At 31.4% G+C, this 53,958-nt stretch carries 49 protein-coding genes and 2 pseudogenes; 22 read left to right on the top strand and 29 right to left on the bottom strand.

The window, feature by feature from the left end; all coding sequences use genetic code 11:
- The first annotated feature begins 411 nt into the window (after positions 1–411).
- From CVD18_RS07135 to CVD18_RS07115, 6 genes and pseudogenes are all read left to right on the top strand, one after another.
- Positions 412–1,623: an acyltransferase family protein gene (locus CVD18_RS07135; protein ID WP_103864754.1), complete on the top strand. Its 1,212-nt coding sequence runs from the start codon at positions 412–414 to the stop codon at positions 1,621–1,623.
- 305 nt (positions 1,624–1,928) lie between these two features.
- A complete protein-coding gene (locus tag CVD18_RS07130) occupies positions 1,929–2,207 on the top strand; it encodes a transposase (protein ID WP_103864753.1) in 279 nt (92 codons plus the stop codon).
- Between the two features lie 179 nt (positions 2,208–2,386).
- Positions 2,387–2,557, top strand: a pseudogene (locus CVD18_RS23490) (transposase); the annotation flags it as partial.
- A 34-nt stretch (positions 2,558–2,591) separates the two neighbouring features.
- Positions 2,592–2,735, top strand: a complete 144-nt coding sequence (locus CVD18_RS23485; RefSeq protein ID WP_369858588.1) for a hypothetical protein — start codon at positions 2,592–2,594, stop codon at positions 2,733–2,735.
- Positions 2,736–2,750: 15 nt separating this feature from the next.
- A complete protein-coding gene (locus CVD18_RS07120) occupies positions 2,751–2,987 on the top strand; it encodes an IS3 family transposase (RefSeq protein ID WP_103864751.1) in 237 nt (78 codons plus the stop codon).
- A 48-nt stretch (positions 2,988–3,035) separates the two neighbouring features.
- Positions 3,036–3,272 (top strand): annotated as a pseudogene (locus CVD18_RS07115) (transposase); the annotation flags it as partial.
- Between the two features lie 44 nt (positions 3,273–3,316).
- Here CVD18_RS07115 and CVD18_RS23330 read toward each other — a convergent pair.
- The 3 genes from CVD18_RS23330 to CVD18_RS22520 form a co-directional block, all read right to left on the bottom strand.
- On the bottom strand, positions 3,317–3,439 hold the full coding sequence (locus tag CVD18_RS23330; RefSeq protein ID WP_255409422.1) for a hypothetical protein: 123 nt from the start codon (positions 3,437–3,439) through the stop codon (positions 3,317–3,319).
- 83 nt (positions 3,440–3,522) lie between these two features.
- Complete coding sequence (locus CVD18_RS07110; RefSeq protein ID WP_103864750.1) at positions 3,523–4,971, bottom strand: trypsin-like serine protease; 1,449 nt, start codon at positions 4,969–4,971, stop codon at positions 3,523–3,525.
- Positions 4,972–5,518: 547 nt separating this feature from the next.
- A complete protein-coding gene (locus CVD18_RS22520; RefSeq protein WP_158250405.1) occupies positions 5,519–5,659 on the bottom strand; it encodes a hypothetical protein in 141 nt (46 codons plus the stop codon).
- A gap of 364 nt (positions 5,660–6,023) precedes the next feature.
- Between CVD18_RS22520 and CVD18_RS07105 the strand changes: the two genes are divergently transcribed.
- Positions 6,024–6,635: a DEAD/DEAH box helicase gene (locus CVD18_RS07105; protein ID WP_103864749.1), complete on the top strand. Its 612-nt coding sequence runs from the start codon at positions 6,024–6,026 to the stop codon at positions 6,633–6,635.
- Between the two features lie 154 nt (positions 6,636–6,789).
- Positions 6,790–7,434, top strand: coding sequence for a thiamine phosphate synthase (locus tag CVD18_RS07100; RefSeq protein WP_103864748.1), 645 nt, complete (start codon positions 6,790–6,792; stop codon positions 7,432–7,434).
- A gap of 29 nt (positions 7,435–7,463) precedes the next feature.
- Here the strand turns inward: CVD18_RS07100 and CVD18_RS07095 are convergent, their stop codons facing one another.
- Both CVD18_RS07095 and CVD18_RS07090 read right to left on the bottom strand, forming a co-directional pair.
- On the bottom strand, positions 7,464–8,777 hold the full coding sequence (locus CVD18_RS07095) for a DEAD/DEAH box helicase (RefSeq protein ID WP_103864747.1): 1,314 nt from the start codon (positions 8,775–8,777) through the stop codon (positions 7,464–7,466).
- 285 nt (positions 8,778–9,062) lie between these two features.
- A complete protein-coding gene (locus CVD18_RS07090; protein ID WP_103864746.1) occupies positions 9,063–9,311 on the bottom strand; it encodes a GlsB/YeaQ/YmgE family stress response membrane protein in 249 nt (82 codons plus the stop codon).
- Positions 9,312–9,544: 233 nt separating this feature from the next.
- On the opposite strand from CVD18_RS07090, the gene CVD18_RS07085 reads away from it, so the two are divergent.
- Positions 9,545–10,321: a CPBP family intramembrane glutamic endopeptidase gene (locus CVD18_RS07085; RefSeq protein WP_233194495.1), complete on the top strand. Its 777-nt coding sequence runs from the start codon at positions 9,545–9,547 to the stop codon at positions 10,319–10,321.
- A 172-nt stretch (positions 10,322–10,493) separates the two neighbouring features.
- Here the strand turns inward: CVD18_RS07085 and CVD18_RS07080 are convergent, their stop codons facing one another.
- The gene (locus tag CVD18_RS07080; protein WP_103864745.1) at positions 10,494–11,666 is read right to left on the bottom strand and encodes a proline dehydrogenase family protein; all 1,173 of its coding nucleotides are present in this window, start codon (positions 11,664–11,666) and stop codon (positions 10,494–10,496) included.
- A 167-nt stretch (positions 11,667–11,833) separates the two neighbouring features.
- Here CVD18_RS07080 and aroB point away from each other — a divergent pair, with 167 nt between their 5' ends.
- Entirely contained in the window at positions 11,834–12,904 is a 1,071-nt protein-coding gene (gene aroB, locus CVD18_RS07075; RefSeq protein ID WP_103864744.1) for a 3-dehydroquinate synthase, read from the top strand.
- 154 nt (positions 12,905–13,058) lie between these two features.
- A complete protein-coding gene (locus CVD18_RS07070; RefSeq protein WP_103864743.1) occupies positions 13,059–13,778 on the top strand; it encodes a hypothetical protein in 720 nt (239 codons plus the stop codon).
- Between the two features lie 43 nt (positions 13,779–13,821).
- Here CVD18_RS07070 and CVD18_RS07065 read toward each other — a convergent pair whose 3' ends face one another.
- Positions 13,822–15,927, bottom strand: a complete 2,106-nt coding sequence (locus CVD18_RS07065; RefSeq protein ID WP_103864742.1) for a M12 family metallo-peptidase — start codon at positions 15,925–15,927, stop codon at positions 13,822–13,824.
- 564 nt (positions 15,928–16,491) lie between these two features.
- On the opposite strand from CVD18_RS07065, the gene uvrA reads away from it, so the two are divergent.
- The 4 genes from uvrA (at position 16,492) to CVD18_RS07045 (ending at position 25,573) form a co-directional block, all read left to right on the top strand.
- The gene (gene uvrA, locus CVD18_RS07060) at positions 16,492–19,326 is read left to right on the top strand and encodes an excinuclease ABC subunit UvrA (RefSeq protein ID WP_103864741.1); all 2,835 of its coding nucleotides are present in this window, start codon (positions 16,492–16,494) and stop codon (positions 19,324–19,326) included.
- Positions 19,327–19,345: 19 nt separating this feature from the next.
- Positions 19,346–20,035: a TIGR00730 family Rossman fold protein gene (locus tag CVD18_RS07055; protein WP_103864740.1), complete on the top strand. Its 690-nt coding sequence runs from the start codon at positions 19,346–19,348 to the stop codon at positions 20,033–20,035.
- A 98-nt stretch (positions 20,036–20,133) separates the two neighbouring features.
- Entirely contained in the window at positions 20,134–22,962 is a 2,829-nt protein-coding gene (locus CVD18_RS07050) for a metalloprotease (RefSeq protein ID WP_233194494.1), read from the top strand.
- A 196-nt stretch (positions 22,963–23,158) separates the two neighbouring features.
- Entirely contained in the window at positions 23,159–25,573 is a 2,415-nt protein-coding gene (locus CVD18_RS07045; protein WP_103864739.1) for a thiamine pyrophosphate-dependent enzyme, read from the top strand.
- Between the two features lie 10 nt (positions 25,574–25,583).
- Here the strand turns inward: CVD18_RS07045 and CVD18_RS07040 are convergent, their stop codons facing one another.
- The 3 genes from CVD18_RS07040 to CVD18_RS07030 form a co-directional block, all read right to left on the bottom strand.
- Entirely contained in the window at positions 25,584–26,180 is a 597-nt protein-coding gene (locus tag CVD18_RS07040) for a hypothetical protein (RefSeq protein ID WP_103864738.1), read from the bottom strand.
- A 213-nt stretch (positions 26,181–26,393) separates the two neighbouring features.
- Entirely contained in the window at positions 26,394–27,236 is an 843-nt protein-coding gene (locus tag CVD18_RS07035; RefSeq protein ID WP_199185053.1) for a 1,4-dihydroxy-2-naphthoyl-CoA synthase, read from the bottom strand.
- A 295-nt stretch (positions 27,237–27,531) separates the two neighbouring features.
- Complete coding sequence (locus tag CVD18_RS07030; RefSeq protein WP_103864737.1) at positions 27,532–27,726, bottom strand: LodA/GoxA family CTQ-dependent oxidase; 195 nt, start codon at positions 27,724–27,726, stop codon at positions 27,532–27,534.
- A 225-nt stretch (positions 27,727–27,951) separates the two neighbouring features.
- Between CVD18_RS07030 and CVD18_RS07025 the strand changes: the two genes are divergently transcribed.
- Positions 27,952–28,386: a hypothetical protein gene (locus tag CVD18_RS07025; RefSeq protein ID WP_103864736.1), complete on the top strand. Its 435-nt coding sequence runs from the start codon at positions 27,952–27,954 to the stop codon at positions 28,384–28,386.
- A gap of 90 nt (positions 28,387–28,476) precedes the next feature.
- Here CVD18_RS07025 and CVD18_RS07020 read toward each other — a convergent pair whose 3' ends face one another.
- From CVD18_RS07020 to CVD18_RS06995, 7 genes are all read right to left on the bottom strand, one after another.
- Positions 28,477–28,986 carry a ferritin gene (locus CVD18_RS07020; RefSeq protein WP_103864735.1) on the bottom strand — a complete coding sequence of 170 codons (510 nt, stop codon included), beginning with the start codon at positions 28,984–28,986 and terminating at the stop codon, positions 28,477–28,479.
- Positions 28,987–29,078: 92 nt separating this feature from the next.
- Positions 29,079–29,393, bottom strand: a complete 315-nt coding sequence (locus CVD18_RS22330; RefSeq protein WP_146052723.1) for a hypothetical protein — start codon at positions 29,391–29,393, stop codon at positions 29,079–29,081.
- Positions 29,394–29,599: 206 nt separating this feature from the next.
- Positions 29,600–30,433, bottom strand: coding sequence for a S1 RNA-binding domain-containing protein (locus CVD18_RS07015; protein ID WP_103864734.1), 834 nt, complete (start codon positions 30,431–30,433; stop codon positions 29,600–29,602).
- A gap of 114 nt (positions 30,434–30,547) precedes the next feature.
- Positions 30,548–30,889, bottom strand: coding sequence for a DUF2853 family protein (locus CVD18_RS07010; protein ID WP_103864733.1), 342 nt, complete (start codon positions 30,887–30,889; stop codon positions 30,548–30,550).
- A 110-nt stretch (positions 30,890–30,999) separates the two neighbouring features.
- Positions 31,000–32,724: a 2-succinyl-5-enolpyruvyl-6-hydroxy-3-cyclohexene-1-carboxylic-acid synthase gene (menD, locus tag CVD18_RS07005; protein ID WP_103864732.1), complete on the bottom strand. Its 1,725-nt coding sequence runs from the start codon at positions 32,722–32,724 to the stop codon at positions 31,000–31,002.
- A 55-nt stretch (positions 32,725–32,779) separates the two neighbouring features.
- The gene (locus CVD18_RS07000; protein ID WP_103864731.1) at positions 32,780–33,871 is read right to left on the bottom strand and encodes a chorismate-binding protein; all 1,092 of its coding nucleotides are present in this window, start codon (positions 33,869–33,871) and stop codon (positions 32,780–32,782) included.
- Position 33,872: 1 nt separating this feature from the next.
- The gene (locus CVD18_RS06995; protein WP_103864730.1) at positions 33,873–34,298 is read right to left on the bottom strand and encodes a PaaI family thioesterase; all 426 of its coding nucleotides are present in this window, start codon (positions 34,296–34,298) and stop codon (positions 33,873–33,875) included.
- Positions 34,299–34,551: 253 nt separating this feature from the next.
- Between CVD18_RS06995 and CVD18_RS06990 the strand changes: the two genes are divergently transcribed.
- Positions 34,552–35,190 (top strand): alpha/beta hydrolase, encoded by a 639-nt coding sequence (locus CVD18_RS06990; protein ID WP_103864729.1) that lies wholly within the window; start codon positions 34,552–34,554, stop codon positions 35,188–35,190.
- A 262-nt stretch (positions 35,191–35,452) separates the two neighbouring features.
- On the opposite strand, the gene CVD18_RS06985 is transcribed toward CVD18_RS06990, so the two are convergent.
- From CVD18_RS06985 to CVD18_RS06960, 6 genes are all read right to left on the bottom strand, one after another.
- Entirely contained in the window at positions 35,453–35,896 is a 444-nt protein-coding gene (locus CVD18_RS06985; RefSeq protein WP_103864728.1) for a hypothetical protein, read from the bottom strand.
- A gap of 133 nt (positions 35,897–36,029) precedes the next feature.
- Positions 36,030–36,812, bottom strand: a complete 783-nt coding sequence (locus tag CVD18_RS06980; protein ID WP_103864727.1) for a hypothetical protein — start codon at positions 36,810–36,812, stop codon at positions 36,030–36,032.
- A 185-nt stretch (positions 36,813–36,997) separates the two neighbouring features.
- Positions 36,998–37,522, bottom strand: coding sequence for a DinB family protein (locus CVD18_RS06975; protein ID WP_103864726.1), 525 nt, complete (start codon positions 37,520–37,522; stop codon positions 36,998–37,000).
- 184 nt (positions 37,523–37,706) lie between these two features.
- A complete protein-coding gene (locus CVD18_RS06970) occupies positions 37,707–40,292 on the bottom strand; it encodes a phosphoenolpyruvate carboxylase (RefSeq protein ID WP_103864725.1) in 2,586 nt (861 codons plus the stop codon).
- 147 nt (positions 40,293–40,439) lie between these two features.
- Positions 40,440–40,919, bottom strand: a complete 480-nt coding sequence (locus CVD18_RS06965; RefSeq protein ID WP_103864724.1) for an Lrp/AsnC family transcriptional regulator — start codon at positions 40,917–40,919, stop codon at positions 40,440–40,442.
- Between the two features lie 89 nt (positions 40,920–41,008).
- The gene (locus CVD18_RS06960) at positions 41,009–42,151 is read right to left on the bottom strand and encodes a M14 family zinc carboxypeptidase (protein WP_103864723.1); all 1,143 of its coding nucleotides are present in this window, start codon (positions 42,149–42,151) and stop codon (positions 41,009–41,011) included.
- Positions 42,152–42,531: 380 nt separating this feature from the next.
- On the opposite strand from CVD18_RS06960, the gene CVD18_RS06955 reads away from it, so the two are divergent.
- The 5 genes from CVD18_RS06955 (at position 42,532) to CVD18_RS06935 (ending at position 46,122) form a co-directional block, all read left to right on the top strand.
- A complete protein-coding gene (locus tag CVD18_RS06955; protein ID WP_103864722.1) occupies positions 42,532–42,996 on the top strand; it encodes a helix-turn-helix transcriptional regulator in 465 nt (154 codons plus the stop codon).
- A 69-nt stretch (positions 42,997–43,065) separates the two neighbouring features.
- Positions 43,066–43,437: a DNA topoisomerase IV gene (locus CVD18_RS06950; RefSeq protein WP_103864721.1), complete on the top strand. Its 372-nt coding sequence runs from the start codon at positions 43,066–43,068 to the stop codon at positions 43,435–43,437.
- Positions 43,437–44,243, top strand: coding sequence for a TerC family protein (locus tag CVD18_RS06945; protein ID WP_103864720.1), 807 nt, complete (start codon positions 43,437–43,439; stop codon positions 44,241–44,243). The genes CVD18_RS06950 and CVD18_RS06945 overlap by 1 nt, the downstream gene beginning before the upstream one ends.
- Before the next feature lie 64 nt (positions 44,244–44,307).
- The gene (locus CVD18_RS06940) at positions 44,308–45,444 is read left to right on the top strand and encodes a sterol desaturase family protein (protein ID WP_103864719.1); all 1,137 of its coding nucleotides are present in this window, start codon (positions 44,308–44,310) and stop codon (positions 45,442–45,444) included.
- Between the two features lie 99 nt (positions 45,445–45,543).
- Positions 45,544–46,122, top strand: coding sequence for an alkylphosphonate utilization protein (locus CVD18_RS06935; protein WP_103864718.1), 579 nt, complete (start codon positions 45,544–45,546; stop codon positions 46,120–46,122).
- Between the two features lie 30 nt (positions 46,123–46,152).
- Here the strand turns inward: CVD18_RS06935 and CVD18_RS06930 are convergent, their stop codons facing one another.
- The 6 genes from CVD18_RS06930 to CVD18_RS06905 all read right to left on the bottom strand — a co-directional run.
- On the bottom strand, positions 46,153–46,992 hold the full coding sequence (locus CVD18_RS06930) for a mechanosensitive ion channel family protein (protein ID WP_103864717.1): 840 nt from the start codon (positions 46,990–46,992) through the stop codon (positions 46,153–46,155).
- A 44-nt stretch (positions 46,993–47,036) separates the two neighbouring features.
- A complete protein-coding gene (locus CVD18_RS06925; RefSeq protein ID WP_103864716.1) occupies positions 47,037–49,667 on the bottom strand; it encodes a DNA gyrase/topoisomerase IV subunit A in 2,631 nt (876 codons plus the stop codon).
- A 21-nt stretch (positions 49,668–49,688) separates the two neighbouring features.
- The gene (locus CVD18_RS06920) at positions 49,689–50,582 is read right to left on the bottom strand and encodes a M48 family metallopeptidase (protein ID WP_103864715.1); all 894 of its coding nucleotides are present in this window, start codon (positions 50,580–50,582) and stop codon (positions 49,689–49,691) included.
- 4 nt (positions 50,583–50,586) lie between these two features.
- Positions 50,587–52,443, bottom strand: a complete 1,857-nt coding sequence (locus CVD18_RS06915) for a DNA topoisomerase IV subunit B (protein ID WP_103864755.1) — start codon at positions 52,441–52,443, stop codon at positions 50,587–50,589.
- 175 nt (positions 52,444–52,618) lie between these two features.
- Entirely contained in the window at positions 52,619–53,485 is an 867-nt protein-coding gene (locus CVD18_RS06910) for a LysR family transcriptional regulator (protein WP_103864714.1), read from the bottom strand.
- A gap of 25 nt (positions 53,486–53,510) precedes the next feature.
- Positions 53,511–53,958: IS1595 family transposase (locus CVD18_RS06905; RefSeq protein WP_146052694.1), on the bottom strand; the 448-nt coding region annotated here is incomplete at its 5' end.

Raw genomic sequence — 53,958 nt, 5'->3', positions numbered from 1 at the left:
CTAAAATAGAAACTCCGCAATTAGCTATAAATCTAATTCTTGAACAGCATCAAAGATACATCAAACAACTACTAAGAGACCAAGAAAAGAACAATCAAACCTAAGATGACAAAGTAGGAGTATAACTGGTATAATCATATTTTTTTTGACCTCAAGAAATCTGGTCATTAAAACCCTTTCTAAATGTATAGTCAGGGTTTTTGATTTATAATTTATTTGGTGTAATACATTACCGCCTTAGTTATTAAGGTTTGTTCTGTGTATATAGATCTATTCTAAAAAATCAATACTTAAAATAATAAAAGAGAGATACAGTTCAACGACCCAAAACGATGATCTGGCAATATTACCTACCTAGAGAGGGGGATAAATGGGATATTGCAACCATAATAATACAAACAAAACTATATCATGAAAACGCAACCTCAAAAAAGTGAAAGACTACATTCTTTAGATTCTTTAAGATCAATTATGATGCTATTAGGATTGGTTATTCACTCCGCTATTACGTATGGCGTCCATAATTATGGCAATGATTGGATTCTAAAAGATACTGGAGCTATGCACATCTCTAATGACTTAATTGTTGTATTGATTCACTTTTTTAGAATGCCAATATTCTTTCTAGTCGCTGGCTTTTTTGGATCGATGTTGTTTTATAAAAGAGGCTACCTAAAAATGATGAAAAATAGAATCTCAAGAATAGTACATCCTTTTATTGTTTTTATACTGTTATTATGGCCCATTCTTTATTTTTCTATGGGGTATACCGCTGAAGTACTTGCAGGGAATAAAGATGCTTTTGCAGAGACAATTGCTCACTTTTCCAATCCTATCATGTTTATCCCACAACTTACCTATCATTTGTGGTTCTTATACTATCTGATACTGATAACAGTTTGTTCAGTCCTACTTGCTCTATTGGTCAAAAAAACACCAAATGTTTCAAAAATGGTATCCAAGGTATTTAATTGGACCTTTCAAAAACCATTCTTACGTGTAATCGTTTTCGCTAGTTTGACTTGGTTCACATATTTAATTGTTGGCACTACTATAATAGAGGCTCCTTTTTCTTTTGTGCCTAAAATTGACACATTTCTTTTCTACTTCTATTTCTATATCGCTGGTTGGGTTTTATTCAAGTCAAAACATCTATTAAATAGTATGATGCGATTAGATTGGGCTAGTACTATTTTGGGGATTATATCTTTTTTAGGCTGTATTGTTGCAGGACCATCATTAAGCTATGAATGGGTTATTCTTTTGCAATCATTGATTATTTGGCTATTTATTTTTGGAATTATTGGCTTGTTTATTCGTTATGGTAGTACTTACTCGCCAAAGATGCGATATATTTCTGATGCATCTTATTGGGTGTATTTGGTTCACTTACCACTTACTGCTATAATTCCAGGTTTTCTATATGATTGGGATATGCCTGCAACCATTAAATTCTTAACAGTATTAATTAGCACGACTACTATATGCTTTGTTACCTACCATTTTCTAGTTAGGGCTTCATTTATTGGAAAATTCTTAAATGGTAGAAAATACCCAAATAAGTTTTCAAGTAGTAAAAAGGAAAGAATACCATCTATTTCAAAACCTATTCTTGAAAAGTAAAATCTAATTTAACACTGTCAAAGTTTAAATAAACGTTTTTCGATTTAATTGAACTTTGACAGTATTAAGAAACCATTGGTTTTGCAGGATACTAAGGAAAGAATGCTCTCACTTATTCAGGGATTGTACCTTTTAAAAGATCACTTGCTTGATTTATTATTTGGGTCTGAGGTTCTCAATAATCTTTGCATCGACCTACATTCTATCATAGGGAGGGTCACAACGGGGCAATGGGAAAGATGGAGTACTATAATACTCCCCATTTTTAAGACAGCGACTTAAATTGTAAATTTAATGCTGTACATATGAAAAACTCGAGAAGAAAATTTAGTTCCTCTTTTAAAGTGAAAGTTGTTTTAGAAGCGATCAAGGATCAACTTACTTTACAGGAAATAGCCTCAAAGTTTGATATTCATCCTACCCAAATATCCACATGGAAGCGAGAATTTATAGAGAATTCTTCAAAAGCTTTTGATTCAAAAACCAAATCAGAAGAAATGGATAAGGAAAAAAGTGCTCTTTATAGTAAAATTGGTCAATTACAAGTGGAGAATGATTTTTTAAAGAAAGTCTTGGACAAATGAGCACTACCCAAAAACGGCAAAGGGTTGTAAAAACCCATCTAGGTCTAAGTCTTAACCAACAATGTAAGCTATTGGAAATCCATCGTTCAGGACTTTATTATAATCATAAGAGGGAAAGTCTATGGAATTTAAAGCTGATGAAAGAGATCGATAAGTATTTTTAGGAACATCCCTACTATGGTGTGGAACGTATGACTGATTATCTTAATCTGGATTTAGGGTATCGTGTCAATATCAAGAGAATACCAAGGCTCTATAAGTTAATGGGACTTCAAACTATCTACGCTAAACCAAAAACAACCATTAGGGATAAAACCAATTATATATCCGTACCTATTGAAAAACCTTAAGATTGATCAAGTCAATCAAGTTTGGTAAACTGATATCACGTATATCCCAATGTTTCGTGGATTTATGTATATGGCAGCAATCATTGATGTACATAGTCAGAAAATATTGAATTGGAGTATTTCTAATTCAATGAGTACTGAGTGGTGTACCGAACTATTGAATGATACTGTTATGTAATATGGAGCACCGAAAATCCATAATTCAGATCAAGGTTCACAATACACCAGTGATTTTTATATAGCTGCTCTAAAGAGGTTTTGGAAATCCTTGAAATATGAAAAAATCTACCTTAACCCTCCTAATGGTGGATTAGATTTATATCAAAAAGTAAAAGAATATATTGAATTCTATAACAATAAAAGAAGGCATACTGAAATAGAAAAAGTACCTCCAAATCAAATATTTTATCAAAAACAAATGGCATCTTAATAATTTGAAAATAACTTTATCCTGTCCTAAGTATTGGGAGAGTATCATAGTATGAGTAGAAAAGGGAATTGTAGGGATAATGCAGTAGCTGAGAGTTTCTTTAAAACCATCAAACATGAATGGCTAAACAGATATAAATTTAATAATCAAAAGCAGTTATATTACGCTATCGATAAATATATTAAATGGTATAATACCAAAAGAACACACTCTTCTTTAAAGTATTTAACTCCCTTGGAAAAGGAAATCAATTTGAACAATTATAAATATAAAAATGCGGCTTAATGAAAATTTGTGCCAAATTTATTAGGTAGTCCAATCCCTAACTATCAATCCATCTTACTGAATATTGCTTTAACATTCTTGCTTCTTTTTTCATCTGTATCTATAGAAATTGTCTTATTGAATAATGCTATAGGTTTTTCTTTATCTCCTACTTTTTTAATCCCCATTATTCATAGAATGATATAAAAAAAGAAGCTGCCTAGATATGACAGCTTCTTTTTTTATATCAAATTATAAGTTAATCGATAGATTATTTTTTCACGAAAGAGGTAGTGTAACTAGCTCCATTCGAAATAACTTTTAAGGTATAAATACCTGTTTGTAATTTTGTAATATTTATGTCTGACTTATATTTTCCTTGTAGTACTGTTTTACCAAACATATCTATAATATTGAATATTGCTTTCTCTGCTGGATTAAAAAGAATATGTATTTCTTTATTTGCAGGGACAGGATATACAGAAATTTTATCCTTTGGTGGGACAATTTTATTGGATTTATTAGCGCTACAAGATGATATAAATTTCCATCCTCTAAAAGTAAGTTCCCATAAATCTCCTCTGTGTACTACTCTATCTCCTGGTTGGTATGATGCGTCTGGACTCCATGACGCTACACCACTACAAATATCGCCAGGATCTCCTGATAATGTAGACGCTATAATTATATTACTAAACTCTGATTTGTTTCCAACCGCATCTATTGCTAATACTTTAAAAGTATATTCTGTACCAGCTGTTAAACTTACTGCTTGATATCTTGTTTCTGCTACAGTAGCAATCATCGTATTTGCACGATATATCTCATAACCAGTTACACCAACATTGTCTGTAGATGCTGTCCAATCCAGATTAATAGTTGTTTGTGTCGCATTACTGGCAGTCAAATTTGTAGGCTTTGTAGGAGCTACAGTATCTGTATTTCCAGATTCTGTATAAGGTTTAATACCTGTTTGTCTTTCGATCCAAGATGCGGCATTAGCAACATTCCCCCAAAAGCCATAATCTGTACAAGGGGTTCCTTCTCCTCCACTCACTGCTCCAACCAAAATTCTTTCAGACCTATTACTGTTATATACAACTAGCGGACCACCACTATCTCCTCTACATACCATTCTTCCTTCTGTTTCTTCAGCTCTAATTCGTTCATCAGATAATTGAACAACTCCAAATTTTAATGATGCTCCTTGCAAATGATCAGGAGAACCACCATTAGGCCCTAATTGTCCCCAACCTGTAGCATAACTCTCCTTACCTTGCCTAACGTATCCTGCTGTAAAAACATCTGCCGATGCATACTTGATTGCCTTGGCATATCTACCGGATAAGTCTAATGGAGTGTCTAACTCTAATAGACTTAAATCACATCCTGAGCACGGAAACTTAATAACTCTTTTTACAGTAGATGTCTGTCCTGTAGATCTGTCACTTCTTTTGGTATATCCAACCCCTATTCTTCTTCCTACAATTCCTCCAACACAATGTTCTGCGGTAAGAATCCAAGTAGGTCCAATAATAGTACCGCCACAACCTCCTAAATCGGCTTGGTACGGATGATTTTCAATTAAAACATCTTCTCCATTTTTTATTTTTGCAACGTTAGGCAGATTATTTTCAGACTCTGGTTTTACCTGAGCTTGCAATTCTGTAACAGATAAAGAAATAACTAAACTTAAAATAAGTAAATAAATTTTTTTCATGATTTCTAATTTTTAAATTAAAATGATTTATTCTACTTAAACACATCTTGTTGCAAATTATTTTGAAGACAAATTTTACTTATAATTAAAAAAGTGTAAGATTTAACTTCTAAAATGAAAAATGATAGAGAATAATGGATATTTGTCTATAATTCTTGTACTTATATCCGAATTCTAAACTAGAAACATTGCTTAAATGCATAGATAAAAACAAACGTAATTAACTATAATTTAGCTTTTTAACCTATTCCTACAATGGTTTTGTTAAACAATAAAAACAAGTGTTTTTTCTCGTTGAAATCACACATAAAAACATCGTAATTAGTAGGGTTTAATATTCTTTTCAAGTTTAGGAAAGTATGCTTATTTAATAAACTAGGAATTGTAATAGCCAAATATGCTATTTCTATTAAAAAAGTGTATAAAAATAATCTAAATGAATCGTTGAAATAGAGCAATAAATAATTGTAAGTACTATAGAACTAAGTATAAAAAAAGAAAAGCGGGTTTTATCCCGCTTAAAAATTTTTGACATCCAGAAATCAATCTAACAACAAGACCATTTTCCTGTAGATGGATTATACATTGCTACTAATGGATAAGGACAAATAGGAGCCCTACCTCCATTAATTGCTGTTTGCTCATTTTTACTTAAAGCCGTACCTAAATTTGAAATGTTTGTTAACATAATAATTAAAGTTTTAAGATTTATTCTAAAATAAGCAAATTAAATTGGAAAACGGGGAAATAATAGACAAATAACTTTAGTTTTTATAACTTAAACATACTATTTATAGTTTATATACAAACCTAATTTCAAAACATTTACAAATTATTAAATCATACAAACCTTCCTTTTTACTATGATTCATAAAACAATTCAATAGACATGTCATTTTTTTGTTAACCATATTTTAATAGTATCTAAATTTCCTACATACCTTATTTATTGTACTACTATAGAAAAAAGGATTACATCCATTTATTTCATTTCTAGATGGTATCTTTGCCTTAGTAATTACAAATTTTACGTTAAATAGCCATCAGCTTCTATGCCTTTTAAAAAATTACATTCCGATATACAAGATAAGTTAGAGTTTTTAGAAATAATAACACCTACTCCTTTTCAAAGCAAGAGTATCCCTGTAATAAAAAGTGGTGCTAATCTTTTTTGTACAGCCCCAAAAAATAGCGGAAAAACGACCACACTTATACTTACTACTTTGCAAAAATTAAAATGTGAGGCAGTTGGAAATGCTCCAAGAGCTGTTGTTCTCGTAGAAAATAAAGAAAGAGCATTAGAGTTATACGATGCTTTTTTAGAATATACTAAACATAATTCGTTACGAGTATATGTAGGGTATGAACAACTTCATATTGATGTACAAAAATCGGAAATATTTATGGGTATAGATATTCTTATTTCTACGCCCAAGACAATGAATAAGTTATTTTTATTAAATGGTGTGAGCATCTCCCAATTAAAAATATTTAGTATAGATGATGCAGAATTTCTAATTCAAAAATTGACATATACTGCTCTTATTTCGATTACTCAAAGTATAAAAAAATGCCAGTTTGTAATATACTCAGAAAAAATGCATCCAAAATTAAAACGTTTTGAGTCATATTTTATGGAACACTCCAAAATAATCTCTATTTAAAAATATTAATGACTTAGTATGATTCGGTTTTATAACCTTTTTTTAGATTTAAAATCTGCCAATAATAGCCTACCATTTACTGAAGTGTATTTTTTAAAGTTCAAACGCAAGTATACTTTATAAACATATTATATAATAACAAAAAATAAGATATATGATTATACCTAAGTTACATTATATCTCTCAGGGAAACTCTACAAAAGAACATCTAGAAAATATACAAAAAGCGTGTACATCTGGTGTAGAATTGGTACAATTACGTTTAAAAAATGTGTCAGAAAAAAAACTTTTAAAATTTTCCAAAGAAGCTAGAGAGATCACATCTCATTTTCAAACCAGACTAATTATTAATGAGCATTATAAAATAGCAAAAGAAGTTAAAGCAGATGGTGTTCATCTAGAAGAAATAGCCTCCTGCCCTACCAAAACTAGACAACATTTATACACTTGGCAAATCATTGGCGGAACAGCAAATACCTTACAAGATTGTAAAACATTAATTGATAAAGACGTTGATTATATAAGTATAGGTCTCTTTAGGTCTACAGCAACCACAGATAGTTTAAATCCAGTTTTAGGTTTAAATGGTTTTACTGCAATTACAAAAGCCTTAAAAACAAAAACACCAATCATTGGCATTGGTGGCATAACGGTTAAAGATGTTACAGACATATTAGAAACAGGTATTTCTGGAATTGCTGTATCCCAAGAAATTACCAACAATTTTAATACTATTAGAACATTTAATCAATTACTAAATGCTTCTTCAACAGAAGAACAACGTTATACATTTAAATAAACCTGAAATAATTTTAAAAGCTTTATAGTCTATAGAATAGTTATTCTTACTTTTTTCTTTTTTAATCGAGAGTTGTTTAATTTCTCCACCAATTCATCAGCAATGGTAAGAGGAACGGCCACAAATGCACAATCTGATTTTAGCTCAATAGTTCCTAATTGATCTTTATTAACACCACCTTGTTTAAAAAACAAACCAGCTATATCACCTTTAGAAATTTTATCTTTTCTTCCACCTGAAATAAATAAAGTTTCCCAAAACTGTGGTTTAAGAGAGGCCTTCTTAGAAATATTTATGCCTTTAATATTTTTAATAAATTCAGGTAGCAATTCATTTTCCCATTTTAAAATATAAGCTGTTCCTTTGGCATTGACTCTAGCTGTTCTACCATTTCTATGAATAAATTCTTCTTCATGTAGCGGTAATTCATAATGAATAATATATTTCATTTCCGGAATATCTATACCTCTCGCAGCTAAATCTGTAGCAATTAGCACTTGACATGTTCCGTTTCTAAATTTAATTAAAGCACGTTCTCTATCTTTTTGTTCCATACCACCAGAAAAACAAGCATGACCAATATTATTCTGCTCTAGAAAACTACTTACTTGGTTGATACTATTTCTTAAATTACAAAAAACAATTCCTGGTTCATTACCTATATATTGTATCAAATCCAACAAAGTTTTCAATTTGTTTTTATTTTGAGACACTACCGTTTTAATAGCTAGTTTGGATACTTTATTTTCTTTTAAATAATTGATGATATGGGGTGTATTTAGTCTAGCAAAACTAGGGATAGCAACACTTTGAGTAGCAGAAGTTAAGATACGCTTATTTATATTTGGTAGCTGACTTATGATAGCTTTCATTTCATCCTCAAAACCGATTTCTAAAGACTTATCAAATTCATCTAATATGAGTGTTTTAATACTAGCTTTAGAAAAACGATCATTATCAAAATGATCTAATATTCTACCAGGTGTTCCTATTAAAATAGCAGGCGTATGTTTAAGTTCAATTTTGTCTTTAGACATAGGTCTACCCCCATAAACTGCATTTATTTTATAACCAGAACCCATAGAACGAAAAACTTGTTCTATTTGAATTGCCAGTTCTCTTGATGGTACTAGTATTAATCCTTGGATATCTTTGGATTCAGAGTTTAAAACTTTTAATAGTGGTAATAAAAAAGCTAATGTTTTTCCTGTTCCTGTTGGTGATAATATTATAGTATTTGTTGATGCCTCAATTACTGAAACAGCTTCCTCTTGCATAGGATTCAAGGCATCAATATTTAATTTTATTAAAATATCAAGTTGATTTTTAATACTATTAGCCATAATGATTATTTCTTTTTATACTCTTTAGATAGTTTAGATTTTAAATAACTGGAATGAATTGTACTAAGCCTTACTAAATATGAATTCCTACGATTTTTATTATAAAATATTTGCAGCAAAGATAACTACACTTTGTTTACAAAAACGGATAAAACATTAATTATGATTTGGGTTTTTAAAAACAAGAAATGACTAATAAAAAAGAGAGATCGCCCTTTACAGATGATCTCTCTTTTTCAAGAAAAAGCATGATTTGCTTAGTTTCATACTATCTCATCATTACTATTATTTCTTTTTTAAAAGACCTGCTATAAACAGAATTACAGAAGCCCCAATAACGCCTCTTAAAAGATCTCCTAAGACACCTCCCAACAAATGGATTCCTAAAGTTCTAAACAACCATCCTCCTAGCAACCCACCAATGATTCCTAAAATTATATTAATCAAAAGACCAAACCCTCCACCTTTCATTAATTTTCCTGCTAGCCATCCTGCAACAGCTCCAATTAAAATAGAATACAATAATCCACCCATAATATATGTTTTTTAGTTTACCATCTAAAGGTAATAAATAATCTATTCACCAAAATACAATCACTTATTGCTTACTGTATTTTAAATATCCCTCTAGTGACCATATACTATATTGATATAATAACTAGGCTTTTATCTTGATTTTTCTTCAACAAAAAAGAGTGCCAATGGATGCATTGGAGCGTTTAGTAGCGCTCCTTCTATTATGTTTGTATTAATATTTAATCAAAAAAATGGATACGATAAAAAGTCAAAAATTCTGGAAACCTCTTTTAATTTTTATAATTCTATTAATTACTATTTTATTAACACGAGAATATTTCTCTCATAAATTGATAGAGAACGGAATAACTATTTATCAAACACATATCTATTTAGGTATTATTGCCAATGTGGTATTAATTATAATATCTTATTTTTTTATGTGTAAAAATAAACTTTTATCAATTGCAGGGGTAAAAGATAAAAAACTAAGAAAATCCACTCTTTTAATATTCCCTTTAATTTATCTAGTATTATTAAATATACTTCTTTTGGAAGAGATTAATACAAGTCATCTTCCTTTACTTCTTATATATTGCATATCTATAGGTTTTGCAGAAGAATTTAGTATCAGAGGGAGTATTCAATCATATTTAATTAAGTATTTAGGGACTAGTAATAAAAGTGTAATCTGGTCTATCCTTGCTTCGTCAGTTTTCTTTGGATTATTACATCTATTCAAATTTGATAAAGGTTTGTATGGTGAGTTATCTCAGGTTTTTTTTGCCACATTTATAGGAATAATGTTTGGTGTTTTATTGGTTATTACCAAAAGTATTTACCCCTTAATTATTATCCATACTCTTATAGATTTTACAGGAAAACTAGATACAGCAGGATACCCTGTTAAAAAACATATCAGTGAACCAACATCATTAGAGAATAGTATCCTTATAGTTTTACTAGTATTACCATGTTTGATCTACGCATTATTCATAATAAGAAAAAGAAACCTGACTAAGGTATAATAGAATAATTGTTATACAGAATGATAGTCTAAAAATACTTTTTCATCAGTAAAAAAAAGGATATTTTTATTAATGTAATCCATCAGTTATTTTGAACACACTTTTTTAGAGCAATAAAAAACCCGAAGTCTTTTTAAAGAACTCCAGATTTTATGTTACTAATATACTTTGACTATAACTTTCTTCTTCTTTTTTCTTGAGAAAGTAAATTAAGCTCTCTACTTGTTTGTCCTGCTACCGATGTATTTTCTTCTGCTCTACGAATCAAATACGGCATTACATCACGTACAGGTCCAAAGGGTAAATATTTTGCTACATTATACCCTGCTTCTGCAACATTAAAACTAATATGATCACTCATACCATATAATTGACCAAACCAAACTCTAAAATCATTTTTGTCAATAGTAAGCTCGTTCATTAATTTCATTGCCAAGTAACTACTATGCTCATTATGAGTTCCTATAAAGACAGAAATATCATCTATATTATTCAAAATATAGTGCATCGTAGTATCAAAATTCTGATCAGTATGTTCTTTATCTTTACAAATAGGAGTTGGATATCCTTTTTCTTTTGCTCGATCATTTTCTTTTTCCATATAGGCTCCACGAACGATCTTTACACCAATTTTAAAGTCATATACTTTAGCTTCTTCATGTAGTTTCTTTAAATAATCAAGGCGATCATGTCGATATAATTGTAATGTATTATATACAATAGCTTTTTCTTTATTGTATTTACGCATCATTCTGGCAACCAAATCATCTGCAGCATCTTGCATCCAACTTTCTTCACCATCAATCAATAAAGCTACATCGCAATCATAGGCTTTTTTGCATACCATATCAAACCGTTCTTCAATACGTTGCCATTCTGCCTCCTCTTCTGCTGTCATTGGAGTACCTTCTGTTTTCTTTTGCCAGACCGAAAAACGACCAAATCCTGTAGGTTTAAAAACACCAAATGGCATAGCATCTTTTTGATCTGCAAATTCCAAAAGTTTCATGGTTTTATCCAATACAGCATCAAACTGCGCTTCTTCTTCTTTGCCTTCTACAGAATAATCTAATACAGACGCTACTCGTTTTGTATACATCTTATCCACTACAGGCAAGCAGTCTTCTTCACTAACTCCTCCACAAAAATGATCAAAAACAGTGGCTCTAATTAACCCTTGAACAGGCAAATGTGCTTTTATTGCAAAATTAGTAACCGCAGTTCCTATTCGCACCAGAGGTTCATTAGAAATCATTTTAAACAGAAAATATGCTCTCTCTAACTCAGAGTCACTTTTCAAAGCGAATGCTGTTTCTGTATTATCGAACAAGTCGTTTTGTTTCATCAAGAATTAATTTTAAGAATCTTTAATTTAAAAGTTGTATTCATACTAATAAAATCAATTTATATGAATACAAATACACTTATTTTAAGATATGTGCAAATATAGAACTTGCAAGTTTATTTTATTATAAATTCTGCTTAATTTCGCTTCTTATAATTTTATACCATATGAAGCCCATAGTTTCAAAAGATTCAATCGTATATTTTGGTCAAGAATGTTATACTGCTTTAAATACTTATTTAGCAAAAGCCAACCATTCAAAAATATGCATTCTAGTAGATGACAATACTCATGAATACTGTTTATCGTTATTAATGAGTAAAATTGAAAAAGAATACGATATAGAGGTTATAGAAATAGAAAGTGGAGAAATTCATAAAAATATTGAAACCTGTAGTGGAGTATGGAATGTACTATCAGAATTGGGGATGGACAGAAAGAGCCTAATGATCAATCTAGGAGGTGGTGTGATCACAGATTTAGGAGGTTTTATAGCATGTACCTATAAAAGAGGTATTAGTTACATCAATATTCCTACATCACTCCTTGCTATGGTAGATGCATCCGTAGGAGGAAAAACAGGTGTAGACTTAGGGAATCTAAAAAATATGATAGGTGTTATCAGTGAATCTGAAATGGTTTTGGTTGACACAGAGTATCTTTCTACACTACCTACAAATCAAATGTGTAGTGGTTTTGCAGAAATGTTGAAACATGGATTAATTCAAGATAAATCATATTGGGATAAAATAAGTGATCTTTCTCAATTAACCCTAGAGGATCTGGATCTAATGATTTATGATTCTGTAGTAATCAAAAATAAAATTGTTACTGAAGACCCTACTGAACAAAATATTAGAAAATATTTGAATTTTGGGCACACATTAGGACATGCAATAGAGTCATTCTATCTCACACATCCTGAAAAGCCTACATTGTTACACGGAGAAGCTATTGCTATAGGAATGATTATGGAGGCATTTATTTCTACAGAATTACTGTCACTTACCAAAAATCAATTACAAAATATTAGTGAGATTATTCTCGCTACATTTCCTAAAATAGATATAAACCCTACAGATTATCAAAGTATTATATCATTGCTCATACACGACAAAAAGAATGAAAAAGGAAATATTTATTTTGTATTACTTTCTACCATTGGAGAAGCTAAATACAACTGTATTGTTCCTGATGAATTAATACTTCAATCTTTTGGGTATTATGCCTCATTATAAACAGAACGTAAGCTTAAAAAAATATTTTTTTGTTCTTTACAATCAAAAGTTCAATCATATTTATTCATAGTTAAAAACTCAAAAGAAGCCCCCTCACTAAATAAATATTTAATTTGTAGTAACTTAGTTGGAACAAAAAATATAAATATCTCTCTTGAAAAGAAAATTCTTAAAGCTTCTAAAAATACTTGTAATAAGCGTATTTACAATTATTAGTATCACTGGAGCTACCTTATACTTCTCACTACATGAAAAGCTTCCGGAAGGAAAAACAGGTATAGAAGCAGATAATTTTGCTTTAAAAATCCAAAAAGCAGTAAAACACAGTCAATATTTAAAGACAGAGTACTTGCAATGGACTTTTAGAAAGAAGAATCATTATTTATGGAATAAAAAAAACAATACCGTAGTTGTTGAGTTTGATGATCATAAAATATATTTAGATCTTAAGAATCCTAAAAAAAATAAAGTTCTAAGCTCTAAAAAATCTTCTAGAAAAATTATTAAAAAAGCAATCAACAATTTTTATAATGACTCTTTTTGGATAGTGGCTCCACACAAGCTCTTTGATCAAGGAACAGTTCGTAAATTAGTCACATTAGAAAATAACACTAAAGCTTTATTAGTTACATATTCTTCTGGTGGTAAAACACCTGGAGATTCATATCTATGGAAAGTAGATAGCAATTACCTACCTATAAGCTATAAAATGTGGGTTTCAATTATTCCAATAGGAGGTCTTGAGGCAACTTGGGAAAATTGGGATAGTACAGAAAGTGGTGCGTATTTGGCACAGCAACATAGATTATTAGGCTTTGGGATACCAATTACCAACCTAAAAGCATGGAGTAATCCCCGTAAACAAAAAGGGTGAAGCTTACACTCCACCCTCATTATAGCCCAAATTATAACATTTATTATTTTATAGATATCTTTTTGGTAGTTGTTCTCTTGGCATTTGACACCTGAACAAAATACATTCCTCGAGATAAGGCACTTACATCTATTGTATGCTGTGCTTTTCCTCCTGGAGAAGTACGTAACTCTATTTCTTTAAGTGTTCTACCATTAACATCCTTAATCGATAATTTAGAAGCACCATAGAATAAGTTCTTTATCTCTACAGTAAGAATATCATGCACAGGGTTAGGGTATGCAGATACATCAAGTTCTTTTGTGTTTTTACCATTCATTGGAGGAGAAATATTCTGCGAACGTGCTGCTCCACAAGCGCCCAAATTATTCCATCTAGCACCAGTCCACTCATATAAGCTACCTTCAAAAGTTACCTGATTACCAGCAGAATATGTTGTTGTAGATGACCACATAGCTATTCCTGCACATGGATCAGAAGGAGCACTAGGACATGCCCCAAGGTTATTCCAACTTGTTCCTGTCCATTCATACAAGCGACCTTGATACGTAACCCTATCTCCAGAAGAATACGTTACAGAAGCAGACCAAGGTCTCACCCCATCACATGAAGTTCCGCCACCACCAGAGCAATTATCTGTAGATGTATACTCATTTTGATTACACTGAATAGCAAAACTATCAACAGAGCTGTTTGTAGTATTTTTGACCTCCCAATTAGTTCCTACAGTAGTAGATACTTGTCTGGTTTGACCAGAGTTGATAGAGAATTGCGAAGCATTATTTCTAAAATACTGTAATGTACAATTCGTATTGTTTCTAAAAGTTACTGTAACAGCATCACCATTAGAGCAACCACCACCTCCACAAGTACCAACACAACTAGAGGAACTAATAAAATTACGCATTACATTTGCTGGTTGAGAACCAAAACCTTTGGTAAAGTTAATTCCAACATTTGTAAGATGACAATAACTCATTATAGTACCTCCACCAGATGGTATTGCAGGTTTAGCACATCCACCTTCTGTTGTATAACAACCATCAATAGCCGTATTATTACCGTTCCATCTACAAGCATGCGTATGATGAGAACCAAAATTATGTCCCAACTCATGAGCAACTACCCCTACAGACCATGAATATGTAGGAACATTACTATAATTTTTATCAATACCGGATACAGCATATTTACGTGATCCACATAATGCATTTACCCAGGCTACTCCGCCAGAAAAATTATATGTTACAAAATGACCAAGATCCCCATTAAAACTATTTTGGTTTCTATATGCTCTATAGCTATCTAGTGTATTACTAAACGGTTTTGAGGAAGTCCAAGTTTTCATTCCAGAAAGCTTGATTGTTATATTTTCATTAGAATACAATGTAGCAACCTGATTAAATACTGATTGAATAAAGTTTGAAGCCCCTTGACTCCCTCCCTTATCTTGAACAATATCTGTATCGATATCAAAGAATATTTCAGGGCATTTTGCAGCCGCTTTATTGTTTGCATTACCAAACAATTGTTCTTCTGTATACTCCTTCATATTCTCTTCTCCTACTAATCTACATGCAAATTCGTTGAGATAACTAATATCTTCATCTTGATATGCAATATGTGCCTTACTATGATCCAGTTGACCTATAACAAGGTTACCATGTCTTCCTTCTAGACTAACAACACCTGCTACTTCGTCGCCTGACAAACTTATCGCAGCAATAGAATTAGGGTTTCCTTTTACTACACCTCTATAATGAGAAATCGTTTTATCAGGAACTACTTTTTTTCCAGAAGGCATTTCTATAACCTCAAAATTCTCTGTGGTAATATCTACTTTAACCAACTCAAGAACAATAGCTGATTTTTGTCCTGGAATTTCTAAATTCATCGCTTCAGGAACATTTGATTTGAATGAGGCAAACTTTTGTGAATTCAAAGAGAATATAGTATACTCTTTTACTTCTTTAGGAATTTGAACATTTGCTTTTTGCTTAGTAGTTAAGCTAAACAAATTAACATCTTGAAAAGTGATTCCTTGAGATTTTTTTTGCGCCACAATATCACTTGGCTTATGCGGCTGTTGAGCATGCATAAAATTAATTACCAAAAAAAAGGTAATTGCAATTTTGAATATGTTATTCATCGTAATTAGTTTTTGTTTTGAAGAATTTCTATACCGATTAGTTTGGGCTATCTAAGTTTCTAATCAGAAAAACTTCAAAGAGTTTGTGAATTACTAATTTACTCATTTTAAGAACTTCTCAACAAAAGCTTCCGAAAACATAATTAAATTAAATTATACCCATTATTTTTGTTAATTTATTAAATAATAGATATTATAAATATGTTTTCCATAAAAAAAATGATAAAAATGATCATTATTAATTTTACTCTATTTAGTTGATTAGCCATTTTTCAATCATAAGCATCTGTATTATAGTCTTTTGTTTTATTTATTAATGCATTTAATAAATAAACCTTCTATCAAAACTTAATGTTTTGTATGAAAGAAAAATAGCACACGATTTAACATAACAAATCACCACAACCTCCTGTTTTAAAGCAACTTAGTTGCAAAACAGGTTCTTCATATTGTAGTTCGCCTTTTGCATTTGCAATATAAAATAGTGAATAGATAAAACCCAAACGAAACTCATTTTACAAACCGCGTACAAATACCTACATTTGCAATCTTGGTTAAAATTTTATGGTCACATCAGAAGAAAATATCAAAGTTTTAGGAGCGCGTGTTCATAATTTAAAAAATATTGACATCACAATACCTCGTGAAAAACTAGTGGTTATCACTGGATTATCTGGGTCAGGTAAATCATCTCTGGCATTTGATACAATATATGCAGAAGGTCAACGGCGATACATAGAAACTTTTTCTGCGTATGCAAGACAATTTCTAGGAGGATTAGAAAGACCTGATGTAGATAAGATAGACGGGCTCTCTCCAGTTATAGCAATAGAACAAAAAACAACTAGTAAGAGTCCTCGTAGTACAGTAGGTACGATTACAGAAATTTATGACTTTCTCAGGTTATTATTCTCTAGAGGAAGTGATGCCTATAGCTATAATACAGGAGAAAAAATGGTCAGCTATAGTGATGAGCAGATTAAAAACCTGATTTTAAAAGACTTTTTAGGTAAGAGAATAAATATACTAGCTCCTGTAGTAAGATCTAGAAAAGGACACTATAGAGAGCTTTTTGAGCAAATTGCAAAACAAGGTTTTGTAAAAGTTCGTACCGACGGAGAAATCAAAGATATTACCAAAGGAATGAAGCTTGATCGATACAAAACTCATGATGTTGAGATTGTAATTGACAGACTAGCTGTAAATGAAGAGCAAGAAAACTCTAAGCGTCTTATGGAAACTATTAATACAGCAATGTATCATGGTGACGACGTATTGATGATAATCGAACAGGAATCTCAAGAAGTGCGTTTCTTTAGTCGTAACTTGATGTGCCCTTCTAGTGGGATATCTTATCCCAATCCAGAGCCTAATAACTTCTCTTTTAATTCTCCAAAAGGGGCATGCTCTAAATGTAATGGGATTGGCAATCTCTATGAGGTAAATTTAAAAAAGATTATCCCCGACGATTCAAAGTCTATCAAAAATGGCGGATTAGCTCCGCAGGGGCCTCAAAAAAACAACTGGATATTTAAACAGCTAGAACTCATAGCACAACGATATAACTTTAAATTAAGCGATCCCATAAAAAAGATTCCAAAAGAAGCTATGCAAATTATTCTTTACGGAGGGAAAGAAAAGTTTACAGTTAACAGCAAAAGCCTTGGTGTTAAAAGAGATTATAAAATTGATTTTGAGGGAATAGCTACCTTTATAGAGAATACATATACCAATAATGATTCTACCTCATTAAAACGATGGGCAAAAGATTTTATGGATAATGTACAATGCCAATCTTGTGAAGGGTCAAGATTACGCAAAGAATCTTTATATTTCAAAGTTAATAATAAAAATATAGCAGAATTAGCTGCAATGGATATCATTGAACTCTCTAAGTGGTTCAAGGTACTCCCTAAACATTTAAGTGATAAACAAAATCAGATTTCAGGAGAGATTTTAAAAGAAATTAATGCAAGACTTCAATTTCTAATAGATGTAGGGCTTACCTATCTATCTTTGAATCGAAGTAGTAAATCTCTTTCTGGTGGAGAAGCACAACGTATTCGCTTGGCAACTCAAATTGGTTCGCAATTAGTTGGTGTACTGTATATTCTTGATGAACCTAGTATCGGGCTACATCAAAGAGATAATGAAAAACTAATTAATTCACTTATTCAACTACGAGATATAGGAAACTCTGTAATAGTAGTCGAGCATGATAAAGATATGATAGAAAAGGCCGATCATGTGATAGACATAGGGCCTTTGGCAGGAAAACATGGAGGAGAAATAATTAGCGAAGGGCCTCCAGAAGAATTACACCAACATGATACACTTACGGCAGCATATTTAAGTGGAAAAAAACAAATTGAAATTCCGCCTAAACGTAGAAAAGGAAACGGAAAAACAATTTCATTAAAAGGAGCTACCGGAAATAATCTAAAAAATGTTTCTATAGACATTCCTTTAGGAAAGATGATAGCAGTAACAGGAGTCTCTGGCAGTGGTAAATCCACTCTTATCAATGAGACCCTCTACCCTATTCTCAATGCCTATTATTTTAATGGAGTCAAAAAACCAATGCCTTATAAAAGTATCAAAGGGCTAGAACATGCAGATAAGGTCATTGATATTAACCAATCTCCAATTGGTAGAACACCAAGATCCAATCCTGCTACTTATACTGGTGTATTCTCAGAGATACGAAGCCTATTTGCCAAAACACCAGAAGCAATGATTCGTGGGTACAAACCAGGGCGGTTTAGTTTTAATGTAGCTGGCGGAAGATGTGAAACCTGTAAAGGAGGGGGATTACGGGTAATAGAAATGAATTTTCTACCAGATGTATATGTAGAATGCGAAACCTGCCAAGGAAAACGATTCAACAGAGAAACACTAGAAATACGATATAAAGGAAAATCAATTTCTGATGTATTAGAAATGACGATTAATGAATCTTGTTTGTTTTTTGAACATATTCCTAAAATCTCAAGAAAACTAAAAACAATACAAAACGTTGGTCTTGGGTATATAACGCTAGGACAGCAATCCACCACATTATCTGGAGGAGAAGCACAACGAATAAAATTAGCAACAGAATTATCTAAAAGAGATACAGGTAATACATTTTATATCCTTGATGAACCAACTACAGGTTTACATTTTGAAGATATACGTGTTCTCATGGAAGTATTAAATAAATTAGTAGATAAAGGAAATACTGTTTTGATTATTGAACACAATCTAGATGTAGTCAAAATGGCAGATCATATTATTGATATTGGTTACGAAGGAGGTAAAAATGGAGGAAAAGTAGTTGCCATTGGTACACCAGAGCAAATTGTAAAAGACAAAAAAAGTTATACAGCAAAATTCTTAAAGAAAGAATTAAACACATAGACCAACAAAGACAAAATTTATGAGAAAAGAACAACATCACAAAGGCTGGAATAGAATAAAAACAAATGATTCATGGGCAATCTTCAAAATTATGGGAGAATTTGTCAATGGATTTGAAAAGATGAGTAAAATAGGACCTTGTGTATCTATTTTTGGATCGGCACGAACAAAAACAGACGACAAATACTATAAATTGGCTGTAGATGTTGCTCAAAAAATTGTAAATCATGGATATGGTGTCATTACTGGTGGTGGTCCTGGTATTATGGAAGCTGGTAATAAAGGAGCGCACCTTGCAGGAGGAACCTCTGTTGGTCTTAATATAGATCTCCCTTTTGAACAGCATGATAATCCTTATATTGATAATGATAAAAGTCTTGACTTTGATTATTTCTTTGTGCGTAAAGTAATGTTTGTAAAATACTCTCAAGGATTTGTGGTAATGCCAGGAGGGTTTGGAACCTTGGATGAGTTATTTGAAGCAATAACATTAATACAAACCAAGAAAATAGCAAAATTTCCAATAATACTTGTAAGTACAGAGTTCTGGGGAGGACTTATTGATTGGGTAAAAAGTACGTTATTAGAAAAATTTGGAAATATCAGTTCAGGGGATATGGATTTGATTCATGTAGTAGACACTCCTGAAGAAGTATTACAAATTTTGGATAAATTCTATGGAGAATATAAGTTAAGTCCTAATTTCTAAAATATTTTACCATAAAACCAGTTATTAATATCTAAAAATTCACACTGGGGTAACATATCCCCCATTATTGTATCTATTGAAAAAGGCTTTAATAAAACTTGAATACTGTAAAAATATATAGTTTTGTAATTATTTTTTTTGTGCTGACCTCCTTGTCAGCACAACACGATATAAATATTAATGCATCTCTAGATATCCAAAAAAAGGTACTAACAATAACACAGGAAGTTACCTATAAAAATTCATCAGAAGATACGCTATCAAAATTATATTTTCATGATTGGGCTAACAGTTTTTTAGATAAAAAAACCCCATTAGGTAAGAGATTTGCAGAGGATTTTATAAAACGATTTTATTTTGCAAAAAATGAAGAACGAGGAGCTACTATAATTACAAAGGTAACCAACACAAAACTTCAATCATTACACTGGGGAAGGCATGATGATGCACAAGATATTTTATGGATCACTCCTACTTCACCAATTTACCCAGGAGAGAGTGAAACACTCCTTTTAAAATATCAAATTAAAATTCCTAGTGATAAATTTACTCGCTATGGATATCATCAAAACGGAAACTTTAGTTTAAAGTATTGGTATTTACAACCTGCTGTATACAATACCAAATGGAATATTTATAGCCATAAAAATCTAAATGATTTATACACTCCTTTAGCTAATTACAAAATTAATTTTACGTTACCATCTTCTTATGAGGTTGCTAGTGAATTAAAACAAGAAACCACCCTTTTATCTGAAGACAAAACTAATAAAACAGTACTACTTACAGGTAATAATAGAAATCATGTTAATTTATATCTAGAGAAAACATCATCTTTTTATACTTCAAAATCTGGAAATATTGACCTTGTTAGTAATATTGATGGCGATGACCTTATTCCTGAAATGAAATCTGTGGCAACAGATAAAATATTAAAATTCTTACAAAAAAAATTAGGGCCGTATCCATTTGATAAAATATTAGTATCAGAAAATGATTATAAAAACAACCCTGTATACGGATTAAACCAATTACCTGATATCTTAAGACCTTTTCCTGATGGTTTTCAATATGAAATTAAACAACTAAAAACAATAACAGAAAAATATCTTGAGAAAACACTACTCATAAACCCTAGATATGATACTTGGATAAAAGATGCTATACACGTATATCTAATGATGTCATATACTGAACAGTATTATCCCGAAATGAAAATTATCGGTAAGCTCAGTAAGGTAATTGGTGTACGATGGTTTCACATCGCAGACCTTAAATTTAATGATCAATATTTTCTTGGTTATAAAAATATGGCTAGGCTATTTCTCGACCAACCATTATCTGCTCCACAAGACGAACTAGTTAAATTCAATAAAAATATTGCTAATGCCTATAAGTCAGGAGTAGGCTTTAAATACCTAGAAGATTATTTAGGAGACGATAATATTGTAGATCAAAGTATTAAAAACTTTTATACCCAAAACTTATTAAAACACACTAGCTCCAAAGAATATCAAAAAAACCTTACTTCTTTATCCCCAAAAGATGTAACATGGTTTTTTGAGGATTTTATATCTTCTAATAAAAAAATTGATTTTAAAATAAAATCTGTTAAAAAAGAAAAAGACTCTATAGAAGTAACTATCAAAAATAATGGTGATAATAATATGCCTATATCTTTATATGGCTTAAGAAAAAAAGATGTAGTTTCAAAAACATGGGTACTTGGAGTAAACGGAACAAAAAAAGTAAAAATAGCTAATGAAAACCTTAATAAATTAGTATTAGATTACGATCAGAATATTCCAGAAATAAACAGACGTAATAATTACCGGAATTTGAAATGGATTTTTAATAAACCAATTCAATTTAGGATTTTACAAGATATTGAAGACCCTAGATATAGTCAGATATTTTTTATCCCTGAAATTGAATTTAATGTATACGATGGATTCACTCTGGCTTCAAAATTTTATAATAAATCTTTTATCAAAAAAAATATTGAATATTCCATATCTCCTGCATATGGGTTTAAATCAAATAAATTACTGGGATCTGCGGCTATATTCCATAGAAAACAATTATCAGAACATGGCTTATACCAAATACGCTATGGTGTAAATGGTAGTATGTTTAGTTATGCTCCCGATCTATTATTCAAAAGATTTTCTTCTTCTTTAAGCTTTTACTTCAGACCCAAAGATTTAAGATCAAATGAAAAAAAACGATTGTTATTAAGGAATATTAATGTTTTTAGAGATAAAGACAAAGAAAATCCTGTGACTACTCCAGATTATAATGTTTTTAATGCCAGATATAGTTATTCTGATTTTAACCTGATTAGTTTTCTTGGATACACTATAGATTATCAATTATCTAAAAATTTCAGTAAGTTTTCAACCACTATAAACTACAGAAAATTATTTCTTAATAATCGACAATTAAACCTACGTTTTTTTGCAGGTTCTTTCCTCTTTAATGACACAAGCAAAGACGGGGACTTTTTTAGCTTTGCTCTAGACAGGCCTACAGATTATCTCTTTGACTATAGCTACCTTGGCCGTAGTGAAGAAAAAGGCCTAGTAAGCCAACAAATTATTTTGGCAGAAGGAGGTTTTAAGTCGAAACTTAAATATCCTTTTGCAAACCAATGGATTACAACTATAAATGCAAATACCAATATCTGGAATTGGATATACGCATACGGTGATGTTGGTTTTGTGAAAAATAAAGGGGTTTCTCCCAAATTTGTATATGATGCGGGAATACGATTGAGTTTGGTCGCTGATTATTTTGAACTGTTCTTACCCGTTGTTTCAAACAAAGGTTGGGAAATCTCACAACCCAATTATGAGGAACAAATTAGATTTATAATCACACTTAGCCCGCAGACATTAATAGGTCTTTTTACAAGAGAATGGTATTGATTATTATGAAATTGAAAAAAACAAATGTGAAAATTTTAAACATTTGTTAATCAATACCTGAAAATCAACCCAAAAACGATGATTTATTAACAAAACATCGTTTTATTTGAATTATATTCAAAAAATTTAAGAAACTCTTCCTTGCAAATGGCCAGTATTTTAGCTAAATTTGCAAACCATTAAAAAATTCGTTCACATGCAGCCTGAAACCATTACTTCATCCAATATTTCATTCGAAGAGTACAGAGATCAAATTATCAGAGATTACAAAATCGCTTTGGTTAGTAGAGAATGTAGTATGTTGGGTAGACGTGAAGTATTGACAGGTAAATCCAAATTCGGAATTTTTGGTGGAGGAAAAGAATTGCCTCAACTTGCAATGGCTAGAGTCTTTAAAAATGGAGATTTTAGATCTGGATATTATAGAGATCAGACCTTTATGATGGCTATTGATAAATATAATGTCAATCAGTTCTTTGCTGGTTTATACGCACATACAGATATAGATAAAGAGCCATTTGCCGCAGGAAGACAAATGGGAGGTCATTTTTCTACTCATAGTCTTAACAAAGATGGCACTTGGAAAAAGCTAACTGAGCAAAAAAATTCTAGCTCAGACATCTCTCCTACCGCAGGGCAAATGCCAAGATTATTAGGGCTAGCACAAGCATCAAAAGTATATCGTAATGAGAAAAGTGTTGCTGATTATACTAATTTCTCAATCAAAGGAGATGAAGTTGCTTGGGGAACCATAGGAAATGCAAGTACTAGTGAAGGTTTATTCTGGGAAACTATAAATGCTGGTGGTGTTTTACAAGTACCAATGGTAGTAAGTGTATGGGATGATGAGTATGGGATTTCTGTGCATGCAGAACACCAAACTACAAAAGAAGATATTTCTCTTATTCTAGAAGGATTCAGACGAGATGAAAATCATGAAGGCTATGAAATTTTCAAAGTAAATGGTTGGGATTACCCTGCATTAATCGACACCTATGAAAAAGCTGATAAATTAGCGCGTGAGCAACATATTCCTGTTATTATTCATGTAAAAGAATTAACGCAACCACAAGGACATTCAACTTCTGGTTCTCATGAACGTTATAAAAGTGAGGAACGCTTAAATTGGGAGCGTGAATTTGATTGTAACAAGAAATTCAGAGAATGGATTGTAGATCACAATATTGCAACAGAAGAAGAGCTTATTGATTTTGAGAAAGCTGCAAAAAAAGAAGTTAGAAAAGGAAAAACAGAAGCTTGGAACGCTTATATCTCTGAGATTAAAGCAGAACAAAAAGAAGCTTTAGATATTCTAAAGTCTATTGAAGCTAAAAGTGAAAATAAAAATTTCATCTCTCCTTTTATTGATACTTTGGCATCAAAAGAAGAACCTATTAGAAAAGATATTCTTGAAGCTACAAGAAAAACATTACGATATATTGTTAAGGAAAACTATACAGAAAAAACCACCCTACAGCAATGGGTTACTAATTATATAGCAACTGTTCAACCAAAATACAGTGATCACCTACATAACGAAAGTGATTCTGGAGCTATCAGGATAAAAGAAGTTGCTCCTGTATATAATGACGATAGCCAAGAGGTTGATGGTAGATTAATTCTAAGAAATAATTTTGAAGGACTCTTTAATAGAATTCCTGAAGCTCTTATTTTTGGAGAAGATAGTGGTAAGATTGGAGATGTAAATCAAGGTTTAGAAGGTCTACAGGAAAAGTTTGGAGAAATCAGAATTTCTGATGCAGGAATTAGAGAGGCTACCATATTAGGTCAAGGAATTGGTATGGCCATGCGTGGACTCAGACCAATTGCTGAAATTCAATACTTGGACTATATATTATACTGTATACAAGGACTAAGTGATGACCTTGCTACACTACGATATAGAACGTTTGCTAAACAAAAAGCTCCTTTAATTGTAAGAACAAGAGGTCATAGACTAGAAGGAATCTGGCATTCTGGATCACAAATGGGAGGCTTAATCCATCTATTGAGAGGGATTCATATTTTAGTACCACGAAATATGATGAAAGCAGCAGGCTTTTATAATACATTAATGGATAGTGATGAACCTGCAGTGGTGATAGAATGTCTTAATGGATACCGACTTAAAGAAAAAATGCCATCTAATTTACCTGAAATTAGAACACCTCTAGGAGTTGTAGAAACTATTAAAGAAGGAACTGATATTACTTTGGTATCATATGGTTCTACCCTTCGATTGGTAGAGCAAGCTGCAAAAGAATTATTATCTGTAGGCATCAATGCAGAAGTGATTGATGTACAGTCATTACTTCCTTTTGATCTTGCTCATGATATTGTAAAAAGTGTTGAAAAAACCAATCGATTATTGATTATTGATGAAGATGTTTCAGGAGGTGCCACAGGGTATATTCTACATAAATTAATTGATGAACAAAATATATACAAACATTTAGATAGCAAACCTCAAACTTTGAGCGCGCAACCACATAGACCAGCTTTTGGAACGGATGGAGATTATTTCAGTAAACCATCTACAGAAGACATCTTTGAAAATGTGTATACAATTATGAATGAGGTTGATCCCACAAAGTTCCCTCAATTAAGATAATAAAGAAATATTATTGATAATTTTCGATTTTTAAGCGTTTGCCATCTTTGTAAGAAATTACAAAGATGCGCTTATCAAACCCTGAATTGATTAGTGTTTTTCTGAAATTTTGAGCTTCTGCCAGTGTTTCAAAAATACCTAAACTCATTTTAAAATAAGAAGTATCATTATAAATAAGTGTATTTGTATATTTATTTGATATAGAAGGAATTTTTTTATTACTAAAAGCTTTAAACTGTACAGAGTATACAGTATCTTTATTGATCAAACTTCTATAGAAATAGAGATCTTTTATTTCCTTGATACTGTTTCTCTCTTGTTTTAACGACACTATCTCTTTTTTTAAAGAAGAAATCCTCAAACTACTATCATTATAAGCAATTGCGTTTGACTTAGAGGTTTTTAACGAGTAATTGGGGCGAATGGTAAGAAAAATAACTAATAAAAGAAGTGCTAACGAAAATACACCTAATACCCAAATAGCTTTTTTACTTTCTTTTAGACTGTTGGATTCTAGAACAAGTAAATCTTCAAGCTTCTTTTGTTTGGTTTCAGCTTTTTCTATTTGGTAATGCAAAGACAGTAAATCTTCATCTTTAATATTCATTGTGGGGGCGAATTATAAAAATTGTATACATATACTAAAAAACAAAACTCAAAAAGAGTTTTACTAATAATTAATTTTAGTCAAATCTACAGTTTTGAATATAATAATAATTACACAAATAATATAATTTCCACTTAACTTTTATTCTATTTAAAAGCTTATTTTAACTACTATCTTCTTTGTAATTATTTTTTTTTATTTACCATATTAGGATTATGGCATCCACTTAATATCTTTGAAATCAGGTTTTCTTTTTTCTAGAAAAGCATTTCTTCCTTCCTTAGCTTCATCTGTCATATATGCTAATCGAGTAGCTTCGCCAGCAAATACTTGTTGACCAACCATACCATCATCTGTAAGATTCATTGCAAATTTCAACATTTTTATAGAAGTAGGAGATTTTTCTAGAATTTCCAATCCCCATTGATACGCGGTATCTTCCAGTTCTTCATGAGGAATTACAGCATTTACCATTCCCATTTCATAAGCATCTTGTGCAGAATAATTTCTTCCTAAAAAGAAAATTTCACGGGCCTTTTTCTGTCCTACCATCTTTGCCAAGTATGCTGACCCATATCCTCCATCAAAACTAGTAACATCTGCATCTGTTTGCTTAAATATTGCATGTTCTTTACTTGCCAATGTAAGATCACAAACCACATGTAGGCTATGCCCGCCTCCTACTGCCCAACCAGGCACTACAGCAATCACAACTTTTGGCATAAATCTTATAAGCCTTTGAACTTCTAAAATATTTAATCGATGTCTCCCATCATCTCCTACATAACCTTGATGTCCTCTTGCATTTTGATCTCCTCCACTACAAAAACTATACACACCATCCTTTGTAGATGGCCCTTCTGCAGAAAGCAAAACAACTCCTATAGATGTATCTTCCTGTACATCATAAAAAGCATCATAAAGTTCACTTGTTGTTTTTGGCCTAAAAGCATTACGCACATTAGGTCTATTAAAGGCTATTCGAGCAATACCTCCTGATTTTTTGTAGGTGATATCTTCGTATTCTTTTACAGTTTTCCAGTCTATTGAACTCATTATATAATTTTTGTGATTTCAAAAATACTATAATATATGTTCTTATAAATATTGATACTATTTTTTTTGTATTTGTGATCAAAAATAAATCAGCCGAATTTATTTATCATTATAAATCATATTCTTAAGAAAATTCAAAAATAGAGTAATACAATTTAATTTTTTGATGGTGTACAAATAAAACTCCTCGATGCAAGCATACGAGGCATTTGTACGAATTCTAATTTTCTTAATGAAAACCATCGGTTTTCAAACTATCCTCTTCGTGCCAGACAAGCCTAGAGGAATTAAACCTTCAGAGATTAAAATGCATATACCCTAATCGAGCGACTTGTTTTTTTACTCTTCCTTCTGAATCCTTAAAACCTCCTGTAGGTTCAGTAGAAACTCCAGAGATATCAGAGGATAAAAAATACTCTTGAGAATTTCCTATTCGGGATATACCAATAGGAGGGTAAATAACAATGCTATTAATTTCATCGTTTTTCATATAATTTAAGTTCGTTATTATTACGCATTTACTCTAAAATACGTTAGGTGTGTTATTTCTTGTTTCTATCAAATTTAGACTTAAAAAACTCGCAATCAAAATAAAAACAGTTGTTTTAGAACAATATCATTCGTATTTTATATATAAAACATGAATGATTATTTTATCCTAATATAGATATCAAATACTATTGTTTTTTAATGATTATATAATATATTTATCTCTATGAAAATTTATATATCATTATGCAGTATCTGCATAAGTCTATTTTCTTTTGGACAAGAACCATCTTTACAATCAATCGTTATAGAATGGCAAGAATTGGGCGCTCCAATATTATTGCATGAAGAAGAAATAAAAGGAAAAAACTATCAACTTACAGAAGTAGATTTAAATATTGATTTAAGACAACAATATTTAAGAAAGAAAAATAATTCTATGTTTATGATGGTGGCAAAAAAACCTAAAGGAGAAACTTTGAAGCATAATATAACACAGATACCAAAGTCTAAAGCTTCTGGGTTTAGAGTATCTGGTCGTGCATATAATTCAAATAGAAATACAAGATACAATAGCAGTGGTTTAAAAAACACAGCTTATAGGGATGCTCGATTGTTTTATCGAAGCTACCTGTACTCTGATCCTAATTTTGAAAATTAAAAAACTCGATTATCTGAATATATTCAAACAACCGAGTTTATTTATTTTAGAAACACAAGAATTTTGTTTAATGCATTAAAATGAAATCTATTATTTCCCTACAGGAATTCTTTCATCGATGTATTGTAATGGCATATCTCCTGATAGGTCAAACATATCAAGAATATCTTTAAGAGTCTCTTCTTCTTCAAGTTGCTCCTCTACGAACCACATTAAAAAGTTTTCCGCCCCAAAGTCATTAACTTTTCTACACTTTGCTACGATTTTATAAATGGACTGGCTAATGGTAATTTCATGTCCTAATGCTGTCTCAAAAACTTCTCTAAGAGAAGAGAACTCATGTGTAAGATCTGAAACAACTGGAGAATATGCAGATCCACCTGTATCGTTGATGAACTTAAAAATTTTCATCATATGTTCTCTTTCTTCTTCTGCTTGTTTGTAAAAAAAAGAAGCACTATTTACAAGTGTTCTTTGATCACACCATGAAGCCATAGCCAAATATAGTGATGATGCTCTTTGTTCTTTTGCAATTTGCTCGTTAAGCATATCCATGACTTCTAGATTAATGCTTATTTCTTGTCTTGTTAGGTTTTCCATTTCTTTATAATTTTCTATAAAAGTATAGAAAATACAGCTACAAAACAGGGGTAGTATTTAATTTATAGTAAGTCTAAATCTAATAACAATGCTTAGGACACAAGCTCTGCATTAAGTTCTATCATGGTAAATGTGCCTTTTATAAAGTCTATAAAATCCAATACCATAAGTGTATCTAATAAAATAAGGTGCTGATTATCACAGAAAGTAAGCAACACAGTATCATTATATTTATTGAGTAAATTATCTATATATTCTATAGACGACATCTGCTTTGCTTTGTACCGTAAGCTTAATAATTGACAAAAAGAAACTCTGATTACTTTATGACCAAAATCAATATAGTAGCATCGCTCTGTAGTCGATTGATATGATGTATAATATGTAGAAGAAAAAATAAGATCCATAGCTTCGTGGTGGCTAAATTAATCATTATTTAGATTTAATACAAATAAAATTACAGTCAATTTTTCCTTTATTATCTTCACAAAGATACCTGTAGTAGTATTACAGCAAAAAAAACAACACATACAAACTTTATAATCAAATTAATAAGTAACAATATTAGAATTAAAACAGTGTATTTGTATAGTTTTCTTTTATTTCTTATGACTTAATCTACGAGTCTAATTCCATCTTTTTCGATAGTAATCTTTCTTGCTTTATATAAAGTACCTATAGCTTTCTTAAAGCTTTTTTTACTTAATTGAAACACCTCTTTAATATCATCGGGGTTTGATTTATCATTAAGATCTATAAAACCACCACTAGCACGCAGTTCTTTTAATACAAGATCTGCATTAGGTTCTATACTTCGATACCCATGTCGTTGTAAGGTGAGATCTATTTTACCATCGGGTCTAACTTTTTTGATAAACCCTGTAAGCTCATCTCCTGGTGTTACTTTCTGAAAAATTTCATCAGCATACACTAATCCAAGATATTTTTGATTCACGATCATATTCCATCCTTGTGGAGAGGGATGAGAGGCAATAAGGTGTACTTCGTCATAGGATGATAATAAAACCAATGAGTTATCTAAAAATGAATTGGTTTTACTTGATGCTACCAGTCGATTTGTTTCTTCATCTAAGTACACATAAACAAGATACCAACTCCCTACTCTCATCTTAGAGGCTTGCTCTTTAAAAGGAACAAAAAGATCCTTTTCTAGCCCCCAATCGATAAAAGCTCCTACAGGAGATACACTTGTACATTTTAAATAAGCAAATGATTTTACTGTTGCAAAAGGTTCTAGAGTCGTCGCCACAACACGTTCGTGACTATCCAAGTATACAAACACTTTGATTTTATCACCAATTTCGAATTCTTCGGGTACATATTTATTAGGAAGTAAAACCTCATTCCCTTCTTCATCTCCCAAGAAAATACCAGGTTCTCTATCTCTTAATATTTCTAATGTGTTATAAACTCCTAATGCAAGCATACCTTTATTTTTGCGCAAAGATAATTTTTTAATCTTCTAGAGTATTCAAAATTAAATAAAAAAAGGTGTAGCGATAAGCTACACCCTTTTTTTGTGTTATGATAATCGGAGATTCTAGTTATAAATAGATTCTTTTCCGAAATGTTTTGCTAATAAGTAATATACTACAGCTCTGTATTTATTACGGTTAGACTTACCATAAGTTTCCATCACAGAAGCAATAGCTTCATCCAATTTTGGACCATCAGATAATCCTAATTTTTTGATTAAGAAATTTTTCTTTACTGTTTCTAATTCACTTGGATCGCTACCGGATACTGTAGCGGCATCTGCATTATAGATGGCAGGTCCACAGCCGATTGTAACTTTGGTTAGAAGGTCCATATCAGGTGTTTGACCTATTTTATCTTTAATGTCAGCAGCGTACTTTGTAATTAATTCGTCTCTTTTACTCATAAGATGATAATGTTTTAGGTTTTTAGTTTTCTTTTAATTAATTCTCTAACTCAAATATAGATTAATAATTAATGAATAATAAATAGTTTAAGTATATAAAAACGTAGTTTTTAGACAAAAGACCTAAAATAACCGACTAAAGAACCATCATTTTCTTCTCGGGGAGTAAAAATCTCTAGCAATTGAGGTTTATTATCTGCAGCATAGATTTTTTGAGTTCCTTTTACAACTTCCTCAAGAGTATATGCGGTTGTATATTCAAATCCATACATTTTACTTAGATGAACAGCCGTTAGTTGATGAGAAGTTTCAAAATATGTAGCAAAATTAGTACTATTTTCTTTACCTGGTAAAATCCTGAATATCCCTCCTCCTCCGTTATTGATCACAATAATTTTAAAATTAGAAGGTATATATTCATTCCATAACCCATTGCTATCATAAAAAAAACTTAGATCTCCTGTAAGTAAAGTAGTAGGAATTCTAGAGGCTAAAGCTGCTCCAATTGCTGTAGAGGTACTGCCATCTATACCACTGGTACCTCGGTTACAAAACACTTTGAATGTAGAATTTAATGTAAATAATTGTGCATAACGAACTGTTGAACTGTTACTTAACTGCACCATTTGTTCATCTGGAATACCTTTGAAAACAGCTTCAAATGCCTTGAGGTCAGTAAATGAAACTTGACCAAGGTATGTGGTATGTTTTACTCTTCTTTGATCTCTAATAGCTACCCAAGTTGATTTATAATCACTTTGAGTTAACATTATATCTTTAAAAAATTGAGTAAAAAACACTGTAGGTTGTAGTTTAATATGTTCAGTAAGGCAAAAATAAGTATCAAACGCTTTTTTTGGATCAATATGCCAATGTAGTTTAGGTTGATACTGTCTCAAAAAGTTTTTTATTCGTTTTGAAACTACCATCCCTCCTATTGTTAATAGGATATCTGGCTGTAGCTCTATAAATTCATCTTCTGTCAAACTAGAGATTAATTGATCGATACAATTAATATGTGAATGATGGTGAATATTAGATGTTGTTTCTGTTAATACTAAAACAGATGGATCCTTAGATAAGTACTCTATCCATTTTTGATCTATCATTTCTGGAGAACTTACCCCTATCAATACCAATTTCCGCTTTGCCTTACTCCATTCTGTAAGCATCTCAGACTGTAGATCTTCAGAAAAATGGTAATGAGAATTTTCTACAGGAATATTCTTAGGAGTCACTGTGGGTGTATCCAGCTTATCATATAATGGTTCATAAAAAGGAATATTGATATGTACTGGTCCTTTCTCTTTGACAGCTTTATTTAATGCTAGATTAATTTCTCTCTCATTATGTTTTTGAGCTTCTCTTTGCTTTTGTTTTACTTTTTGATCATTTATTGTGGTTTCTGCAACTATTTCTGAGTATAAATTGGCAGAGTATAAAATATGATTTGCAAAAACATTTTTTTGACGAATTGTTTGACCATCACCAATATCAATCCTTTCTATAGGTCGATCTGCACTCAAAACTACCAAAGGAATATCACTATAAAATGCTTCTGAAATGGCTGGGTAATAATTCAATAAAGCACTTCCTGAAGTGCATACAAGAGCAACTGGTTGTTGTATTTGTTGTGCTATCCCCAATGCAAAAAAAGCAGCACATCTTTCATCTACAACGCTGTAACAATGCATATTAGGGTGCTCACTGAAACCAATAGTTAAAGGTGCGTTACGAGATCCCGGAGAAATAACAATATGGTTAATTCCTTTTGCCTCACATAAGGCAACTATAGATTGAGCTAAAGGAATTTTTGAATATAAGCGTTTCTTCATTAGAAGGGCTAAATTACGATATCATACTAAAAGTCACATTAGGTTTTTAAAGAATTTAAAACAAAACCTTTTTCATGGTTTCTGTTTTTCTTACAGTCTCCTCCCACTCTTTCTCTGGATCAGAGTCTTTTGTTATCCCTCCTCCTACATATAAAATTGCTTTATTTTTTTCTATTTCCATACATCGAAGATTTACAAATATCTCAGACATTACCTTTCCTTCCTTTTTTATATTGAGTTCTCCTAAAAAGCCCGTGTAATATTTACGATCATATCCTTCCTTTTTAAGAATGAAAGATTTCGCCTCATTTTTTGGAAGCCCACAAACAGCGGGAGTTGGATGTAAAACATTAATTATATTTTCTATAGTAGTATCTGTATCACTCAAAATACCATTGATATCTGTACGCAGATGTAATAATGTACCAGCTTTATCCGTATATGTTTCTGAATACTCTATATCTTTAACTACTGTAGATAATTCTTTGATTACATAAGTTGTAACCATTTCCTGTTCTACCAATTCCTTAGCACCCCAATCTACATTTATTGTATCTATAAATGGTTGTGTTCCTGCCAAAGCCATTGTAGAAAAATTATGATCTTTTACTTTTATCAGAGTTTCTGGAGTGGCTCCTAACCATAAACCTATTTGAGGGTGATACCAGATATAAACAAAAGCTTTGGGATAGGTAAACAGTAGTTTTTTAAACAATTGTAGTGGATTTTCTGTAATCGAAGTATCTATTTCTTCTCTACGAGATAATACTACTTTTTCAAAAACACCTGCTTTTATTGCTTCTTTTCCTTGTGCTACCAGTTGTTTATGATTTTCCTTGATCGATACTAATACGATATCATGTTCTGGTAAAAAATGAGATTTACCTACATGATCATTATGTGTTTGATCAGTGGTATTTACAGTATAGGATGTACTTTTTTGTGATGGTATTAATACTTTCTTATGAATACTATCAAAAGGAGCAAAAACAAATCCTGAATCAGTCCCTCCTTTTACCTCATACAATAAACTATCTTCCTGAAGAAAAACCTGTAATGAATGCGTATTTGCTTTTTGATATGCTACAAATGGTAATTGTAGATCCAATTGTTGCTGAATCTTGGTATACACATTTTTTATCTCCATACTACTTCGTTTTAGGAAGTGCAATAGTTGTTAACTTTACTATTGATACCAAATTATCTTCTTCATCGCGTATTTTGATATCCCAAAGCTGAGTGGTACGGCCTTTGTGTAACACTTCTGCTTTTGCATAAACATATCCATCTTTTACACTCTTTACATGATTTGCAGATATTTCTATTCCTCGTATATATAACTCCTTATTATCCATAAAAACATAAGAAGCAGCACTACCTACGCTTTCTGCTAAGGCAACCATAGCTCCACCATGTAAAACTCCATCTGGTTGATATACCCTTGAGGTTACTGGCATTTTGGCTACCAAATAAGAATCTCCTACTTCACAGAAGGAAATCTCTAAAGTTTCCATCAAAGTATTTTTACACATATTGGCACATAATTCCAATATTTCTGATTGAGTTAACTCCATAAGCTTCAAAAAAATTTGAAACAAAAATATACAATGAGTTTTAATAATTCTAACTCCAGCATCTTTTGTTATCTGATCTAGTTATTTTTATTATTATTCAACAGTGATTCTTAAAAGAAATCTCCTAATTAGTTTATCTCTTTACCTTTTTCTATAGTATGCTTCATTTATTTTTTTGGTGTTCTTATTTTTTATAATAAAAAAACAAAATATCTTGCGGGTCTTTGAATAAAAATATTTTTATTAATACCAGATGAATACTACTGAAAAGGAAATTACATATAGTACAACAAATACTTATTCTTCTTTAAATAACTTACAGGATACTACAAAAACAGTTTGGTTAGTTTTTCATGGTATAGGGTATCTAAGTCGCTATTTTATCAGATTTTTTGACGGATTAGACAAAGAAGAAAATTATATTATTGCTCCACAGGCTCCTTCAAAATATTATAAAGACAATGCATATAGACGTGTAGGTTCTAGTTGGCTAACAAAAGAAAACACACAATCTGATACCGAGAATGTGTTACGGTATATAGATGCTCTTATAGCTTCAGAAAAAATCCCTGAGGACACAAAATTGGTTGTACTAGGATATTCACAGGGAGTAAGTATTGCTAGTAGATGGGTGTGCAGCCGTAAAATACATTGTGATGCTCTAGTTATGATATCTGGTGGGTTTCCTAAAGAATTATCTAAAGAGGATTTTACTTTTATGTCCCGTGATACAAAAGTGACTCATATCCTTGGAGAAAAAGACCCATATTTTGAGATTGTTAAAGTAAAAAACCAAATCAGAAGGTTACAAGAAATACTACCTCAGATTAAGTTTACAACTCATGCTGGAGGACATGAATTAGACCCAAAAACGTTGGTCGATGTTTTATAAAAAACATTCAATTATTTTAAGCCTATTGAATACTATAAAATCAATTATCGGGGCCTGTAAAACAATACAAAATCCATATTCTATTCTCTTAGGACTATCAGAAAATTACCCTTATTTAACAAGCAGGTCTAAATAACACTATGGATACATTTAAGAGTCTTTGTCAACATTAAAAAAGTCAATTCAAAATAAGTTTTATTATTCTGTTTTTTTTAATTCTACTTATTTTTGATAGTAACGCATAATATTACTATACTTTTTATTAGTGAGTAGCTATTTCTTTTTTTATTTTTTTTAAGTAGTTTGGTAGATTATTTAGCATCAATTCTACTCCTTTACTATAAACATCTACGAGATACACTTGTTCTTCTTTCATTCCCTTTATAATCCACGCTTTTTGAGCTTTTAAGTCCCCTTTTCTCACAATCACAATATGACAATATGTAATATCAGCATTCCTATCTACTATTGTAAGTTCATTAAAATCTGAAATAGTAGGATCATTATTTATATTAGCTTGTCCAATATCAGCCCCCATGAATACATCAAAATTTGTAAACTTAAAATGAGGGTTGTTACTATCAAAACTTCGATAAAACATTCTATCTCCTTTTGTAAGTATAAATGTTTTGATTTTTTCAAATTCTGTAATACTTATTATATCTGATATATTGGTAAAGTTCTTCATGTCTGAAGTATCATTCATTTTCTGAACACTATTAGTCAAGTTACAGCTAAAAAAAAGAGAAATAAAAGTTATTATTTTAATTTTTGTTATCATTTTTCATAATAAATAATGACAGGATAGCATTTTTTCTATAACTGTCATAAGTTGATGCTCATTCAAAAAAGACCTCTAAATCATACCACCAATCATCTTTGCTCCCACCATAATAACCTTCCCAACCGTATTTCATAAATTCTTCTTTAATGTCATAATTACATTTACACTCATCATCTTCTTCAAACTCTTTATAAAAATACTCTCGAAATGGAAGTTGTGCAAAACCAGTAGGACTAAAAGAAAAAACACATTCTCTAGAAACTTTAGAGTTATATCTATTCCAGGTACCAGCAAAGACATTGTTATATTTTCTAAGTTCTCCAGAAGCAGCCCAAAAAATATTAACAGTATTATCATTATCACTAACTTGAAAAACGATACTTCCAATTCCTGTAAAATACCCATCTCCATTTCTATCTCCTGGTTCCTTGAGATTATATTCAAATAACATGAAACATATGTCTCTGTTTTCACTTTTAAAAAAGTTCTTTATTTTAAATAACCCTTCAAGAGATCGAATGTTCTTTCCTAGTTTACTAAACCCTTTTATTTGATAGGTTTCATCAGTAGATTTAATTGCTTGTAAATGAAATTCAATTCTGGTATTTTTTGGTCCAAAAACACCTATATAAGAAGACCATAAATCACCTTTAAATCTATTTTGATTAGAAAAAATTGATGAATAGTCGTATTGTAAGAAGTTATTTTTGTCAATTGGTACTAATTCTTCATAACTTGTTACTTGATCTTTCCATGCTGTAGCTATGATAGGTACTTGTGATCGTATTTTAATACTAACTATAAAAAAGGCGATTAATATCAAATACTTATATCTCATCTTACAAAGATAAAAACTATAAACTATTTGTTTTACACGGTTATCAGTGAAAAACCCATTAAATATATTATATAAATATCTTAAAATCTTTATACAATAATCACTGCATAAAGATTCTGTTATATAATTAAAAATTATAGGTGTAATTTAAACCTTCAAAACCTACCTCTAAAGATTTTATAAAACTACAAGTACCTTTCTTTTATTACCTGAAAATGGTGAATCTGATGCCCAGACATAATATAACCAGCTGCTCTAGCACTCATAGGGCCACCACTCGCCTCACCTATTCTACCTAACATATCATCTGTAAATCTATTAAATAATGAAATAGAGCTATTGCGTACAGCTTCAAAATCAAAAATTATATCCTCTTTGCTATACGTATTTGCATTAGAGTATGGCACATAATCGTTTTGCTCAAATCCTGTAATTGGCGTTTTATCATTTCTAGCAAAACGTAATGCACGATACGCAAATATTCTTTCGGTATCAATAATATGTACAAAAACTTCTGCCAAAGTCCATTTATCCTTTGCGTATGCATGGGTCAATTTTTCTTCAGGAATAGATTGTACAAAATCAATAAAATTTCTTTTACCAATTTCTAATCCTTTTATAATATTCTCGTGTGCTACTTTATTAATATAGGTACCATAATAAGAACTAAATTCTTTTTGTTCTAGATCTGGTAAAATGATTTGTTGCATACGCCTTATTTTTTGAAATTATATTAATCAAATATATTGAGACTAGTCATGATTAGTCTCAATATATTCATAAATAAACTACTTTGGGGTAAGTCCGCAAAGTATTTGTTTGAAATAAACCTTTAATTTCGAAGCAAGCTTTGGAGCATTAAAATCTCACTTAATGAGTAAATCATATTTCTACCTATGCAGAGTTACGACTTGCATTTATATTTCCAAATAGAGAACGGGTTACCATTTTCTCATAAATCGCTAAAATTTCTGGATCTGCATCCTTGTCTTTACTCATTTCCTGAATTTTCTTTAGCGCATATTGCTGTATTGTAAGCAATGGTAATACAATATTTTCTCTAATATCTATCGATGCTTTTCCTGCTGGTTCATTTTGCATCAATTCAGAATATCCTGTTAATTTGAGTAACAAACGCTTAGTCAATAGATATTCATTATGAATAATATCCCAAAAAGCCCCGTATTCTTCATCTTCCTTCATATAAGAGGTTAATTCAAAAAATGATTTGGTAAGACTCATCATACTATTACCTATCAATGCTCTAAAAAAAGGAGATTCTTTATACAATGTAGTTATTTTATCAAATTCTCCTCTATCCTCATACACCTTTAGAGCCGTTCCTACCCCATAAAAACCAGGTACATTTTGTTTTAATTGACTCCAACTTCCTACAAATGGGATTGCTCTTAGGTCTCCAAAATCTAAGCTTTCACTTTTACTTCGTTTTGATGGTCGACTCCCTATATTTGCTTTCCCATAATATTTTAAGGTACTCATATATTCTAAATAAGGAAGAAACTTAGGATGGTTTTTAAAATCGACATAAGTTTGATAGCTTATATCTGCAAGTTCTTGCATAGTTTCTTTATTCTCTATAGAGAAAAGATTTCCTTCATTATTAGTCAGCTCATTTTCTACTCCAGCCCCTAATAATTGTTCTAAATTATATTGACAGGAATCCAATGTTCCAAAATTTGAACTAATCGTTTGCCCTTGTACAGTAAGTTGTATCTCTTCATCCTCAATAGTAGGCCCAAGAGAAGCATAAAATTGATTTGTGTTACCTCCACCTCGTGCTGGTGGTCCTCCTCTACCATCAAAAAAGATAACTTTTACATTATATTTTCTAGAAACTTCTGTTAAAGCTTCTTTTGCTTTAAAAATTCCCCAATTAGCCATCAGATATCCTCCATCCTTGGTACCATCAGAGAAACCAAGCATTATGGTTTGTTTCATACCACGACGTTTAAGGTGATCCATATAAATAGGGTTACTATATAGTGACTCCATTACCTCATGTGCGACTAGCAAATCAGGTACTGTTTCAAAAAGAGGAATTACATCAACAGTAGGTTGTTCCCAATCACAAAGGCGGATCATAGCAAAGGTTTCCATTACATTCAATACATCACCATTATTACTAATAATGTAACGGTTTGCTGCTCTTTCTCCATTATTTTGTTGAATCGTTTTAATAGCATAAATAGATTCTATGGTGGCCCTTGCAATATCTTCTGTAAAGACTGAGGGGTCAAGCTTTCCTTTTACTTTAGAAAGTACTTCTATTTGTTCTTTTTCTGAAAGAGATTCATAATTGTCAGGAAAAAAACCTAATCCCAATGCATTTGTTTTTTGTACAATCTCTGTGAGTACTTTATGATGAACTCTAGAATCTTGTCTGATATCTAATGTCCCAAAGTGAAAGCCAAAGATCTTCACCTTATTAATCATATCCTGCAAATCTTCAAGAAATAATGACTGGTGCTCTACTATTAACTCTTTTTTGATCTCTAGTAGCCCATTCATCAATGTCTCTATCGATAAAGGCTCTGCTGTTTTTGCATAATAAAAATTATCATAGAGTGCGTTTTCAAGCACTGTAATTTTATCTTGAAGATTACCAAAGGTAATTCTACGTTTCAACCTTCTTATATCTCTATAATAATTTATCAAAATAGTTTTACGCAATCTCTTGGCAACTTTCAAGGTAATCTCTGTAGTTACAAAAGGGTTCCCATCTCTATCTCCACCAGGCCAAAACCCAAGGTTGATCAAATCGTTTTCCAGATCCTCTCCTTCAAAAATATTTTGTTGTATATAATTATAAATAGTACTTGCTGAATGATAAAAGACATTTTCTAAATACCAAATCAAGCTTACAGCCTCATCATAAGGTGTCGGTTTTTCTTTCTTAAAAAAAGCAGTTTTACCTAACTGAGCTAGTAATTTTTTTATTCTAGATGAATCATTATCACGAATTGCTGCATCTAGGTCATGTATAATCCCTAGAACTGTTCCTGGATAAAATTGCGTGGGATGCGCTGTAAGTGTAGGGCGAATTTTAAAACGTCTTAAATAATCCTTAAGTTCTTCTAATTGTCCCTTGGCTTGAGCTTCTTCTTTTATACTTCTGAGAGTTCCTCTACCATCCATATTATTCACTACAGGAAAAGCAGCATCTTCTATAGCGTCAAATAATACTACTTGTCTTTCTATATATTGAATAAATCTAAACAGCAGTTCATGTTTTTCTTTAGAAGATGGATTATCCTGATATGATGCAAAAAAATGTTCTACAATCTCTGTAGGGTTTTTATGTTCTTCATATCCTTTTTCGCATACTTCTTTAAAGAGAGGTAATAAAACACCTGTATTCGTTATGGTGTCAAAAGGTAATGTGATAAATATACTATTGTATATCTGGTACTTTGCAAGAACATTCTCATTAAAACGTTCGATTTTTGGTTTTCTAGCCATTGGTGTGGTGGTACTTGGTTTATTTGGTTAATAAATATGCTTTTTATAACTCTATAAATTCTGCATTAAAACGGAATTCTTTTAAGAAAAAAAACCCTTTAAGAGTTTTTCTTAAAGGGTTTTTCTATATGGTAAGAGTATATCCCTTTATAAGTCCTGAAAAATAGAATGCATTAATCGTTTCTTATCATTAATACTCTCTTCTAGTGAAATCATTGTTTCTGTACGATATACTCCATCAATATCATCAAGTTTAAAGATAATATCTTTTGCATGGTTTGTATCTTTAGCTCTTACTTTACAAAAAATATTGAACTTTCCTGTAGTGATATGAGCAACCGTAACAAATGGTATTTCGTTTATTCTTTCTAAAACAAATTTGGTTTGTGAAGTATTCTGAAGATAAATACCAACATATGCTATAAATGAATATCCTAATTTTTGATAGTCCAATGTTAGCGAAGACCCTTCAATAATACCTGCTTCTTCCATTTTTTTAACTCGTACATGTACTGTACCTGCAGAAATCAATAATTTCTTTGCGATATCAGTAAAAGGTGTACGTGTATTTTCTATCAACATATCCAGTATTTGATGATCAACCTCGTCTAATTTAAACTTTGCCATAGTGTGTTTATTATTTTTCCCGATTATTTACATTACAAATTTAGCAGAAAAATAGAGTCTTCACATACTTTATTTCAACTTTTTATTGATTATACTAAGAATAATTCAGAATTTAAGTAAAAGTTTAACAGCTCGGCCTCTGGAACTATCTCTACTGTAACGTTTTCGTTATATATCGTCCTTTTTTTGCCAATAATCTCCTTATGCCCATAAAATTTTTGAAGATCACCAATTTCAGCAACTCTTGGTGCGAATTTCACATTATTTTCTATCAATATTTCTTTGTATTGAACTGCTATATCAACATTTTCTCCTTCTAGTATTACATCTCTTATAATTATATCATAAAAACATTTTTTGTTTTCTGGAATTAAAAAATAGCCCTCATATCCCTCTCCTGTAACATCTGTATCACTGATATATTTAATAGAAGTAACCAAAGAATAAAATATATACTCTCGTGTTATTTCACGATCATAATCATCTGGAACATGTCCTGCTTCAAAGAGAATAGTAGGTATTTCTAAACTAACAAGGGTATCACCTACACAATTTAAATTAAAACTATCATCATAACGTCCTATTTTGTTAGGAATACATTTTTGCAATACAGAATTCATTTCTACTATAATCTCCATAGCAATCTTACGACTCCTAGTTATAGACCGGTTATTATCACCTGCTGGTGATAAAAATGAGACTGTAGCTGAGTTATTAGTCTCTCCTGCACTAAAAATAGTACGCTGACCATGTAAGTTAAATGCATAATCAGGTTTTATTTCTGTATATAAGTTAAAAAATACAGCGCTTTCTTTTTGAGTTTTCTCTTGAGCATCTCTATTTAGGTCTACATCATTATAATTAAGCCTAGTATATGCTTTTGCACCATCGGGACTTAATATTGGGATTATATATAATGTACATTCTTTTAAAACTTGCTCTGTCAACTCATTTGAGGAATCAGTAAGTAAGTTTAATACATCAAAAACGGCTTTTGTAGTTGTAGACTCATTACCGTGCATTTGAGACCAAAATAAAAGCTTCTTGGGGCCATTACCAATTGTAATAAGATGTATAGGTGCATTATTCTCAGAAAACCCAATTTTTTTAATTTTAGCTTTAGAAGACAACTGTGCTAATAAAGGTATAAGTTGATCCTGAGTTATATAACGTCCTGATAAGGATGATTCTTTATAGTTTGTAAACCAGTTTTGTAAAATAGTAATATCCATATTTAGTTTTATAAAACTACGAAATTACTATAGTTTGCTGAAGATTCATAACAAAAGAGGAGTAATAATTACAGTTGTAAACACAAGTAGAATTTACAAATGTAACAACTACTCTTTCACATTTGTAAACAAAGTTTTTTAAAGAGTCTGTTTACATCGGTATACAAGTTATTTCTTCTTCTTTCCAGATGTATACAGTTTATTAACAAATATTTACAGATCAAAGATAATTATATCTAAGTTACTGATTATTAGTATATTAAGTGGTTTTATTTAAAACCAAACTTTAATTAAAAACGTTAAGGTTTACAAATGTAAACCTTACTTTTAATCTATTTTGTTTACTTTTGTAAAGTCTAATCTTTTTTAAACAGTTTACAATGGTAAACAATATAGATTTTGGAAATAGGATCCAAAAAATAATGAATCACTATGCAATATCTGCTTCATCTTTTGCAGATTATATGGGAGTAGGTCGTTCTTCTATCTCACATATTCTTAGTGGTAGAAATAAACCTAGTCTTGATTTTGTTATGAAAATTGTAGATGCATATTCAGATGTAGATTTACAATGGTTACTATATGGTAAAGGTACTTTTCCTAAAACTCAAAATAATCCTGTCGAAGTTCCTCCTTCTGCTCCAATTCCTGAGAAAAATTCTACAGTTACTACTGCACAAGATTTATTTACGCATCCTCCTGCTGAAGAAATTAAGAGCGAGGATTTAACTACGTCAGAAAAAAAATTATCTAGCGCCATCATCTCTACAGAACAAAAAATTGAAAAAATCGTGTTTTTTTATGCAGATGGTACCTTTAGCTCCTATCAAATGAAAAAAACTTGATATTTTTCTTTCTTATATTTATTAACTTTCTAGAAATAGATTTATTTTCGTTGCTTATTTAAAGATTTTATGAAGCACATTGCTTTACTGTTATTATTTGTTCTAGCTTGTAGTTGTTATAAACAAGAACGGGATTGTTCTAATTTTCACACAGGGACCTTTGAGTTTGAAGCTTTCCTTGATGGAGAATTGGTAAAAACTACTTTTATACGTAACAATACCATCGAGATTGATTTTTTTAAGGGAAAAAGTGATACTTCGTCTATACGATGGATCAACGAGTGTGAGTATATTGTGAAAAAAATACACCCAAAAAATATGGCAGAAAGAAAAGCAATACATATGAAAATCTTAACTACCGACAAAAATATTTACACCTTTGAGTATGGAATGGTAGGTGCAAATAACAAACAACGTGGAACTGCAAAAAAAATAAAATAATGTTAGAAATTTTCACATCAGCTGATGCTTGGGTCGCCCTATTAACACTTACTTTTTTAGAAATTGTATTGGGTATAGACAATATCATTTTTATTTCATTGGCCTCTAGCAAACTCCCTGATCAACAACAAAAAAAGGCGACAAGTATAGGGTTGTTCCTTGCTATGATAATGCGGGTGGTTCTTTTATTCGGAATATCATTGTTGGTTGCTATGGAAGCTCCTTTCTGGCATATTGATCTACCTTGGATAGAAGCTGGTATAAGCGGACAGTCATTGATTTTGTTTGGTGGTGGAATTTTTCTTCTATACAAGAGTGTGCACGAAATACATGAAAAAGTAGACGAAAAAGGAGAAGAAGAAAAAGAAATACAAGCAAAAAGTTCATCGACATTATCTAATGCCATTCTACAAATTACATTGATCAATGTTGTTTTTTCTTTTGATTCTATCCTTACTGCTGTCGGGATGACCAATGGGCTAAGTGATAATCCAAATGATGCTTTGATTATAATGATTATTGCTGTAATTGTATCTGTACTTATAATGATGATATTTGCTACTCCTGTTGGACGTTTTGTAAACAAACACCCTTCTGTACAAATCCTTGGTCTTTCTTTTTTAATACTTATAGGGTTTATGTTAATTGCAGAGGCAGCACATTTAGCTCATTTACAAATTTTTGAAAGCGAAGTTGGTGTGATTCCAAAAGGATATCTATATTTTACTATTGCTTTTTCTTTATTTATCGAGTTTTTGAATTTTAAATTGCGTAAGAAAAGAAAAAAGAAAACCCAAGAGCAATAAATCATAGATTTGTCAAATACATATAAGATTATGTATAAATGTAATACTATTATAAAATAATTGAATGAATCAAAATAAAAGACTAATAATAGGAGAAGGTAAAATTAGTGGTTATATCTCTATTTTCTTAGCAATTGTTTGCTTTGGTTCTGTAATCTGTGCATATTTTCCTGAATATCTTACCACTGCTGATTTTAGGAAACTATATACCCCAAAACATATAAAATGGGTTCTTTTGGGGTTACTCGTATTATCTTTTGGATTTGCTTTGACAAGTTTTGTTCTGAGTAAAAAAACCAAACTTGGTTTTTTAGCTATTCTTATCATTGGAGGAACCATACTTATTGGTAATGGATTGCCAGAGCACCAAGATATTGACTATAAATCTTTTACTATTGGGCTAGATTGGCTTCTTCTTGATATATTAATCTCTGCGTTTATATTTATTCCTATTGAATTGTTTTTACCAAAACGAACCAATCAAACTAAGTTTCATCCAGAGTGGAGAACAGATTTGGTTTATTTTATTATTGGTCATTTACTTATTCAGGTCACAGGAGTTTTGGTACAATTACCTGCCGTAGTAGCTTTTTCAGGAATAGGTTTAGGAGGATTTCATTCTTGGGTACAATCAATTTGGTTTATTCCTCAATTATTTTTGGCTCTATTTGTTTCTGATCTATTTCAATGGACTGGGCATTATTTTTTTCATAAACTCCCTTTTTTATGGCGTTTTCATGCAGTACACCATTCTACAAAAGATATTGACTGGCTTGCAGGATCAAGAACTCATTTTTTGGATTTGATTGTAGTACGTGCTATTTCTTTCTTACCTATTTATGTATTTGGATTTAGCACCCCTGTTTTTACAACATATATAGTTATTGTCTCGATTCAAGCGGTATTAGCACATTCAAACACTAGAATTAATTTTGGTTTTTTCAAATACATATTTGTAACTCCACAGTATCACCATTGGCATCACTCTGCTGATCCAAAGGCATATGACAAGAATTTTGCTATTCATTTCCCTTTTATAGATATGTTGTTTGGCACCTATTACCCTATGGGAGATACATGGCCAGAAAGTACAGGATTGGGTGAAGCAAAATTCCCTAAAGGATTTATACCTCAATTTATATTTCCTTTTACAAAAAATCCTTTACAGGAAAATGAAATAGAAGACCCTAGCGAACGATAACTAGATTTTTCTCTCAAAAACAATATAATGTGCTGTCATAATAATAAATTTTGATGCATTTTTGTAATAATAAATTATTGATCAAATTTAAGTAGTATAATGAACTTAGAAAGAGAATTAAACAAACGTAGTGGATCTGTATGTGAGCTATCAGGAGATACAGAGAACTTAAAGGTGTACGAAGTTCCAAAATCACCTGGATCAGATTTAGATTCTCATATTTTAATTTCTCAAGTTTGTCTGGAACAAATAGAAAACCTTGGTAAAATAGACGCAAATCATTGGCGTTGCCTTAATGACAGCATGTGGAGCGAAGTTCCTGCTGTACAGGTAATGGCTTGGAGAATGCTAAACAGATTAAAATCAGAGGGGTGGCCTCAAGATTTATTAGACATGCTCTACCTTGATGAAGATATGCTAACTTGGGCAAATGCTACAGGAGAAGGTGATGACCAAGAGGACACTATAAAACATCTTGATGCCAATGGTGTTACTCTACAAGCAGGAGATTCTGTTGTTTTAATTAAAGATTTAGATGTAAAAGGAGCTAATTTTACTGCCAAACGTGGTACTGCAGTTAGAAATATTTCATTAGTTCACGATAATGCAGAACATATTGAAGGTCGTGTAAATGGGCAACATATTGTAATTCTCACAAAATATGTAAAAAAATCTTAGTATAGAATTGAATAAAAATTAGAGTAAATTTTATTCTTCACTTATTATTTTACGAAGAGGTATCGGCATTTCTATTTTCTCATTAATAAAACGTTTCTGTACCCTCTCTTTAAGTTTACATTTCATTTTAAACTCCTGAAAAGGCTCTGATATCCATACATATGCTCTTACATGAATATAAGATTCATGTACATCGATCACCCTAACTTCTGGTGATTTTTTATTTTCTATATGTGCTATAAACTCTAATTGTAATGCTTCTTCTATAATAATTTTACGAACTACATCGATATCTGCATTTAATCCAATTTTAAAATTATTAAAACTAAGTACTTTACTATCCTCTATTGTATGATTAAGTATAGATTCTGTGCTTATAAGAGAATTCGGTATAATTAATCTCTTATTTTCAAAAGTATTAATAACCGTATGTCGTAACGTTATATCTATCACAATACCAACACGTTCTGTATCTAGCTTAATATAATCCCCTATTCTAAAAGGCTCGAACAATACAATAAATACTCCAGCTATCAAATTAGAAATGGCTGCTTGTGCCGCAAAACCAATAATAGCAGCAAGAATACCTGCTCCAGAAAATATAAAGGTTGCTTGTCTTCTTAAAAATGGGACAGTCCCCATAATAATTACAAAAGCAATCATAAAAAGTATAAATCGAATAGAATTTTTTACAAATTTCAATTTAGTTACATTATATCTGCCTTGTTTTTGTTGTCTATTTAAGAACAATACAAGCAACCATTTGACTACCTGAGAAATTCCCCAGGTTATCAAAAAGATAACAAATACATACAAAATGATACCCTCGATGTGTTCTACATCTATATATTTTTTAATAAACTTGGTCACGTATTAAATCATTTATTAGTCCATATATTTATTACATTAAAATACTAAAATAAAGTAGGTGAATCATTATCCGATTCTTTTTCTGAATTATCAGATTCTGATACAGAAATATTTTCTTCTTCTACAACCTCTATCTCTTCTGCTGGTAATGATTCTGGTTCTTCATAAGGTAACGATTCTAATAAATTAATTTGTTTCACTTTATGAGTAGTTAATTGGTTTCCAATAGCCTTAGATCCTTTTATCGAAATAAATTCTTCAAGGTTTATTTCTTCATTGGGGCGTTGATCTTTCCCTCTTATTTTTACAAAAACAATCTCTGCAATTGGCTTAAAATCTGTGGATACAACTTCTAGAAAAGATTTTGGATGCTCAGTAATAAATGCTTCTTCTTTTTCGGGGTTTTCTATCAAGAAACGTTTTACATAATAACGTTCTTTTTCACCATCCCAATAAATAGCCGAGATTGGTTTTTTTGGATTCCATTTTTCTAAAACAATCATATCAGAATCAAAATGCAAGGTAACCTCTGGAATAATTGTTTTTAGAATACCCTTTTGATTAATTGTCAAAAGCCGGTCTTCTCCTCTAAATTCACCTAATAATTCTCCTCTTCCATCTACATTTATACGTCTTACAGAATCATCAAACCATATTTTTCTAGGCTTTAGTGTTGAGACTCCTAGTTCTTTTAGTTCAATTTTCTTGATATTGTATTTGGTAACGATATTTCCTTTTACCCCTCTACCTTTGATCAATAAATCTGCAAAATCCAGGTCAAATTTTAGTTTTTTAACACTTCCAGCTTGTCTTAAGAAAATAGTAATTACCTCTGCCTCTCCATTAAGGTTCGCAGAAAAATATGTTATCTTAGATTGTTTTTTACCTTGTGTTAAATCATAATCTTTATCACGAGTAACTCCTGTAACAGCAAAACGTTTTACATAAGAAGCACCTCCTTTACCATCTTGATAAATTATATTATAAATAGTACGCTTGTCTTTTTTCTTAAAAATAGCAACATGAATGATATTTTTACCTATAAAAGTTTTTGACCCAACCTTTGTAATCATCATTTTTCCTTCTGCTGTAAAACATATAATATCATCTATATCAGAACAGTCGGCTACATATTCATTTTTTCGTAATGACGTACCTATAAAACCTTCTTCTCTATTTACATATAATTTGGTGTTACGAATAACCACTTTAGTCGCTTCGATATCATCAAAAATTCTGATTTCTGTTTTACGTTCTTTATCTTTTCCGTAGGTAGTCTTAAGTCTTTTAAAATAATCTATTGCAAATACGATAAGATGCTCTAAATGATGTTTTATTTGAGCTATATCCTCTTCAAGAGCTTCAATTTTTTGTTGCGCTTTATCTATATCAAATTTAGAAATACGCTTAATCCTTATTTCTGTCAGCCTTGTAATATCTTCTTCTGTAACTGCTCGTTTCAAATGTTTAATATGAGGTTGCAGTCCTTTGTCTATTGCTTGAATCACCCCTTCCCATGTCTCTACTTCTTCTATATCACGATAGATACGATTCTCTATAAATATTCTTTCTAAAGAAGCAAAATGCCATTGCTCTTGCAGTTCATCTAATTGAATTTCTAATTCCTTCTTTAATAAGTCTAGCGTATTATCTGTAGAACGTCGTAACATTTCTGACACCCCAATAAAGTTAGGTTTATTATCTTCGATAACACAGCCTAAAGGAGAAATAGAGACTTCACAATTGGTAAATGCATATAAAGCGTCAATCGTTTTATCTGGAGAAATACCTGAAGGCAGATGTATTAATATCTCTACTTTTGCAGCAGTATTATCTTCGATTTTTTTAATTTTTATCTTCCCTTTTTCATTTGCCTTAAGCACTGAATCAATTAAAGATGTTGTTGTGGTAGAGAAAGGTATCTCATTAATGACCAGTGTATTTTTGTCATACTGAGAAATTTTTGCACGCACTCTTACCTTACCACCACGACTACCATCATTGTAATTTGTAAAATCTGCTATACCAGAAGTAGGGAAATCTGGTAAAATAATAAATTTCTTTCCTTGTAAATGTTTTACAGAAGCATCAATTAACTCTAGAAAATTATGAGGAAGAATTTTGGTGCTTAACCCTACTGCAATACCTTCTGCTCCCTGAGCTAATAACAATGGGAATTTAACAGGAAGATTGATAGGCTCTTTCTTACGCCCATCATATGACAACTGCCAATCAGTAACTTTTGGATTATAGACAACATCTAATGCAAATTTAGATAAACGAGCTTCTATATACCTAGAGGCTGCTGCTCTATCGCCAGTAAGGATGTTCCCCCAGTTACCTTGCATATCGATCAGCAATTCTTTTTGCCCTACTTGCACCATAGCATCAGCGATACTTGCATCACCGTGTGGATGGTACTGCATTGTATGTCCCACTATATTTGCTACTTTATTATACCTACCATCATCAAGATCTTTCATAGAATGAAGGATACGTCGTTGCACTGGTTTCAAACCATCTTCAATAGCAGGTACAGCTCGTTCTAGGATAACATAAGATGCATAATCAAGAAACCAATCCTTGTACATCCCTGTAACTTTGGTAATCACTTCCTGTGGTTGGTGATCTTCGGAAGTCGAATCACTATATAATTCTTCGTTTTCTTCTGACATTTAATCCTTCTATAATTTACATTAAAATTTTGGCATAAATCTTTGGTAATCATCTCCCTTGAGCTTACTTTCTGTATCACCTTTTTGCATCTCAGGGGTATTATTTTGCACTTCAACCCTTGAGGTTTCTTTACTTTTTTCTTCTATTGTCTTTTGTTTGTCTGCATATCGATGTGAATTAAAACTTGCTCGTTTCATTTCTGGAGTAATCCTTTTTGATAAATGAGGGTGTGTTGACAGTTTTTCTGAAAACCATACCCAAAAACTATCTGTTGTTTCTAATTGTTTTGAGTATATATCTGTATCCATTTCTTTATATAAACGTTTTCCTGATGCTAATAATTTAATTCCGTCAATGGCACCTCTAGGGCTTATAGCGTATCCTACTGCATCACAAGTGTATTCACAAGCACGTGAGTATGCTAAAGCTAAAAATGGAATAATCAAAGATGGGAATACGTACATTTTTTTGTGTACATGATTTCTTTTTACATGACAAAGCTCATGAGCAATGATAAATTCTACCACATCTTTCCTTCCATCAAGAATTACTTCATACAAATCACTATAAATAATTAAATAATTTGAGCCCACGAATTTTGTGGCCATTGCATTAAGTAATCCTCCAGATTCTAAAATATAAACTTGTGGTACATTTTTTATAGATAATATTTTGCATTGTTCTTCTACAATGTGATATAAGTCTGAGAACTGATCCTTAGTTACATGCACACCACTTCCTTTAACATACCCTATAAAAACACCTGTACTAAAAAAAATAAAAAGCGCAATAAGTAATACGTACGGCAGGAATAAAAGCCCAGGAATGCATAACAGGATTGTAAATACAATCATCCAATTATAATACAGTTTCTCTTTCTTATGTACTTTAAAGCTATTTTTTTTTGTATTCATATTATTATTTTTCCTCTATCGTATCTAATTCTACTTTTAGATTATCAATAATAAATTCTTGCCGTTGAGGAGTGTTTTTCCCCATATAGAATGATAATAGTTCTTCTATTGACCTCTCTTTATCTAGCATTACTGGATCCAAACGAATATCATCACCTATAAAATGTACAAATTCATCTGGTGAAATCTCACCCAATCCTTTAAATCGAGTAATCTCTGGTTTACCAGATAATTTTACAATAGCATCTTTTCTTTCTTGTTCAGAATAACAGTAAATTGTTTCTTTTTTATTACGTACCCTAAATAAAGGTGTTTGTAGTATATATAAATGTCCTTCTTTTATTACTTCAGGAAAAAATTGCAAAAAGAAAGTAATTAATAATAATCGTATATGCATTCCATCTACATCTGCATCGGTAGCAATTACAATATTATTATACCTCAAATCTTCTAGAGATTCTTCTATATTTAAAGCAGCTTGCAGGAGATTGAACTCCTCATTTTCATACACTATTTTTTTACTCATATTATAGCTATTCAAAGGTTTCCCTCGTAAGCTAAAAACGGCTTGTGTATTTACGTCTCTGGATTTGGTGATAGATCCACTTGCAGAATCTCCCTCGGTAATAAATAAAGTACTTTCTAGATTGCGGTCTTTCTTACTATCGGTAAGATGCACCCTACAATCTCTAAGTTTTTTGTTATGCAGATTAGCTTTTTTTGCTCTTTCTTTAGCTAGTTTACGTATTCCTGATAAATCTTTACGTTCTCTTTCTGCTTGTAATATTTTACGTTGTATACTCTCTGCTATGTCAGAATTTTTATGTAAAAAATTATCTAATTTAGTTTTTATAAAATCATTAATGAAAATTCGCACTGTAGGTAGCCCATCTCCCATTTCTGTAGACCCTAGTTTAGTTTTTGTCTGGCTTTCAAAAATAGGTTCCATAACCTTGATACTTATAGCAGATACGATCGATTTACGAATATCACTAGCTTCATAGTTTTTGCCATAAAACTCTCTTATTGTTTTTACTACTGCTTCTCTAAATGCGGCTTGATGCGTTCCTCCTTGAGTGGTATGTTGTCCATTGACAAAAGAATGATATTCTTCACTATACTGAGTTTTACTATGGGTAATAGCTATTTCTATATCATTACCTATAAGGTGAATAATATCATACAATCGATCTTCGGCATTAATGGTATCAGAAAGTAAATCTCTTAATCCATTTTCTGAGAAATACTTCTCCCCATTAAAAATGATTGTCAATCCTGGGTTAAGATATACGTAGTTTTTAAGCATTTTTGCTACGTATTCTGCTCTATATTTATAGTTTTTAAAGATGGTTTCATCTGGAACAAAAGAGACTTTAGTTCCTCTTCTTCTAGAGGTTTCATCAAGAAACTCTTGATTAGTTAAGTTTCCTTTTTCAAACTCTGCAGAAGCTGATTTACCATCACGAGTAGATTCTACTTTAAAAAAAGCAGATAAAGCATTCACTGCTTTGGTTCCTACTCCATTAAGACCTACCGATTTTTTAAATGCCCGAGAATCATACTTTCCTCCCGTATTCATTTTAGAGACTACATCTACTACTTTACCAAGAGGAATCCCTCGTCCATAATCTCGTACAACTACTTTATCCCCTTGAATTGAGATTTCAATAGTTTTACCTGTACCCATAACATATTCATCTATCGAATTGTCGAGTACTTCTTTTACTAATATATAAATTCCATCATCTGCAGAAGATCCGTCTCCCAGTTTTCCTATATACATTCCTGGCCGCATGCGTATATGCTCTTTCCAATCAAGAGATCGTATATTGTCTTCGGTATATTTGGTTTCCTTACTCATAGAATTTTGGGTAGAATGTTTGCTAATATAAGCTTTCATCAACTAAATTAAAATATGCTACTTACAAAGTAATTAACAAATCGGCACTCAATTTTGTTGATTATTTGGCTCCCAAGGTCTTACATATTTTAATAATTTATATAAAAACAACTATCTTTTTGAAAGTATAAATAACTCAAAAAACAGAAAAACCTTCTTCAAAATTTAAAACAAAATCACTTATATATTTTTTATCCTTATCCTGTTCTCTAATTACAAGATAATGCGTTCTTTTGAGCCCTTGTTTTCCAATTTTCTTCAAAACAATGTCCTTTGATATTTTCAAAGATTGTAAGGCCCATTTTGGCATGCACATAACTCCCATATTTGCATTAATCATTTCTAATGACACCTCGGTAAGAGGAATAGCTGAAATCTTTTGTGGTGTTATCTGATTGGGTTTTAGAAAATGCTCATATACTGAGACCGATTCTAGGGGAAAAGAATGAATTATCAAATGAATATTGGCAAAATGATTGGGTTCTAAATAAGCTTCTTGACTTAAAACATGTTCTTTATGCATTACCGCAAAAATTTCATCTTCAAAAAGTTTTTTACTAAACAAAAGGTTATTTACTGGTGCAGAAGTAACCAGCGCTATATCAATATCGTAGGAAATTAATTTTGTAATAGGTTGATGTGTGGCTTCTAAAATCAACTCTACATCTATTTGTGGATATAGAACTCCCATTTTTTGAATAAATCCAGGGATGTTATGATAAAAAGAATAACATTCTGTGCTTATCTTAATAGTACCTTTGGATCCTGTTTTTATTTCTTCTATTGCTTCAAAACCTTTTTCAATCACAGATAATACATTATCCGCTAATGTATATAATGCGATACCTTCTTCTGTAAGTTCCCATTTATATCGAGTTCTATGAAATACCTTAAATCCTAAACGCCCCTCTAACTCCCGTAATTGATGACTCAATGCCGATTGTGTTAAAAATAATTTTGCCGATGAGTTAACAATATTCCCTTCTTCTGCAATAGTTTTTATAAGTTTAAAATATTTAGGCTCTAGTTTATAATTGCGTTGATATTAGTTTTTGATATTGTGCTTCGATATTTCTGTAATTCTTTATAGCGTTAACATCTAGGACAGTTTTTTGTACAAATAGCAGCGCCTTATCCTTATTGTTTTTGAGTTGCTCTTTGAGTTTAAACCAATTTAGGTACTGCTGCAGGTATTTAGTGGCTACACCCCAAAAAGCATTATCAATCCATTTTTTTATTCTATTGTGGGTAGAATTGACATGTTGTATATGGTATATTTTGTCTTTTACCCGTTGTTTTATAATTCCTTTGAGTGGATGATGTTCTATGTTTTGGTCTTTGGCAAAGCCTTTATAGCTCACATGAGCATCACTGCAAAGAATCGTCTGGCTTGTATTAGTGCGATCTCCAATAGCCTTTTGTATATCACTTTTCTTGATACGCCCCATAGTTGCAACTGTCAAATCCAAACCTGAT

Source organism: Aquimarina sp. I32.4 (assembly GCF_002924285.1).
Taxonomy (GTDB): Bacteria; Bacteroidota; Bacteroidia; order Flavobacteriales; family Flavobacteriaceae; genus Aquimarina.
This window is presented reverse-complemented; position numbering and strand designations above follow the sequence as displayed.

Excerpts from the sequence above, each read along its gene's own strand:
- CVD18_RS07055 (WP_103864740.1), top strand. The coding sequence starts at position 19,346 with ATGAGAAAAGAACAACATCACAAAGGCTGGAATAGAATAAAAACAAAT.
- uvrA (WP_103864741.1), top strand. The coding sequence starts at position 16,492 with ATGGTCACATCAGAAGAAAATATCAAAGTTTTAGGAGCGCGTGTTCAT.
- CVD18_RS06920 (WP_103864715.1), bottom strand. The coding sequence starts at position 50,582 with ATGAATACAAAAAAAAATAGCTTTAAAGTACATAAGAAAGAGAAACTG.
- CVD18_RS06940 (WP_103864719.1), top strand. The coding sequence starts at position 44,308 with ATGAATCAAAATAAAAGACTAATAATAGGAGAAGGTAAAATTAGTGGT.
- CVD18_RS22330 (WP_146052723.1), bottom strand. The coding sequence starts at position 29,393 with ATGGATCTTATTTTTTCTTCTACATATTATACATCATATCAATCGACT.
- CVD18_RS07100 (WP_103864748.1), top strand. The coding sequence starts at position 6,790 with ATGATTATACCTAAGTTACATTATATCTCTCAGGGAAACTCTACAAAA.
- CVD18_RS06955 (WP_103864722.1), top strand. The coding sequence starts at position 42,532 with ATGGTAAACAATATAGATTTTGGAAATAGGATCCAAAAAATAATGAAT.
- CVD18_RS06915 (WP_103864755.1), bottom strand. The coding sequence starts at position 52,443 with ATGAGTAAGGAAACCAAATATACCGAAGACAATATACGATCTCTTGAT.
- CVD18_RS06985 (WP_103864728.1), bottom strand. The coding sequence starts at position 35,896 with ATGAATGATACTTCAGACATGAAGAACTTTACCAATATATCAGATATA.
- CVD18_RS06925 (WP_103864716.1), bottom strand. The coding sequence starts at position 49,667 with ATGTCAGAAGAAAACGAAGAATTATATAGTGATTCGACTTCCGAAGAT.
- CVD18_RS23330 (WP_255409422.1), bottom strand. The coding sequence starts at position 3,439 with ATGGGGATTAAAAAAGTAGGAGATAAAGAAAAACCTATAGCATTATTC.
- CVD18_RS07010 (WP_103864733.1), bottom strand. The coding sequence starts at position 30,889 with ATGAGTAAAAGAGACGAATTAATTACAAAGTACGCTGCTGACATTAAA.
- CVD18_RS07015 (WP_103864734.1), bottom strand. The coding sequence starts at position 30,433 with ATGCTTGCATTAGGAGTTTATAACACATTAGAAATATTAAGAGATAGA.
- CVD18_RS06960 (WP_103864723.1), bottom strand. The coding sequence starts at position 42,151 with ATGGATATTACTATTTTACAAAACTGGTTTACAAACTATAAAGAATCA.
- CVD18_RS07085 (WP_233194495.1), top strand. The coding sequence starts at position 9,545 with ATGGATACGATAAAAAGTCAAAAATTCTGGAAACCTCTTTTAATTTTT.
- CVD18_RS22520 (WP_158250405.1), bottom strand. The coding sequence starts at position 5,659 with ATGTTAACAAACATTTCAAATTTAGGTACGGCTTTAAGTAAAAATGAG.
- CVD18_RS06980 (WP_103864727.1), bottom strand. The coding sequence starts at position 36,812 with ATGAGATATAAGTATTTGATATTAATCGCCTTTTTTATAGTTAGTATT.
- CVD18_RS07000 (WP_103864731.1), bottom strand. The coding sequence starts at position 33,871 with ATGGAGATAAAAAATGTGTATACCAAGATTCAGCAACAATTGGATCTA.
- CVD18_RS07105 (WP_103864749.1), top strand. The coding sequence starts at position 6,024 with ATGCCTTTTAAAAAATTACATTCCGATATACAAGATAAGTTAGAGTTT.
- menD (WP_103864732.1), bottom strand. The coding sequence starts at position 32,724 with ATGAAGAAACGCTTATATTCAAAAATTCCTTTAGCTCAATCTATAGTT.
- CVD18_RS06990 (WP_103864729.1), top strand. The coding sequence starts at position 34,552 with ATGAATACTACTGAAAAGGAAATTACATATAGTACAACAAATACTTAT.
- CVD18_RS07040 (WP_103864738.1), bottom strand. The coding sequence starts at position 26,180 with ATGAATATTAAAGATGAAGATTTACTGTCTTTGCATTACCAAATAGAA.
- CVD18_RS07095 (WP_103864747.1), bottom strand. The coding sequence starts at position 8,777 with ATGGCTAATAGTATTAAAAATCAACTTGATATTTTAATAAAATTAAAT.
- CVD18_RS07065 (WP_103864742.1), bottom strand. The coding sequence starts at position 15,927 with ATGAATAACATATTCAAAATTGCAATTACCTTTTTTTTGGTAATTAAT.
- CVD18_RS06965 (WP_103864724.1), bottom strand. The coding sequence starts at position 40,919 with ATGGCAAAGTTTAAATTAGACGAGGTTGATCATCAAATACTGGATATG.
- CVD18_RS06975 (WP_103864726.1), bottom strand. The coding sequence starts at position 37,522 with ATGCAACAAATCATTTTACCAGATCTAGAACAAAAAGAATTTAGTTCT.
- CVD18_RS07080 (WP_103864745.1), bottom strand. The coding sequence starts at position 11,666 with ATGAAACAAAACGACTTGTTCGATAATACAGAAACAGCATTCGCTTTG.
- CVD18_RS06950 (WP_103864721.1), top strand. The coding sequence starts at position 43,066 with ATGAAGCACATTGCTTTACTGTTATTATTTGTTCTAGCTTGTAGTTGT.
- aroB (WP_103864744.1), top strand. The coding sequence starts at position 11,834 with ATGAAGCCCATAGTTTCAAAAGATTCAATCGTATATTTTGGTCAAGAA.
- CVD18_RS07110 (WP_103864750.1), bottom strand. The coding sequence starts at position 4,971 with ATGAAAAAAATTTATTTACTTATTTTAAGTTTAGTTATTTCTTTATCT.
- CVD18_RS07135 (WP_103864754.1), top strand. The coding sequence starts at position 412 with ATGAAAACGCAACCTCAAAAAAGTGAAAGACTACATTCTTTAGATTCT.
- CVD18_RS07130 (WP_103864753.1), top strand. The coding sequence starts at position 1,929 with ATGAAAAACTCGAGAAGAAAATTTAGTTCCTCTTTTAAAGTGAAAGTT.
- CVD18_RS06945 (WP_103864720.1), top strand. The coding sequence starts at position 43,437 with ATGTTAGAAATTTTCACATCAGCTGATGCTTGGGTCGCCCTATTAACA.
- CVD18_RS06970 (WP_103864725.1), bottom strand. The coding sequence starts at position 40,292 with ATGGCTAGAAAACCAAAAATCGAACGTTTTAATGAGAATGTTCTTGCA.
- CVD18_RS06995 (WP_103864730.1), bottom strand. The coding sequence starts at position 34,298 with ATGGAGTTAACTCAATCAGAAATATTGGAATTATGTGCCAATATGTGT.
- CVD18_RS07035 (WP_199185053.1), bottom strand. The coding sequence starts at position 27,236 with ATGAGTTCAATAGACTGGAAAACTGTAAAAGAATACGAAGATATCACC.
- CVD18_RS06935 (WP_103864718.1), top strand. The coding sequence starts at position 45,544 with ATGAACTTAGAAAGAGAATTAAACAAACGTAGTGGATCTGTATGTGAG.
- CVD18_RS07045 (WP_103864739.1), top strand. The coding sequence starts at position 23,159 with ATGCAGCCTGAAACCATTACTTCATCCAATATTTCATTCGAAGAGTAC.
- CVD18_RS07025 (WP_103864736.1), top strand. The coding sequence starts at position 27,952 with ATGAAAATTTATATATCATTATGCAGTATCTGCATAAGTCTATTTTCT.
- CVD18_RS07030 (WP_103864737.1), bottom strand. The coding sequence starts at position 27,726 with ATGAAAAACGATGAAATTAATAGCATTGTTATTTACCCTCCTATTGGT.
- CVD18_RS07020 (WP_103864735.1), bottom strand. The coding sequence starts at position 28,986 with ATGGAAAACCTAACAAGACAAGAAATAAGCATTAATCTAGAAGTCATG.
- CVD18_RS07090 (WP_103864746.1), bottom strand. The coding sequence starts at position 9,311 with ATGGGTGGATTATTGTATTCTATTTTAATTGGAGCTGTTGCAGGATGG.